Source organism: Protofrankia sp. BMG5.30 (genome assembly GCF_001983005.1).
GTDB lineage: Bacteria > Actinomycetota > Actinomycetes > Frankiales > Frankiaceae > Protofrankia > Protofrankia coriariae.
This window is the reverse complement of the sequence record NZ_MOME01000022.1, coordinates 1-57,158: the sequence shown is the minus strand read 5'-3', so window position 1 is coordinate 57,158 and position 57,158 is coordinate 1. Positions and strand designations below refer to the sequence as shown.

56 protein-coding genes, 4 tRNA genes and 1 pseudogene are annotated in these 57,158 nt (G+C 70.2%); 21 read left to right on the top strand and 40 right to left on the bottom strand.

Annotated elements, in window-relative coordinates:
* Positions 1-125: 125 nt before the first annotated feature.
* The 4 genes from yajC to ruvC all read right to left on the bottom strand — a co-directional run bounded on the left by yajC (position 126) and on the right by ruvC (position 3,254).
* Positions 126-683 carry a preprotein translocase subunit YajC gene (gene yajC, locus BL254_RS13865; RefSeq protein ID WP_076843516.1) on the bottom strand — a complete coding sequence of 186 codons (558 nt, stop codon included), beginning with the start codon at positions 681-683 and terminating at the stop codon, positions 126-128.
* Positions 684-854: 171 nt separating this feature from the next.
* Positions 855-1,907, bottom strand: coding sequence for a Holliday junction branch migration DNA helicase RuvB (gene ruvB, locus BL254_RS13860; RefSeq protein WP_047222832.1), 1,053 nt, complete (start codon positions 1,905-1,907; stop codon positions 855-857).
* A 10-nt stretch (positions 1,908-1,917) separates the two neighbouring features.
* Entirely contained in the window at positions 1,918-2,724 is an 807-nt protein-coding gene (gene ruvA, locus BL254_RS13855) for a Holliday junction branch migration protein RuvA (protein ID WP_047222833.1), read from the bottom strand.
* Entirely contained in the window at positions 2,721-3,254 is a 534-nt protein-coding gene (gene ruvC, locus BL254_RS13850; protein WP_047222971.1) for a crossover junction endodeoxyribonuclease RuvC, read from the bottom strand. Before ruvC ends, ruvA begins: the two co-directional genes overlap by 4 nt.
* A gap of 387 nt (positions 3,255-3,641) precedes the next feature.
* Here ruvC and BL254_RS13845 point away from each other — a divergent pair, with 387 nt between their 5' ends.
* A complete protein-coding gene (locus BL254_RS13845; protein ID WP_200902401.1) occupies positions 3,642-4,649 on the top strand; it encodes an alpha/beta hydrolase in 1,008 nt (335 codons plus the stop codon).
* Between the two features lie 162 nt (positions 4,650-4,811).
* Here the strand turns inward: BL254_RS13845 and BL254_RS13840 are convergent, their stop codons facing one another.
* The 7 genes and pseudogenes from BL254_RS13840 to pgsA form a co-directional block, all read right to left on the bottom strand.
* Complete coding sequence (locus BL254_RS13840; RefSeq protein ID WP_047222834.1) at positions 4,812-5,567, bottom strand: YebC/PmpR family DNA-binding transcriptional regulator; 756 nt, start codon at positions 5,565-5,567, stop codon at positions 4,812-4,814.
* A gap of 101 nt (positions 5,568-5,668) precedes the next feature.
* Positions 5,669-6,313: pseudogene (gene pdxT, locus BL254_RS13835) on the bottom strand (pyridoxal 5'-phosphate synthase glutaminase subunit PdxT); the annotation flags it as partial.
* Positions 6,307-7,296 (bottom strand): pyridoxal 5'-phosphate synthase lyase subunit PdxS, encoded by a 990-nt coding sequence (pdxS, locus tag BL254_RS13830; RefSeq protein ID WP_076843492.1) that lies wholly within the window; start codon positions 7,294-7,296, stop codon positions 6,307-6,309. The gene pdxS and the pseudogene pdxT, both read right to left, overlap by 7 nt.
* A 208-nt stretch (positions 7,297-7,504) precedes the next feature.
* Positions 7,505-8,197 carry a hypothetical protein gene (locus BL254_RS13825; protein ID WP_076843491.1) on the bottom strand — a complete coding sequence of 231 codons (693 nt, stop codon included), beginning with the start codon at positions 8,195-8,197 and terminating at the stop codon, positions 7,505-7,507.
* Positions 8,198-8,309: 112 nt separating this feature from the next.
* On the bottom strand, positions 8,310-9,443 hold the full coding sequence (locus BL254_RS13820) for a glycosyltransferase family 4 protein (protein ID WP_076843490.1): 1,134 nt from the start codon (positions 9,441-9,443) through the stop codon (positions 8,310-8,312).
* Positions 9,440-10,414: a phosphatidylinositol mannoside acyltransferase gene (locus BL254_RS13815; protein WP_235433492.1), complete on the bottom strand. Its 975-nt coding sequence runs from the start codon at positions 10,412-10,414 to the stop codon at positions 9,440-9,442. The genes BL254_RS13820 and BL254_RS13815 overlap by 4 nt, the downstream gene beginning before the upstream one ends.
* Before the next feature lie 87 nt (positions 10,415-10,501).
* Positions 10,502-11,179: a phosphatidylinositol phosphate synthase gene (gene pgsA / locus BL254_RS13810; RefSeq protein ID WP_076843489.1), complete on the bottom strand. Its 678-nt coding sequence runs from the start codon at positions 11,177-11,179 to the stop codon at positions 10,502-10,504.
* Between the two features lie 464 nt (positions 11,180-11,643).
* Between pgsA and BL254_RS13805 the strand changes: the two genes are divergently transcribed.
* Positions 11,644-13,860 carry an elongation factor G-like protein EF-G2 gene (locus BL254_RS13805; RefSeq protein WP_076843488.1) on the top strand — a complete coding sequence of 739 codons (2,217 nt, stop codon included), beginning with the start codon at positions 11,644-11,646 and terminating at the stop codon, positions 13,858-13,860.
* A gap of 257 nt (positions 13,861-14,117) precedes the next feature.
* Here the strand turns inward: BL254_RS13805 and BL254_RS13800 are convergent, their stop codons facing one another.
* On the bottom strand, positions 14,118-14,678 hold the full coding sequence (locus BL254_RS13800) for an HIT domain-containing protein (RefSeq protein ID WP_047222839.1): 561 nt from the start codon (positions 14,676-14,678) through the stop codon (positions 14,118-14,120).
* A 788-nt stretch (positions 14,679-15,466) separates the two neighbouring features.
* On the opposite strand from BL254_RS13800, the gene BL254_RS13795 reads away from it, so the two are divergent.
* Complete coding sequence (locus BL254_RS13795; RefSeq protein ID WP_076843487.1) at positions 15,467-17,107, top strand: cytochrome P450; 1,641 nt, start codon at positions 15,467-15,469, stop codon at positions 17,105-17,107.
* A gap of 390 nt (positions 17,108-17,497) precedes the next feature.
* Here BL254_RS13795 and BL254_RS13790 read toward each other — a convergent pair.
* Positions 17,498-17,569, bottom strand: a tRNA-Val gene (locus tag BL254_RS13790).
* A gap of 520 nt (positions 17,570-18,089) precedes the next feature.
* On the opposite strand from BL254_RS13790, the gene BL254_RS13785 reads away from it, so the two are divergent.
* Positions 18,090-18,521 (top strand): SsgA family sporulation/cell division regulator, encoded by a 432-nt coding sequence (locus tag BL254_RS13785; RefSeq protein WP_013873844.1) that lies wholly within the window; start codon positions 18,090-18,092, stop codon positions 18,519-18,521.
* A gap of 345 nt (positions 18,522-18,866) precedes the next feature.
* Here BL254_RS13785 and BL254_RS13780 read toward each other — a convergent pair whose 3' ends face one another.
* On the bottom strand, positions 18,867-19,913 hold the full coding sequence (locus BL254_RS13780; protein ID WP_254858131.1) for a chorismate-binding protein: 1,047 nt from the start codon (positions 19,911-19,913) through the stop codon (positions 18,867-18,869).
* 307 nt (positions 19,914-20,220) lie between these two features.
* On the opposite strand from BL254_RS13780, the gene BL254_RS13775 reads away from it, so the two are divergent.
* The 3 genes from BL254_RS13775 to BL254_RS13765 all read left to right on the top strand — a co-directional run bounded on the left by BL254_RS13775 (position 20,221) and on the right by BL254_RS13765 (position 20,512).
* Positions 20,221-20,293 (top strand) — tRNA-Gly (locus BL254_RS13775).
* Between the two features lie 44 nt (positions 20,294-20,337).
* A tRNA-Cys gene (locus tag BL254_RS13770) sits at positions 20,338-20,409 on the top strand.
* Positions 20,410-20,440: 31 nt separating this feature from the next.
* Positions 20,441-20,512, top strand: a tRNA-Val gene (locus tag BL254_RS13765).
* 88 nt (positions 20,513-20,600) lie between these two features.
* Here the strand turns inward: BL254_RS13765 and BL254_RS13760 are convergent.
* The 21 genes from BL254_RS13760 to BL254_RS13675 all read right to left on the bottom strand — a co-directional run bounded on the left by BL254_RS13760 (position 20,601) and on the right by BL254_RS13675 (position 34,107).
* Positions 20,601-21,818 (bottom strand): tyrosine-type recombinase/integrase, encoded by a 1,218-nt coding sequence (locus BL254_RS13760; protein ID WP_047222841.1) that lies wholly within the window; start codon positions 21,816-21,818, stop codon positions 20,601-20,603.
* Entirely contained in the window at positions 21,815-22,228 is a 414-nt protein-coding gene (locus BL254_RS24970; protein WP_083731071.1) for a helix-turn-helix domain-containing protein, read from the bottom strand. The genes BL254_RS13760 and BL254_RS24970 overlap by 4 nt, the downstream gene beginning before the upstream one ends.
* Before the next feature lie 236 nt (positions 22,229-22,464).
* Positions 22,465-23,748, bottom strand: a complete 1,284-nt coding sequence (locus tag BL254_RS13750) for a DUF3631 domain-containing protein (RefSeq protein WP_175648371.1) — start codon at positions 23,746-23,748, stop codon at positions 22,465-22,467.
* Entirely contained in the window at positions 23,745-24,629 is an 885-nt protein-coding gene (locus BL254_RS13745; RefSeq protein WP_076843486.1) for a bifunctional DNA primase/polymerase, read from the bottom strand. Before BL254_RS13745 ends, BL254_RS13750 begins: the two co-directional genes overlap by 4 nt.
* Positions 24,626-26,014: a DNA cytosine methyltransferase gene (locus BL254_RS13740; RefSeq protein WP_047222843.1), complete on the bottom strand. Its 1,389-nt coding sequence runs from the start codon at positions 26,012-26,014 to the stop codon at positions 24,626-24,628. The genes BL254_RS13745 and BL254_RS13740 overlap by 4 nt, the downstream gene beginning before the upstream one ends.
* The gene (locus BL254_RS27090) at positions 26,011-26,847 is read right to left on the bottom strand and encodes a hypothetical protein (RefSeq protein WP_076843485.1); all 837 of its coding nucleotides are present in this window, start codon (positions 26,845-26,847) and stop codon (positions 26,011-26,013) included. Before BL254_RS27090 ends, BL254_RS13740 begins: the two co-directional genes overlap by 4 nt.
* A gap of 80 nt (positions 26,848-26,927) precedes the next feature.
* A complete protein-coding gene (locus BL254_RS13730; protein ID WP_047222846.1) occupies positions 26,928-27,398 on the bottom strand; it encodes a single-stranded DNA-binding protein in 471 nt (156 codons plus the stop codon).
* Between the two features lie 95 nt (positions 27,399-27,493).
* Entirely contained in the window at positions 27,494-27,841 is a 348-nt protein-coding gene (locus BL254_RS13725; RefSeq protein ID WP_047222847.1) for a hypothetical protein, read from the bottom strand.
* Positions 27,842-27,898: 57 nt separating this feature from the next.
* Positions 27,899-28,084 (bottom strand): hypothetical protein, encoded by a 186-nt coding sequence (locus BL254_RS13720; protein ID WP_047222848.1) that lies wholly within the window; start codon positions 28,082-28,084, stop codon positions 27,899-27,901.
* A 62-nt stretch (positions 28,085-28,146) separates the two neighbouring features.
* Positions 28,147-28,491, bottom strand: coding sequence for a hypothetical protein (locus BL254_RS13715; protein ID WP_052914531.1), 345 nt, complete (start codon positions 28,489-28,491; stop codon positions 28,147-28,149).
* Positions 28,492-28,534: 43 nt separating this feature from the next.
* Positions 28,535-28,711, bottom strand: coding sequence for a hypothetical protein (locus BL254_RS27085; RefSeq protein WP_175648370.1), 177 nt, complete (start codon positions 28,709-28,711; stop codon positions 28,535-28,537).
* Positions 28,708-28,851: a hypothetical protein gene (locus BL254_RS27080; RefSeq protein WP_157180449.1), complete on the bottom strand. Its 144-nt coding sequence runs from the start codon at positions 28,849-28,851 to the stop codon at positions 28,708-28,710. Before BL254_RS27080 ends, BL254_RS27085 begins: the two co-directional genes overlap by 4 nt.
* Positions 28,848-29,054, bottom strand: a complete 207-nt coding sequence (locus BL254_RS13710) for a hypothetical protein (protein WP_047222850.1) — start codon at positions 29,052-29,054, stop codon at positions 28,848-28,850. The genes BL254_RS27080 and BL254_RS13710 overlap by 4 nt, the downstream gene beginning before the upstream one ends.
* On the bottom strand, positions 29,051-29,176 hold the full coding sequence (locus tag BL254_RS28965) for a hypothetical protein (protein WP_256386249.1): 126 nt from the start codon (positions 29,174-29,176) through the stop codon (positions 29,051-29,053). The genes BL254_RS13710 and BL254_RS28965 overlap by 4 nt, the downstream gene beginning before the upstream one ends.
* 51 nt (positions 29,177-29,227) lie before the next feature.
* The gene (locus BL254_RS13705; RefSeq protein ID WP_076843484.1) at positions 29,228-29,416 is read right to left on the bottom strand and encodes a hypothetical protein; all 189 of its coding nucleotides are present in this window, start codon (positions 29,414-29,416) and stop codon (positions 29,228-29,230) included.
* Between the two features lie 278 nt (positions 29,417-29,694).
* Positions 29,695-31,890: an FtsK/SpoIIIE domain-containing protein gene (locus BL254_RS13700; protein WP_076843483.1), complete on the bottom strand. Its 2,196-nt coding sequence runs from the start codon at positions 31,888-31,890 to the stop codon at positions 29,695-29,697.
* A complete protein-coding gene (locus BL254_RS13695; protein ID WP_047222852.1) occupies positions 31,887-32,132 on the bottom strand; it encodes a hypothetical protein in 246 nt (81 codons plus the stop codon). The genes BL254_RS13700 and BL254_RS13695 overlap by 4 nt, the downstream gene beginning before the upstream one ends.
* On the bottom strand, positions 32,129-32,929 hold the full coding sequence (locus BL254_RS13690; protein ID WP_052914533.1) for a DUF2637 domain-containing protein: 801 nt from the start codon (positions 32,927-32,929) through the stop codon (positions 32,129-32,131). The genes BL254_RS13695 and BL254_RS13690 overlap by 4 nt, the downstream gene beginning before the upstream one ends.
* Entirely contained in the window at positions 32,929-33,330 is a 402-nt protein-coding gene (locus BL254_RS13685; RefSeq protein ID WP_047222853.1) for a hypothetical protein, read from the bottom strand. The genes BL254_RS13690 and BL254_RS13685 overlap by 1 nt, the downstream gene beginning before the upstream one ends.
* On the bottom strand, positions 33,327-33,908 hold the full coding sequence (locus BL254_RS28375; protein WP_076843482.1) for a hypothetical protein: 582 nt from the start codon (positions 33,906-33,908) through the stop codon (positions 33,327-33,329). Before BL254_RS28375 ends, BL254_RS13685 begins: the two co-directional genes overlap by 4 nt.
* Positions 33,898-34,107, bottom strand: coding sequence for a hypothetical protein (locus BL254_RS13675; protein ID WP_047222855.1), 210 nt, complete (start codon positions 34,105-34,107; stop codon positions 33,898-33,900). Before BL254_RS13675 ends, BL254_RS28375 begins: the two co-directional genes overlap by 11 nt.
* A gap of 271 nt (positions 34,108-34,378) precedes the next feature.
* On the opposite strand from BL254_RS13675, the gene BL254_RS13670 reads away from it, so the two are divergent.
* The 3 genes from BL254_RS13670 (at position 34,379) to BL254_RS13660 (ending at position 36,625) form a co-directional block, all read left to right on the top strand.
* The gene (locus BL254_RS13670; RefSeq protein ID WP_052914534.1) at positions 34,379-34,771 is read left to right on the top strand and encodes a winged helix-turn-helix domain-containing protein; all 393 of its coding nucleotides are present in this window, start codon (positions 34,379-34,381) and stop codon (positions 34,769-34,771) included.
* A 112-nt stretch (positions 34,772-34,883) separates the two neighbouring features.
* A complete protein-coding gene (locus tag BL254_RS13665; protein ID WP_083731069.1) occupies positions 34,884-36,089 on the top strand; it encodes a hypothetical protein in 1,206 nt (401 codons plus the stop codon).
* Positions 36,086-36,625, top strand: coding sequence for a cysteine hydrolase (locus BL254_RS13660; protein WP_047222856.1), 540 nt, complete (start codon positions 36,086-36,088; stop codon positions 36,623-36,625). Before BL254_RS13665 ends, BL254_RS13660 begins: the two co-directional genes overlap by 4 nt.
* A gap of 429 nt (positions 36,626-37,054) precedes the next feature.
* Here BL254_RS13660 and BL254_RS13655 read toward each other — a convergent pair whose 3' ends face one another.
* From BL254_RS13655 to BL254_RS13645, 3 genes are all read right to left on the bottom strand, one after another.
* Positions 37,055-37,741 carry a TetR/AcrR family transcriptional regulator gene (locus tag BL254_RS13655; protein WP_254858123.1) on the bottom strand — a complete coding sequence of 229 codons (687 nt, stop codon included), beginning with the start codon at positions 37,739-37,741 and terminating at the stop codon, positions 37,055-37,057.
* A gap of 343 nt (positions 37,742-38,084) precedes the next feature.
* Positions 38,085-38,948, bottom strand: coding sequence for an N-acetylmuramoyl-L-alanine amidase (locus tag BL254_RS13650; protein WP_047222857.1), 864 nt, complete (start codon positions 38,946-38,948; stop codon positions 38,085-38,087).
* Between the two features lie 50 nt (positions 38,949-38,998).
* Positions 38,999-39,922 (bottom strand): DUF3097 domain-containing protein, encoded by a 924-nt coding sequence (locus BL254_RS13645; RefSeq protein ID WP_047222858.1) that lies wholly within the window; start codon positions 39,920-39,922, stop codon positions 38,999-39,001.
* A 298-nt stretch (positions 39,923-40,220) separates the two neighbouring features.
* On the opposite strand from BL254_RS13645, the gene BL254_RS13640 reads away from it, so the two are divergent.
* Positions 40,221-40,823, top strand: a complete 603-nt coding sequence (locus BL254_RS13640; RefSeq protein WP_047222981.1) for an isochorismatase family protein — start codon at positions 40,221-40,223, stop codon at positions 40,821-40,823.
* Between the two features lie 289 nt (positions 40,824-41,112).
* Here the strand turns inward: BL254_RS13640 and BL254_RS13635 are convergent, their stop codons facing one another.
* Positions 41,113-41,406, bottom strand: a complete 294-nt coding sequence (locus BL254_RS13635) for a DUF4193 domain-containing protein (protein WP_013873850.1) — start codon at positions 41,404-41,406, stop codon at positions 41,113-41,115.
* A gap of 585 nt (positions 41,407-41,991) precedes the next feature.
* Positions 41,992-42,522: a DUF3145 domain-containing protein gene (locus BL254_RS13630; RefSeq protein WP_047222859.1), complete on the bottom strand. Its 531-nt coding sequence runs from the start codon at positions 42,520-42,522 to the stop codon at positions 41,992-41,994.
* A 710-nt stretch (positions 42,523-43,232) separates the two neighbouring features.
* On the opposite strand from BL254_RS13630, the gene glgX reads away from it, so the two are divergent.
* The 10 genes from glgX to cas2 all read left to right on the top strand — a co-directional run bounded on the left by glgX (position 43,233) and on the right by cas2 (position 57,066).
* Complete coding sequence (gene glgX, locus BL254_RS13625) at positions 43,233-45,527, top strand: glycogen debranching protein GlgX (RefSeq protein ID WP_076843512.1); 2,295 nt, start codon at positions 43,233-43,235, stop codon at positions 45,525-45,527.
* Positions 45,528-45,669: 142 nt separating this feature from the next.
* Complete coding sequence (gene treY, locus BL254_RS13620; RefSeq protein ID WP_254858129.1) at positions 45,670-48,072, top strand: malto-oligosyltrehalose synthase; 2,403 nt, start codon at positions 45,670-45,672, stop codon at positions 48,070-48,072.
* Between the two features lie 764 nt (positions 48,073-48,836).
* Positions 48,837-49,412 carry a CRISPR-associated endoribonuclease Cas6 gene (gene cas6 / locus BL254_RS13615; RefSeq protein WP_256386248.1) on the top strand — a complete coding sequence of 192 codons (576 nt, stop codon included), beginning with the start codon at positions 48,837-48,839 and terminating at the stop codon, positions 49,410-49,412.
* On the top strand, positions 49,409-50,917 hold the full coding sequence (locus BL254_RS13610; protein ID WP_139342304.1) for a hypothetical protein: 1,509 nt from the start codon (positions 49,409-49,411) through the stop codon (positions 50,915-50,917). The genes cas6 and BL254_RS13610 overlap by 4 nt, the downstream gene beginning before the upstream one ends.
* Positions 50,914-51,942, top strand: coding sequence for a type I-B CRISPR-associated protein Cas7/Cst2/DevR (cas7i, locus tag BL254_RS13605; RefSeq protein ID WP_047222861.1), 1,029 nt, complete (start codon positions 50,914-50,916; stop codon positions 51,940-51,942). The genes BL254_RS13610 and cas7i overlap by 4 nt, the downstream gene beginning before the upstream one ends.
* Positions 51,939-52,715 carry a CRISPR-associated protein Cas5 gene (cas5, locus tag BL254_RS13600; protein ID WP_083731066.1) on the top strand — a complete coding sequence of 259 codons (777 nt, stop codon included), beginning with the start codon at positions 51,939-51,941 and terminating at the stop codon, positions 52,713-52,715. Before cas7i ends, cas5 begins: the two co-directional genes overlap by 4 nt.
* Entirely contained in the window at positions 52,712-55,321 is a 2,610-nt protein-coding gene (locus BL254_RS13595) for a CRISPR-associated helicase/endonuclease Cas3 (protein WP_076843477.1), read from the top strand. Before cas5 ends, BL254_RS13595 begins: the two co-directional genes overlap by 4 nt.
* Positions 55,321-55,815 (top strand): CRISPR-associated protein Cas4, encoded by a 495-nt coding sequence (locus BL254_RS13590; RefSeq protein WP_047222864.1) that lies wholly within the window; start codon positions 55,321-55,323, stop codon positions 55,813-55,815. The genes BL254_RS13595 and BL254_RS13590 overlap by 1 nt, the downstream gene beginning before the upstream one ends.
* A 3-nt stretch (positions 55,816-55,818) precedes the next feature.
* Entirely contained in the window at positions 55,819-56,799 is a 981-nt protein-coding gene (gene cas1b, locus BL254_RS13585) for a type I-B CRISPR-associated endonuclease Cas1b (protein ID WP_047222865.1), read from the top strand.
* Between the two features lie 3 nt (positions 56,800-56,802).
* Entirely contained in the window at positions 56,803-57,066 is a 264-nt protein-coding gene (gene cas2, locus BL254_RS13580) for a CRISPR-associated endonuclease Cas2 (protein WP_047222866.1), read from the top strand.
* The last annotated feature ends 92 nt before the right edge of the window (positions 57,067-57,158 follow it).

The window sequence follows — 57,158 nt, the reverse complement described above, 5'->3', positions numbered from 1 at the left end:
AGGTATCGGAACGACTGTCATGCCGGAGGCGTTCCGATACCACATTTGTAACGCCGATATCCGCATGTTCGTCGAAGCGGACGCCGACCGGCTCCAGTGGGGGCCGGTGCCGGTCGGCCTGCCGTTTACCGCCCTGGCGTCCCTTCCCCGGGATCCTCGGAACCGCTGGCGTCCGGCCGCCGCTGGCCACCGGTTGTCTCCCCGCCGCCGGTCGTGTCGACCTTCTTGGTCGTGTCGACGGGCCCCCGGCCCGTGCCGTGGTCGTCAGCCGCCCCGGCGTCCTCGTCCCGGTGGCCGTCTTCCTCGTCGCCGTCATGGCCACCGTCAGAGCCACCGTCATGATCAATATCATGATCGTCGTGGTGTGCCCCGTCCTCCCCCACCGGGGAGACGACCCGCACGACCGCGGAACGGGTGAACCGGCAGACCACGTCCGGTGCCACCTCCAACAGCACGTCACTGCCCTCGACCTCGACCACCGTGGCGTACAGCCCCGCGGTGGTCACGACCAGCGCCCCCGGCGCGAGCGAGGTCAGGACCTGCTGCTGGGTCCGCTGCCGACGCCGCTGGCTGACGACAAAGAAAACGACGAGCGCCAGCAGCAGGATCAGGGGAAACAACCCGCCGAACCCACCGCCGCCGCCGTTCTGGGCCACATCCTGTGCGACCACGATCACCTGCACGTCCACGTCCTCCCATGTTGTGCGGCCGATGGTACGTACCGGCCGCGGGGCTGCCGGCGCCAGGCCCCGCCGGAGCGCGCCCAGCCGACGCCGACGAAGAGCGGCGAAGGAGCCGCGGCGCCGGGAGAACCGGCGGGCAGCCGCCGCTCTCAGCCGCCGTCGGCCAGGGGCTCAGTCGTCGCTGTCGATGAGGGGAAGCGGAACCTGGGAACGGCCCAGCAGGCCCTCGACCGGGTCGAGGCCGAGGTGGGTGAAGGCGGCCGGGGTCGCGATGCGCCCCCGGGGGGTCCGGGCGAGCAGACCGGCCCGGACCAGGAACGGCTCGGCCACCTCCTCGACCGTGTCCGGCTCCTCCCCCACCGCCACCGCCAGGGTCGCCAGACCCACCGGGCCGCCGTTGAAGCGGCGTACCAGCGCCTCCAGCACCGCCCGGTCCAGCCTGTCCAGACCGAGTGCGTCCACGTCGTAGACGCGCAGGGCGGCCTGGGCGACCTCACGGGTGACGACTCCGTCCGCCCGCACCTCGGCGTAGTCACGCACCCGTCGCAGCAGTCGGTTGGCGATCCGGGGGGTTCCGCGTGACCTGCCGGCGACCTCTGCCGCGCCGTCGCCGGTGATGTGCACACCGAGCAGCGCCGCTGACCGGACCAGCACATCGATCAGCTCGTCGGTGTCGTAGAAGTCCATGTGGGCGGTGAAACCGAACCGGTCGCGCAGCGGCCCGGTGAGCAGACCGGAGCGGGTGGTCGCGCCGACGAGGGTGAACGGGGCGATGTCCAGCGGGATCGCGGTGGCGCCGGGGCCCTTGCCCAGCACGACGTCGACCCGGAAGTCCTCCATCGCGGCGTAGAGCAGCTCCTCGGCCGGGCGCGCGATGCGGTGGATCTCGTCGAGGAAGAGCACCTCGCCCGGGGCCAGCGCGGTGAGGATCGCCACGAGATCCCCCGCCCGTTCGACCGCCGGCCCGCTGGTCATCCGCAGCGGGACCGCCATCTCCCGAGCAATGATCATGGCCAGGCTGGTCTTGCCGAGCCCCGGCGGCCCGGACAGCAGGACGTGGTCGGGCGGACGCGCCCGGGCCCGCGCCCCCTCAAGCATGATCATAAGCTGTTCGCGGACCTTCTGCTGGCCGATGAACTCCGCTAGCGTCCCCGGCCGCAGGCCCGCCTCAAAGGCACGCTCCTGCGGTTCGGCCACCGGCGAGACCAGACCCTCGACGTCCATCCAGCCGCCCTTACCGAGGCCGCAGGGCGGCCAGCGCCCGACGCAGCAGCACGCCTACGGGATCCGGTGTCTCGGCACGGCCGCTGCCCGCCCGGCCGGTGCCGGCGCCGTTGGCCCGTGGGTCACCGGGGCCGTCACGGCCCGCGCGGCTGCCCGGCCCGGCATCGCCGTGGCCGTTGCCGGCCGGGACCGTGGCCAGGGCATCCGCCCCGGTGGTGGCCAGGGGATCGGACAGGGAATCGGCCAGCGCGGCGGCCAGCGCGTCGTCGGCCTCCCGCGCGGTGTAGCCGAGCCCGAGCAGCGCGAGGCGGACCTGCTCGCCGGCGGTGACACCCGTGCCCGCGGCCGGCGCGGCACCGTCACCGCCGGCCCCGCCCACACCCACACCGCCATCCCCCGCGGCCGGCGCCGGTACGGGCGGGCCGAGCCTGTCCCTGAGGTCGAGGACGATGCGCTGCGCGCCCTTGCGACCGATGCCGGGCACCTTCGTCAGAGCCGCGAGATCCTCCGCCGCGACCGCGCGGCGCACGCTGTCCGGACTGTGGACGCCGAGCACGGCCTGGGCGAGCCGGGGGCCGACCCCGGAGGCGCTCTGCAGGGTTTCGAAGACGTCGCGCTCGTCGGCGTCGGCGAAACCGTAGAGAGTCAGCTCGGTCTCCCGGACGACCAGCGTGGTGACCAGCCGTGTCTGCTGCCCGACCCGCAGCCCGGCCAGGGTCGCGGGGGTGCACTGGACGAGCAGCCCGACCCCGCCCACCTCGACCACGGCGGCATCGGGCGACAGGGCGGCAACCGTCCCGGCCACGGACGCGATCACCTGAGGCTCCTGCCGGCGGCCGCGGCAGCCTGCCTGGCGGCCCGCATCCGGGCGAGCGCCGGCCCTCGCGACAGGTGGCACAGCGCAAGGGCCAGGGCGTCGGCGGCGTCGGCCGGGCGTGGCGGGTCGGACAGCCCCAGCAGACGGCTGACCATGAAGGTGACCTGGGCCTTGTCCGCCCGGCCGCTTCCGCTGACCGAGGCCTTCACCTCGCTGGGGGTGTACAGCGCGACCGGCAGGCCACGGCGGGCCGCGCTGACGATCGCCACCGCCCCGGCCTGCGCGGTACCCATGACCGTCCGGACGTTGGCCTGGCTGAACACCCGCTCGACCGCGACCGCGTCGGGGTGGTGACGGTCCAGCCACTCACCGAAGCCGCGTTCGAGTGCCCACAGCCGGGCGGAGACGTCATCGGCGGCGGGCGTACGCAGCACGCCGACCTCGACCAGCGACGTCTGCTGACCCGGCCCGCCGTCGACAACCCCGAGACCGCAGCGGGTAAGCCCCGGATCGACCCCCAGCACCAGCACCGGCACCCTCCACGACCAGCTAGCTCGTCGACTGTCGTCCCGACCGTCCGTCGGACATCGCGACCGCCGGATTACCCGGGACCGCCGGCCACCGGCGGTTCGCCACGATTGTGGCACGTCTGAACGCCTGTTCGAGTGCAGCGACACGCCTACCCGGGCGCCGGCCCGGCAAACATCGCCGGCCGGCCGGGCAGCAGCCCGGCAGACACCCACCGCTGGCGGCCGGCGTCAACTGGCTGTCCGCAACGCCACCCGCGGCCGTCGGCCGGGCACAGATCAGCATATGGTGAGATGACCGGCAATGCCCCGCGAAGATCGCCGGTGCCCCGCCGGACAAGCGGGAGATGCCACCGAAAAGCGCCGGGAATGTGGGAAATGAGGTCCGCAATGGGCTCCGATGCCGCCGCCGGCACCGAGCCGGTCGGGCTGACCGAGCCGACCAGGCCGACCGGGCTGACCGCCGGGCCGGCGGCCGAACACGGCGACGGACAGGTGCCGCGTGCGCGCCGGTCGGACCAGACGCGCCACGTCCGCCTCGATGCCGGTGACGTGGAGCTGTCCGGGCTGCTGGCCGAGCCTGACGGCCCGCCGCGGGCCGTCATCGTCGGCCTGCCCGGTGGGGGGCTGCGCGCGTCCTACTTCCACGGCCGGGCGCATCCGGACCTGTCCCTACTGACCCTCGGCACGGCCCTCGGGTTCAGTGTGCTGGCGCTGGACCGGCCCGGCTACGGCGCGTCGGCGGGGCTGAAGGCCACCCACCAGACGCTGGCCGCGCAGACCGCCGCCACCTGGCGGGCGCTGGAGACGTTCACGGCATCCCACGCCGCGGGGGCGGGCCTGTTCCTGATCGGCCACTCGTTCGGCACGATGCTGTCGGTGTCGCTCGCCGCGGACGAACGCGGCGAGCGCCTGCTCGGTCTCGACGTCTCCGGGGTGGGAGCCCGGTACCGTGACGGTCTGTGGCCGCCGCGGATCCCCGCTGACAGCAGCGTCGCCGAGATCCACCGGGAGCATGCCCTCGCGGCCCGCAAGCTGTTCTGGGGGCCGGAGTCCCTGTACCCGCCCGGCACGTTCGTCCTGGGGACGGTACCGACAGCCGGCGTGCCGGCCGGCGAGGCATCCGATGCCGCGAAGTGGCCGCAGAAGCTGCCCCTGCTGGGTCCGCGGGTGCGGGTGCCGGTCCGTTGGACGCTTGCCGACCACGAGTCCTGGTGGCACCTTGACGAGGCGACGGAGACCGAACTGCGGGCCGCTTTCAGCGCCGCGCCGCGCTTCGAGCTGGTCCGGCAGCGCGGCGCGGGCCACAACATCAGCCTGGGGTGGGCGGCCCGCTCCTACCACCTGCGGGCGCTGTCCTTCGCCGAGGAGTGCATCCGCGACCGGAACACGGGCTGACCCCCGTCCCGAGCTGACCCCCGTCCCGAAACGACGAACGCCTCAGAACGACACACGCCTCGAAACGGGGCACATACCCACCACGCGAACAACACCGGTCCGTACGGCGGCACCAGAAGTCACGGTAACGCCGACGGCGCCAGGGAGCCGGTCAGGAGCCGGTCAGGCCGAGACCAGCTCCATGATCTCGTCGGAGATGTCGGCGTTGAACCAGACGTTCTGGACGTCGTCGAGATCCTCGAGTGCCTCGACGAGCTTGAGGACCTTGCGGGCGGCCTCCTCGTCCAACGGCACGCTGACGCTGGGCAGCCAGGACAGGTCCGCCGAGGCCACCGTGAGCCCCGCGTCGGTGGCCGCGACGCGCACCGCGTTGAGGTCCGTGGCCTCCGAGACGACCTCGAACGCGTCGCCGAGGTCGTTGACCTCCTCCGCGCCGGCGTCGAGCACCGCGGTCAGGACGTCGTCCTCACCGAGCTCGGGGGTCTTCGTGACGAGGACGACGCCCTTGCGGTTGAACAGGTAGGACACCGACCCTGGATCGGCGACGCTGCCGCCGTTGCGGGTGATGGCCACCCGGACGTCCGAGGCGGCCCGGTTGCGGTTGTCGGTCAGGCACTCGACCAGCACGGCCACCCCGTTCGGCGCGTACGCCTCGTAGGTGATCTCCTCATAGCTGGCCCCGCCGGCGAGCTCGCCCGACCCCCGCTTCACGGCGCGGTCGATGTTGTCGTTCGGTACCGACTGCGACTTCGCCTTGGCAATGGCGTCCGCGAGCGTCGGGTTCCCGGCCGGGTCCCCGCCACCGGTCTTGGCCGCCACCTCGACCGTCTTGATCAGCTTCGCGAACAGCTTGCCGCGGCGCGCGTCGATGACGGCCTTCTTGTGCTTGGTGGTCGCCCACTTGGAGTGACCGCTCATGCCGTGCCCCTCACCTGTCCCCGCTCCTGTCTGCCACCTGTGCCCTGCATGGATACACCCTGTGCCGATATGCCCCGTACGCCCTGCACACCCTGTGTGCCCCGTACGGCCCGCATGCCTCGCGCATCCTCCACCATGCCGACGAACAGTTCGTGTATCCGCCCGTCGCCGGTGAGCTCCGGATGGAACGCGGTCGCCAGTACGCCCGCCTGGCGGACCGCGACAATCCTGTCACCGACCCTACCGAGCACCTCGACCTCGTCCCCGATCTTCTCCACCCAGGGTGCCCGGATGAAGACCGCCCGGACCGGGCCGCCGGCGACACCGGTGATGTCGATCTCCGCCTCGAACGAGTCGACCTGGCGGCCGAACGCGTTGCGCCGCACAACCACGTCCAGCCCGCCCAGCAGCGGCTGGCCGGGCCTGCCGTCCAGGACGTCCCTGGCCAGCAGGATCATGCCCGCGCACGACCCGAACACCGGCAGCCCGGCCGCGATCGCGTCCCGCAGCGGCTCCAGCAGCTCGAACACCCGCAGCAGCCGGCCGATCGTGGTGGACTCGCCGCCGGGCAGCACCAGCCCGTCGAGGGCGCCCAGATCGGACGGCCGGCGCACCTCGACAACCTGGACGCCGAGCGCGGCCAGCGCCCGGGAATGCTCGCGGACGTCACCCTGCAGAGCCAGCACGCCCAGCCGCGCCGCGCCGGTCCTCGCCTGTGCCGGAGGCGTCCAGGGGCCGCTCACCATCCGCGGTCGGCGAAGCGGTCCGCGGGCGCGAGATCGCTGACGTTGATGCCGACCATCGCCTCGCCGAGGCCGCGGGAGACCTTCGCGATGACGTCGGGGTGGGCGTACATGGTGGTGGCCTCGACGATCGCCCGGGCGCGCCGTGCCGGGTCACCGGACTTGAAGATGCCCGAGYCGACGAACACGCCGTCCGCCCCCAGCTGCATCATCAGGGCGGCGTCCGCGGGCGTCGCGATACCACCGGCGGTGAACAGCACGACCGGCAGCGCGCCGAGCCGCGCGACCTCGGCGACCAGTTCGTAGGGGGCGCGCAGTTCCTTGGCCGCGGCGAAGAGCTCGTCGCCGGGCAGCGCGGACAGCCGCGCGATCTCCGCCCGGATCGTGCGCATGTGCACGACCGCGTTGGACACCTCGCCGGTGCCCGCCTCACCCTTCGACCGGATCATGGCCGCGCCCTCGCCGATCCGGCGCAGCGCCTCCCCCAGGTTGGTCGCGCCGCACACGAACGGGACGGTGAACCGCCACTTGTCGATGTGGTGGTGCGGGTCGGCCGGGGTGAGAACCTCGGACTCGTCGACGTAGTCGACCCCCAGCTCCTGGAGCACCTGGGCCTCGACGAAGTGGCCGATGCGTGCCTTGGCCATCACCGGGATCGACACCGCCTCGATGATCGACTCGATCATCTCCGGGTCGCTCATCCGGGAGACTCCGCCCTGGGCACGGATATCGGCGGGAACCCGCTCCAGGGCCATCACGGCGACGGCGCCGGCCTCCTCGGCGATCCGGGCCTGCTCGGCCGTGACCACGTCCATGATCACACCGCCCTTGAGCATCTCCGCCATGCCCCGCTTGACCCGGGCCGTGCCCACGTGGGCGCCGTCTGCCGCGCCGGCCGCGCCGGGCAGCGTGGCCGTGGGCACGGATCCGTGGTCCGGTCCGTGGCCCCGCGAAGCGGGCTCGGCAGCGGTCAGACCCTCGGACATGGCATGCCTCTCTGTACACAGACGGGACCGGTGCAGGAATTCGGTCCACGGCGAACATCCCAGCTGGGCCGGACGCCGACAAACCGCGGCTTCCACGAGCGGAGCACGTCGGACACACGACAGTCAGCCCGGACGGAAGACATCCCATCCTACGACCGGAAGCACCTACCGGACGGGATGGCGATTACGATCGACAACACAGAAGAGCTTACGGTGTAAACTTGGACATATTGCCATCAGACACATCGCTATCATACGTACTGCCGTCGCGCCTGCCGCTGTCGCGCGCGATGCCGTCACGCGCAGGGCCGTCACGCGTGGTACTGGCGCGCCTGCCGTCCCCGTCACGGCCGTCGGCGCCGGCATGGTCGTTCCTGCCCCCGGTGTCACCACGCATCGGAAGCGCGTCGTCGATCTCGAAGTAGGTGGGCAGCGGCCTGCGCCCGGACAGTCGCAGTACCCGCACGATCCGTCTGGCCCGCAGTGCCCGCACGTCGCGTACGGCGTCGTTGTGCAGTTGACGGGYGAGCGCGACCCGGGCGGCGGCAACATCCACCGCGTGCAGGGCGTCCGGCGCCCGGTCCGCCGTCGCCGTGACCCCCGGCGAGCGCAGGGCCCGGCTGAGGCTGTTCTCCGCAGTCTCGGTGTCGCTGTCCAGCGGGCCGCCCCCCGCGGGCCCCACCTGCGCGGCCCGGGCCCGCTCCACCGCCTCGCCCAGCTCCGTCAGCTCGCACCGCCGGGCCAGCTCCCCGGCCACCTCCACGCGCAGCGCCAGCTGGCTGATCAGTCCTGTCCGGGCGTCGTCCACCCGGACCGCCAGGCGGTCCAGCCGGCTGGCCAGCCAGGTCAGATAGGTGGCGATCGCCACCACGATCACGACCGTAACAACGACGAGGGTCACCTCGCGCAGCGTAGTGAACGTGGGGTGGGAGCGCGCCAGCTGGCATGAATCTCCTCACACCGGATGGCGGACCGCCGACCGCGGCCGATGTTGGCCCTCAGGCGCTGGCCCGTCAGGCGCTGTTCGCTGCCAGTGACACCGGCCTGTCGCCGGCGACCATCTCGTACACCCCGACGATCCGTTTCGCGATCACCGTCCAGTCGTAGGCGGCCACCACCGCCCGACCCCGCTCGGCCAGCCGCCCGCGCCGTGCGGGATCGGCCAGCAGGTCGGCGAGGGTGTGGGCGAGGGCAGTCGCGTCGCCGACCGGGAACAGCCGGCCGGYCTGGCCGTCGTCCAGGACCCGGCGGAAGGCGTCGATGTCGCTGGCCACCACCGGCACGCCCGCGGCCATCGCCTCCAGCAGGACGATGCCGAAGCTCTCCTGCCCCGTGTTGGGCGCGCAGTAGACCTCCCCCGAGCGGAACACCCGGGGCTTGTCCGCGTCGGAGACGAGCCCGAGCAGGTGGACGCGGTCGCRCAGACCCGGCTCGACCCGCTCGAGCACCGCCTCCCCGTCGCCGGGGCCGGCGACCAGCAGCCTGGCGTCGGCACGGCGTTCCATCAGCGCCGGCAGGGCCGCGAGCAGCACGTCCAGGCCCTTGCGCGGCTCGTCGATACGTCCGAGGAAGACGACCGTGGAACCGTTCGAGACCGGTTCGGGCAACGGGGCCGCCCGTTCGAAGGTGGGTATCGACACGCCGTTGGGGATGAGGATCGCGTCCACGCCGAGATGCTCGACGAGCGTGCGACGGGCCGCTTCGGACACCGCGATGCGGGCCCGGACCTTCTCCATGGACGGCTGCAGCGCCCCGTGCGCGGCTGTCAGGATCTTCGAGCGCGGGTTGGAGGTGTGGAACGTGGCGACGATCGGGCCGTCAGCGAGCATGCAGGCGAGCAGGCTGACGCTCGGCGCCGTCGGTTCGTGCACGTGCAGGACGTCGAAGTCGTGCTCRCGCAGCCACCGGCGTACCCGCGCCGCGGACACCGGCCCCATCAGCAGCCGGGCGACCGAGCCGTTGTAGGGCACCGGCACGGCGTGGCCGGCGTCCACCCCGTACGGCGGGAGCGCGCTGTCGTCGCCCACCGGCGTGATCACCGATACCTCGTGCCCGAGGGCGACCAGGGCCTCGGCGAGATCACGCACGTGGACCTGGACTCCGCCGGGAACGTCCCAGGTGTAGGGGCAGGCAAGGCCGATCTTCATGTTCTCGGCCCTGGCTCTGGCTCCGACCGCGGCGCCGGCTCCGACCGCGGCTGCGGTAGCTCCGTCTCCGTCGGTGTCGGCGTCTCCGTCGGTGCCGGTGTCCGCGTCGGCGTCTGCGGTGGCACGGCCGGTGGCTCGTCCCGCCAGATGCGCTGGAGCATGTGCCAGTCCGCGGGACGGGTGGCGATGCCCTCGGCGAAGGCGTCGGCCAGTGCCTGGGTCATCCGCGCCACGTCGGTGTGCGGCACCGCCGGGTGGATCCGCACGCCCCAGCCGTCCCGGTCGAACCAGAGCGTGGCCGGCAGCAGGGTCGCGCCGGTCCGCAACGCCAGGGTGGCCGGCCCCGGCGGCATCGTGGCCGTCGCGCCGAAGAACTCCACCGGCACGCCGTCCTCGGACAGGTCGCGGTCGGCCAGCAGGCAGACCGTGCCGCCCCCGCCGAGACGGTCGGCCAGCAGGTCGAAGGGGGGCCGCTCGCCCCCGGTCAGCGGGATGACCTCCATGCCGAGCGCCGAACGGAACCGGACGAACCGGTCGAACAGCGACGCCGGCTGGAGACGTTCGGCCACGGTCGTGAACGGTTCGCCGGTGGCGACCAGCCAGGCGCCGGCATGCTCCCAGTTGCCCATGTGCGGTAACGCGACAACGGTCCCGCGGCCGCTGGCGAGGGCGTCGCGCAGACGTGGCTCGTCCAGCATGTGCATTCCCCCGATGATCCGCTCACGGGAGATGTCCTGGAGGCGGAAGACCTCCAGCCAGTAACGCGCGTAGGACCGCACGGCCGCCCGGGTCAGCCGGTCGAGATCGGTGCCGGGCGGGGTGACACGGGCGAGGTTGGAGCGCAGTCGGTGCACCCCACGACCGTCCCGCCGTACGGCGACGTCGGCCACCGCCGTGAACACCGTGGCCGCCACCCGCTCGGGCAGCAGGCGGACCACCCGCCAGCCCGCCGCGTACGCCAGGTCGGTCATCCGCGCGCGGGACACCCAGGGCTCGGCTCCCAACCACGTCACCAACCAATCATGGTCATTCGCGCGCGGGACACCCGGTACGTGCCGTCAGCGGGCCCGCTGACCGGCGGTCGGTTCGGCCGGTGGGGCACCGGCAGCCGCGGACGCACCGGCGGCGCCGGCCGCCTGCAGATACTGTCGACGCACATGAACGACACGCTGTGTCACCGTCAGGACGGTGGCGCCGGCAAGGAACCACAGCGCCGCCGGCAGCAGGTACGGCACGCCCAGGCCGTAGAGACCGGCCGCGACCAGGACGATCAGCAGGCGTTCGCCGCGTTCGGCGAACCCCACGTCACACCGCAGCCCGAGGCCCTCGGCCCGCGCCTTGACGTAGGAGGTGATCGAGCCGGCCACCAGGCTGATCAGGGCAGCCGCGCACAGTGGCAGCGAGTCACCGTCACCGGCGTACCACAGGATCAGCGAGCCGAAGATGGCGCCGTCCCCGACCCGGTCGGAGGCCGAGTCCAGGAACGCGCCCCACGGCGAGGAGATCCCGCGGGCCCGGGCGATCAGGCCGTCGAGCAGATCGGAGAAGACGAACAGCGTGATCACGAGGGTGCCGACGAAGAAGACCCCGCGGGTGAAGAAGCCCAGCGCGGCACCGCTGACACCGATGGTGCCGACGATCGTCACCACGTCCGGCGACACCGACGACCGGGCCAACCGCTCGCCCAGGGGATCGAGCACCCGTTGAATCTGCGGTCGCGCCTTGCTAGCGAGCATGTACGTCCCGTCGTGTACGTCCGGTGCTGTCCCTCACAGTACCGCTGTGACCATCGGCAACCCGTTCCTTGCCAGACCGACATGGGTTGTTCACATGCCGGCGGAGGGGGAACCTGTTCCCACGAGTTTTTCACAGCAGCTCACCGCTGACCGTCGGCAYGACAACCGCCAACACCCGTCAACACGACAACCGTCGACACCACAACCAGTGACACCACAACCGTCGACGTCACAATCGTCGACCTGACAACAGCCGGACCGTTTCCTCCACCCACACAACCGTCACCACTGACACAACCACTCATGACGACGCGATCACGCGATCCGCCACCGGCCGCCCGGAGCGGATCGGCCCACCGCGTTCGTCCAGTCACCCAGGCGGGGTCCACTGGTTCAGCCCTCCCAGCCGCCCAGTGGCCGTCACCAGGGCCACCGGGTGGCCGTGTCACACCGGGGAGGCGTAGGTGAAAACAACCGCATGCAATGATCGTCCCGACCTCGAGCACCCGGCCGACGTACGCAACGTCATTCTTGTCGGCCACACCGGCGCGGGTAAGACGACTCTTGCCGAGAGCCTGCTGGCCGCGGCCGACGAGGGCGAGGCGGCGCAGGGCCGTCCCGCCCCGCCGCGGCACACCGATCACGACGATGCCGAGCACCGCCAGCGCACGATCAACCTGACTGTCCTGTCCACCACCCACCGGGGCATGCGGATCAACCTGCTGGACACCCCCGGGCTCGCCGACTTCATCGGCGACCTGCGCGCCGGGCTGCGCGGCGGGGACGCGGCCCTGTTCGTGGTCAGCGCCCTCGACGGCGTCGACGGCTTCACCCGGCTGCTGTGGGACGAGTGCGCCGCCGCCGGCACACCCCGGGCAATCGTGCTCACGAAGCTGGAACATCCCCGCGCCGACTTCGCCGCGACCGTAGCCACCTGCCAGAAGCTGTTCGGCCCGGGCGTGCTGCCGCTGTACCTGCCGGTACGCCTGCCAGCGGCGGACGGGCCCGCGCCGGGGCACGGCGGCTACCAGCTGATCGACCTGCTGTCCGCGGGTGGCGCCGTTCCCGGTGCCGTTTCCGCCGCCGGGAACGGCACCACCCGGCCGGCGGTCGCCGCCGCCCGCAGCGCCCTGATCGAAGGGATCATCGCCGAGAGTGAGGACGAGTCCCTGCTCGAGCAGTACCTCGCCGGGGAGCCACTGGCACCGGAGCTGCTGCTTCGCGACCTGGAGACAGCGGTCGCCCGCGGCCGCTTCCACCCGGTCCTGCCCGTTCTCGGCCCGGCCGGTGCCGTCGGCGGGAGCGGCGACATGCTCGGCGCCGCCGAGCTGCTGGACCTGTTCACCCGGGCGTTCCCGTCCCCCGCCGAACACCGCCTGCCGGTGAGCACCCGCCCTGACGGGTCGTCGGGGCCGTCGCTGTCGGCCGACCCGGACGGCCCGCTGGCCGCCGAGGTCATCCGGACCACGACCGACCCCTACGTCGGACGCATCTCACTGGTCAGGGTGTTCTCCGGGACGCTGCGCACGGACATGACCGTCCACGTCTGCGGGCACGGCCGGGCCGAACGCGGCCATCCCGACCACGACGACGACGGGCGGATCGCGGGGATCTCCCGGCCGGCCGGCCGCTCCGGGCAGCGGCCGGCGCAGGTCGTGCGGGCCGGTGACCTGTGTGTCGTGGCGAAACTGGCCACTGCGGAGACCGGTGACACCCTGTCCAGCCCGGACGACCCCATCCTGCTGCGGGCGTGGTCGATACCGCGGCCGCAGCTGCCCGTGGCGATCCGCGCGCGCACGAAGAGCTCGGAGGACAAGCTGTCGACCGCGCTGGCCCGCCTCGCCGCGGAGGACCCGAGCCTGACGGTGGAGTACGGCACCGAGACCGGCCAGCTCGTGCTGTGGTGCATGGGCGAGGCGCACAGCGACGTCGTCATCGAACGGCTGCGGGCCCGCTACGGCGTGGACGTCGACCGGGTGGCGCCGCAGGTGCCGCTGCGGGAGACGCTGCGCGGACCGGCGCGGGGCACCGGCCGGCACGTCAAACAGTCCGGCGGCCACGGTCAGTACGCGATCTGCCACGTCGAGGTGGAGCCGCTGCCGGCCGGCAGCGGCCGGGAGTTCGTCGACGAGGTGGTCGGCGGCGCGGTCCCCCGGCAGTTCATCCCCTCGGTGGAGAAGGGCGTGCTGCGCCAGCTCGACCTCGGGGTGGCGGCCGGCTATCCGCTCGTCGACATCCGGGTGCGGCTGGTGGACGGCAAGGCCCATTCGGTGGACTCCTCCGACATCGCCTTCCAGGCCGCCGGGGCGCTGGCGGTGAAGAACGCCRCTCGAGCCGCCGGGATCGTCCTGCTCGAGCCGGTGCTCGCCGTCTGCGTGCTCACCCCCGACGARCACGTCGGCCCGGTTACCAGCGACCTCGCGGCGCGGCGCGGCCGGGTCGTCGGCATCGAGCCGGTCGGCGGTGGGCAGTCCAACGGGCAGGCAGCGCAYGGGAGCACCGCGGGCCGGACCCTGGTGCGGGCCGAGGTGCCCGAGAAGGAGATGCTGCGGTACGCGGTGGACATCCGTTCACTGACCCAGGGCACCGGCACGTTCACCCGTGACAATCTGCGTTACGAACCGGTACCTGACCACCTCGCCGCCGAACACCTCGGCGACAGACCCGGCGAAACCGGATAGCACGGGGCCCGCATCCGTGGTGGGCCCGGATCAGCACCGGTTCGGGCCCCACCGCCGTGCCGCCCCCGAGCATCCCTTGGCGGGCACGGAAAAGCGGTCCACTTCCGACACGGCATCGGAACACGGCATCGGAACACGACGCCAGAACATGACACGGGGAAACGCGGTCCCGCGAAACACCGCGTCGGAAGAACGGCACCTGGGCGGCTGTGCACGGCACGGGAGAACCGTGCCGTGCACAGCCGCGGGGCCGGTGCCTATTCGGTTTCCTTCCACGCGGCGGCGGTGAGCTCGCGGGTCTGGCCCAGCAACGCGGGCAGGACTTTCGTGCCGCCCACGACCGGCATGAAGTTGGTGTCACCGCCCCAGCGAGGCACGACGTGCTGGTGGACGTGTTCGGCGATACCGGCACCCGCGACGACACCGAGGTTCATCCCGATGTTGAAGCCGTGCGCGCCGCTCGCCCGCCGCAACGCCCGCAGCGCGTGCTGGGTGAACAGGGCCATCTCGATGGTTTCGGCGTCCACCAGGGCGGCATAGTCCGGAATATGCCGGTACGGCACAATCATGAGATGCCCGGAGTTGTACGGGTAGAGATTAAGGACGGCGTACACGGTCTCGCCCCGGGCGACGACCAGCCCGTCCTCGTCCGACAGGGACGGGATCTCGCAGAACGGGCACTGCTGGTCGGCGGGCCGTTCCCCCTTGATGTACGCCATCCGGTGCGGTGTGTAGAGCCGGCGGAACGCGTCCGGGCTGCCGACGCCGGCCTGCGCCTCCAGAGAAACACCCTCCGGGGCGGTCGGAATCACGTCCACGAACTGCCCGTTCCCGTGTTGCCCGCGGGCAACGCGACGCTCACGGGCGGCATGCTCACAGGTGGCCTCGCAGATGGCGCGGTCATGGACCTGGGACCACCCTGGTGGTGTGTCACTGGCGGGGCCTCCCGATGCGTCCGGAAGCTGGCTGGGCACGCACGCCGGCCGGACAGGCTGAAGACGGCGCTTCCGCCAGYCTCGCCACGGCCCGCGCACTGATGTACATCTACCTACTCCGACCCGGGCACCGCGTCAAAACACCGCTACGCCCCAGGATGCCCGGTTGGACGCCGCGCCACCAGCCACGGGATGCGCACAGAGGCCAACCACAGGTCACCGCCTCGGCTGGCCACCCCGCGATCCCACATTATGATCRCTGACCTTCTCGTCAACCACAGGAGAGGTTGACGACGTGGGGGGGTCGCCGTCAACCTCTCCCCGGTAGCGTAAGCCGTTTCAAACCACGGCGCCCGCACTATGACCAGAATCATTCAGCGTGTCGCAGCCAGGACGCACCGTCACTTCTGCTTGCGCAACGTACCCGTTGCCGACCGTGGAACCACGGCAGGGTGGATAGGAGTTGTCCCCACAGTGACCAGGGACCCCGGCCCCGATCCCGGTGGGCCGACCGGGTCGGCTTCCGGAGGCGCCCCGGCCACGAAAGGCACATGATCGCGTTACCTTCGGCCCGCCGGGCACGCGCCGCCCCCGCGTCCCAGCGTCGGATGCGTACCGCGACCTGGGCCTGACGGATGCCGTGCCCCGACCCGCCGAACCGGGAGTAGACGATGACATCATCCCAGGCCAGAGCCGTCGACGACCCGGCGGAGAGCACGGACAAGGCCGAGAACGCGGGTGAGGCCGGGCATACGGGCAAGGCCCACAGCACGAACGCCGACAGCCCGAACAGGGCAGAGAGGGCGGGTGGGGCCGGGAGCGCAAGTGGGGCGCAGCCGGCCGACGCTCCCGGCGACGCGGTGGGCGGCGCGGCCGTCAGGCCTGGCCCGCATCCACCGGGCCCGAGCGGGCAGTCGCTGCGTACGGCGTACTCGTTCCTGACCAACCCGCTCGACCTGCTCATCAGGCTGCGCCACGAACACGGCCCGATCGTGCGCGGATCCCTGGGCCGTGGCACCGTCTACCTGGTCAACGACCCGGCCGCGGTGCAGGAGATCCTGGTGAGCTCCCAGCGGGTCTTCGCCAAGGGCTTCCGCAGAAAACGAATGCCGATCGACGAGGGAATACAGCCGCTGGCTCTTCTGCTGGGTTCCGGCCTGCTCACCAGCAGCGGCGAGCTGCACCGGGCCCGCCGGCGGCTCATTCAGCCGCTGTTCCACCGCCAGCGTATCGCCACGTACGGCGGAACATTCGCCAGACTGGCCGAGGAAACCATTTCCGGATGGTCCGACGGGCAACGGTTGGACATCCATGAGGAGATGACCGAGCTGACCCTCGGAATCGTCACCAGAACCGTTTTCGACCTGCCCCTGGACAGCGATCTCGTGCTGACGGTACGGCGGGCGATCGCGGCGAACATGGGCGTGTCACGTCGAGCGGTCATCCCCGGTAGCCGGTATCTGGAGAAAATACCGCTGCCCACGACGCTGCGGGCCCGTAACTCCCGCGCCGACCTCGACCGGCTGATCCGGGAAATAATCGCTGACCRCCGGCGCGAGGGGGCCGACGGCAACGACCTGCTGTCGCTGCTGCTGACAACCCGCGACGCCGAAACCGGCGCGCCGCTGGATGACGACGCCGTACGTGACGAAGCTCTGACGATCCTGCTCGCCGGCCACGAGACCACCGCGAACGCGCTCAGTTGGGCCTTCCACCTGCTCGGCAACGCCCCACAGGCGCGTGAGGCCCTGCACGCCGAACTCGACGAGGTCCTCGGCGACCGGCTGCCCACCCTGGACGACCTGCCCCGCCTCCCCTATACCCGCGCGGTGTTCACCGAGTCGATCCGACTGTACCCACCAGTCTGGATCATGTTCCGCCGAACGGTGGCGGACCACTCTCTCGGCGGCTACGACATCCCCGCGGGTTCGACGGTGCTGGTCAGCCAGTGGGTCATGCACCGCGACCCCGACTACTGGCCCGACCCCGACGGTTTCGTGCCACAACGCTGGCTGGAACCGTCCCCGACGTCATCCCCCGCAGACGAAACGCAACCGTCCGCGACGGGGCCAGCCAGCGAGCCACGCTCAACGGCCACCCGTCCGAAGTACGCGTTCTTCCCGTTCGGTGGCGGTAGCCGTCAGTGCATCGGCAACACGTTCGCCGAACTCGAGGCCGCAATCGTCCTGGCCACAGTCTGCCGACGCTGGCACCTGGAGCCGACCCTCGGCCATTCCGTGACCCCGCTCCCCCGCGTCACCCTGCGCCCCCGTGCCGGTGTCCCCGTAATCGCCCACCGCCGCAACCCCTGAGCCACAAACCACACCCACAAACCACAGGCGTGCGCCGGCCCTCTCACCCCGGCACACGCCCCCCAAAAATCATCCAAAGGGCGCAAACATGCCAAACCGCCCCTCAGAGACCCACCCTCGAGCAAGTACAAAACCACCCAAATGGCAACAAACAACCAAAACCGATACCGCGAAGCCGCCCAAAGGGCGGCGAGCAATCAGAACCGACGCCCCGAAGCCGCCCAAAGGGCGGCGAGCCCCAGAAAGCCGGATCGACCAGGCCCGCCAACCGGGGGTCCCATGGCCACCCCCGCCGTAGAACCGTGGGGGCTCCGGGGGCTCGGCCCCCGGGCAGGCATCGCGGCCCCGGCGAAGCCGCCCCAAGGGCGGCAAGCAAGGAGGACCAGCGCGTGGGCGTACGTGGTTTCGAACCACGGACCTCTGCCGTGTGAAGGCAGCGCTCTACCACTGAGCTATACGCCCTGGAGACGCATGAAGCTTACTACGTCGTTGCGGTGGGTCGGGCGGGGTGGCCGTCAACGCCGTCCCAACAAGGTGGGGGCTRCTGGGGCGGCGGAGGGGTGCGGGGCGTCCGATGCGGYCTGTCCGCTGTGACCCATGATGTCGGTCACATCAGGGCTTGCGGAGCGAGGTTTCRTCGGTCACGATCCGAACACAACTCGCCCCGATTGGGACGAGCGAGGGAGGGGTAGACCCCATCTCATCAGGCACGACAGCACTTGCAATGCGAATACGAAGGGTAATCGACCTACGGGGGTTCCGCCACATGACGCTCATTGACCCAGGCGGCCACGGATGGGCTGCGCAGCCGTCTCCGACGGACGGCTGCGGTCCGTGTACCTGCGCCATGCCGGGCAACTCTCCCGAACCGGCGTAACGGATGTTCAAGTCGCATAACCTTGTTTCCAACGAGCCTCAAAGAGGGAACCATCTCGTTACACGGGTGCTCGCCCGAACCACCGCAGCACTGAGAGGCCGCCCGATGACAATTCGTCACGATTCCATCACAGCAGAACTCGCACTTCGGCTCGTCGTTCCTGGTGGAGCGCCCGTCCCGGTGGCGGCGACGATGCGCTACGAACCGGCGGATCCCTACGCGGTCAGCATCGGGTTCCGTACCGGCGCGGACGAGGTTGTCGAGTGGACGTTCGCTCGCCAACTGCTCAGCGACGGCGTCCGGCGACCGGCCGGGGACGGCGACGTGCAGGTGTGGCCGGCGGCCCAGTCCGGCGGGCGGATCGTCTGCCTGTCGCTGTCCAGTCCCTCCGGCCACGCGCTGTTCGAGATGCCGCGGTCCGAGGTGCTGTCGTTCCTGCGCCGCACCTACTCGGTGGTACCTCTCGGCGGGGAAAGCGAAGTCGTCGATCTGGACGCGGAGCTCGCGCTGCTCATCTGGGGTGGCCCGCAGACGTGACATCGCCCAGGCCGGGGCACCCGGTGTCGTCCCGGCCTGACCATCGCGCCTGACGACCACACCAGGACGCCTGACAGCACGGATCCCACGGATCCCGCCGACGCGAATCCTGCCGATCTTCGCAGATCCTCCAGGTGGTCGATGCACCCTGCCGGCCAGGTGGACCCGCCCGGCGGCAGACCGCCCGGACCGGTCCCGTAGCCGGTCACCGAGCGGAAGCCGCCCGAGCACGATCGAATCGGACCGAGCGGCGTCCACACCGGACGCCGTCAGTCACAGAAGGTCATAGCCGCAGGCCGTTCAAGTAATTCCGCTGGTAATTCCACGTGGCGTCCACGGGCTCTGTCAGGTCGGGACGGACGAACAGATCCTCAGCAGCCGTTCGGCCTTGAGCTCCGTTTCACGCCATTCTCCTTCCGGGTCACTGCCCCAGGTGATTCCGGCGCCGGAACCGAAACACAGCCGGCCGGCCGCGAACCAGAACGTCCGGATACCGACCGCGAGTTCACCCAGCCCCCGGTCGGCGTCGACCCAGCCGACAGCGCCGCAGTACGGCCCGCGCGCCACCGGCTCCAGATCCCGGATGACCCGCAACGCGCTCAGTTTCGGAGCGCCCGACACCGACCCGGGCGGGAAGCTCGCGGCGAACAGCTCGGGCCAGCCGACATGCGGCCGCAGCCGCGCCTCGACGGTGGACACCAGATGCACCAGGCCCGGATGGGCCTCGAGCGCGCACAACGCCGGGACGCTCACCCCGCCCGGGCAGGCAACCCGGCCGAGATCGTTACGCACCAGATCGACGATCATGATGTTCTCGGCGATGTCCTTCTCCAACAGGTCCGCCGCGACCCGGCCCGTTCCCTTGATGGGCCCCGAGCGCACCACGTCGCCCCGGCGTGACAGGAACAGCTCCGGGGACGCGCTGATCACCCGGATGTCCGCCTCCGGGACATACATCACGGCCGCGTACGGCGCCGGGTTGCCGCGCGCCAACGCCACCCCGAGAGCCGCGATCGCCTCACCGCTCACGGCGGCCATCGGCACGGACAACACTCGGCACAGATTGACCTGATAGACCTCGCCGGCGGCGATCTCGGCGCGGATACGCCGCACGCCGGCGACATAGCCGTCCCGATCCAGGCTGCTCGTCCACCCGTCGCGGGGCGGGCCGTGCCACGGCCGGCCCGCGATCGCCGTCAGCGAGGGCGCGGCACGGACGTCTGCGAAACGCACACACCGCGCCGCGCCCTCGAAGTCGACCACGACCGCCCAGAAGCCGCCGCGGTCGAGGGCGGCCAGGTCATCGGTGATGTCGATCACACCGGTTGCGAGCCGACCACCGGCGACCATGAAGGATCCCGTCCGCCACGGCGGGCGGCGCCGAACCTCCATCCGCCCGCCCGAGGCCTGCGTCACCGGCCTGCCAGCACCGATGAAGACGCCCCCCGGCCTGGCCTGCCGGCCACGGTCCGGGCTGTCCCGAGTCGCGCCGTCCATCCGAATCACGCTACCGGCGTCCGGGCCCGTGGCACGTGGCCCGACCAGCACGTTTTGACAACCGGCAAGCGCAACCGACACCAGCGGACGGGCAACGACACAGAGACTTCACATCACAGACACAGCAGACGGCGAGTCATTCGACGCTCCCCCACATCGTCCGCTAGAGTGCTACCTGCACCCGCCGAGAGGCGAGGGGCACGCGGACGTGGCTCAGCTGGTAGAGCATCACCTTGCCAAGGTGAGGGTCGCGGGTTCGAATCCCGTCGTCCGCTCGAGAGTGTGTGAGGTCAGAGGTCAAGCCCGTCCCGGCCTCCCTGGCGGAGTGGCCGAGTGGTTTAGGCAAGGGCCTGCAAAGCCCTGTACGCGGGTTCGATTCCCGCCTCCGCCTCGGTAACAAGGCACCAAACCGGAACAAACTCGGGCGATTAGCTCAGTGGGAGAGCGCTACCTTGACACGGTAGAGGCCACTGGTTCAATCCCAGTATCGCCCACCCCTTTGGTACCAGTACTTTTCACAGCGCCCCCCGCACGGCTCAGTCCGTACGGGGGGCGCTGTGCGTACGAATCCGCGAACGCAGCCTACGCGGACTCGGCCTGCGGACCCTCCTCCATCTCGTCGGGCGACTCAGGCACCGCCGGTGCGGTGGGCGGTTCCGGCGTTCCGAGGATCACGCTCGCGATCTCGTCGGCCGCGTCCTTGTCCATGCCCGGGATCACGTGGCTGTAGAACGACAGGGTGAACGCCACGCTCGCGTGGCCGAGACGCTCGCTGACCACCTTCGGGTGGACACCGGCCTTCAGTGCGGCCGATGCATAGCTGTGTCGGACGTCGTGGAGACGGATCACTGGCAGGCCGGCAGTGCGTGCGTAGCCCTGGAACCAGTCAGTGATTGTGTCCGGATGAATCGCGGTGCCGTCCGGCCAGCAGAACAGACGCTCGTTCGTATGTCCGAAGGTCTTTCGGTCAACCTCCCAGGTCGCGATATAGGCACGTAGCGCTTCGAGCGTGAGTGGATCGAGGGACAGCGGCCGGTAGCCACTCAGCGTCTTCTGCTCCCCGTCGTCGGCCTGGCCGTCGATGACCACCCGTGTCGTGCTCGGCGAAATAGTGCCCAAGTCCAGATCGACATCCGCCCGGCGCAGCCCGGCCAGAGTGCCGCGCCGGACGCCCGTCGTGATCAGAAGAAGGTACATCGCGTACAGCCGATCGTCGCGGATGTGGTCGATGAAGACACGGAGCTGATCCGATGTCCACACCGTCGGCGCGCGTCGGCCGACTCGCGGCCGGTGTGCGTCCTCCGCCGGATTGCGTCGGATATACCCCCACTTCACCGCATCGCCCAGTGCACGACGCAACGTCTGATGGACCACAGCAACCGTGGCGGGCGCTAGGCCGCTCCCCTGCTGCCCGCGGCGGTGGAGCCGTCCGCCGTCCAACAGGTGGCCGTAGAGCAGGTCCAGCCGACGGGCGGTGAGTTCCTGAAGCGTTGTCGTGCCGATCACCGGGACGACGTAGAGGGTCAGGTAGTTGCGGTACTTCACCCACGTGCCTTTCGCCACCGACGGCCGGACTGCGGCCAGCCACTCCTTGATGAATTCCTCCACCGTGCGTCGGGAGGGCGCCATGTGCCTGCCCTCCTCGAAACGGGCGATGGACTCCCGCATTGCCCTGGTGGCTTCCGTCTTGGTCTTGAAGCCGCCGCGCGACGTCGTCCGGCGCTTGCCGGTCAGCGGGTCGGGGCCGATGTCGTGCTTGTACTCCCAGCCGTTCGGCCGCTTGTAGACGCTGCCCTTCATGCGCCACCGCCGACAGCGCCGCGCAGACGGTCTGTGACGATGTAGACCCGCCCGCCCATCCGCTCTACAGGCAACTCGCCCGCCTCCGCCAGGCGGTAGGCGGTGGCGCGGGACAGACCGAGGATGGCTGCGGCCCGGGCCACCGAGATCAGGGCGGGCAGGCCCTTGAACCGGTCGACCAACGCCACGGCCGGCGGGGCGGCGACCTGGTGCCGGGCCTGGTCGGCAAGGTAGACGTCCAGGCGCTCGAAGACGGCCCGGAGCTCCGCGCGGAGCGCCTCGACAGCGAGTGTTTCTTTGCCTGTCTCCGGGCGGTTTGCGGCGGGAGCCGAGGCAGCCGGACGGACCACACGGCGGCGGGAAACAGAGACCACTTGCTTGGCCTGGTCAGGCACGGATGGAGCAGTCACGATGATGTCGCCTTCTTCCAGTTCGGTTGGAGGGGGCAGGCGGCTCCGGCGGGTGCTTGGCGGTGCGTGCCGGGGCCGTCTTGATTAGGACCGTCTTGCCGCGGGCATGTCGGTCACGGTGAGTGAGGGCATGGCGGAGCGGTGGGGGTGCCGTCCCATCCGTCCCACGCTCGTTTGTGCTGGTCAGGGTGGGACGGATCGCGCGGCTGGGACGGCATATCCGTCCCAGATGATCGTTAGCCGGTGTGGGTGTTACTGACGGTGCATGTCGGGTGGGTGTGGCTGCCGTCGTCGGTGTCGAGGGGGGCACGGCAGGCGATGCAGATAGCCGGCGGGCCGCCGTTCGGGCCGGTGGGACGGTTTATCCGTCCCACCGGATCGATCCGTCCCGCGCTGACCTGGGCGGGGACGGGTGGGACGGGTGGGACGCCACCCCCGGCCGACGGGTTGTCCACAGGGCAGTAGCGGGCCCAGGCGTCGGTGAAGTCGGCTGCGAGATAGCCCTTGGTCTGGCTGCCGTCAGGGAAGCGGATGTTGCCGGAGCGGATGTCGTATTCGCGCAGCAGGTCCGCGAGACGCCGGGCGGTCAGGCCGGTGGGGCCGAGATCCGGCCAGGGGGCTTCGGGATCGGCGTTGAGCCGGTCGAGCAGGTAGCCGGTGGACAGGGCGGTGTGACCGGTGAAGGCGGTACGGCAGTCGGCGAGGAGCCGGATCCGCAGCGAGGTCTGTCCGGTGTCGGTGGCTTCGGCGGTGATGAGGGTGACCGCGGTGCGGGCGCGGGCCGGCCAGGTGCCGCCGGCGAGGTCCGCGACGGCGACGAGGGGTTCCCAGGTGTCGGCGGCGCGGTCCTCCACCGGCATGGCGGGGGTGGCGTCGGYGAGGACGGCCAGGTGGGGGCGTAGCCAGGTGTGGAGCTGGTCGGCAAGGGTGCGCAGGGCGGGGCGGTCGCGGCGGTGCCGGTAAGGGGCGACGGTTTCGCCGGGGGCACGCCTGCGCATCCGGATGACCACGGCGCGGTCTTCGATGGTGTCGGGCATGGCGCCGATCCCGGCGAGCGCGGCCATCGCGAAGGTGGGGCAGCGTTCGAGCTGGCGGGTGGTGTTGTCCCAGCGGATCGCGGGCCGGTTGCGTTGGTGGCCGGCGTTGAGCAGGCCGCGCAGGTCCTCGTTGGTGTCGGCGTTCTTCCCGCCGAAGATGGTGTCGGCCTCGTCGACGAGCAGGGTGGGCGGGTCGTCGTCGATCGACCGGTACACCGCGGCGGTGGAGGCGTTGACGGTGATCAGGGGGTTGTGGCAGGTGGCTTCGACGGTGTCGAGCAGGCGGGATTTCCCGCAGCGTTTTTCCGGGGCGCGGATGACGAGGCGGGGGGCGTGGGCCCAGGCGGGTTGGGCGTGGCTGGCGGCGATCCACAGCACCACGGCGTCCGCGGCCGCGGGTGAGGGCAGGACGACGTAGCGGGTGAGCGCGGCGTGTAGCGCGTCGAGGATGGCCGCGCCGTCGACGGGGTCGGTGGGGGTCATGGGGTGAGCCCTTCGTCGGCGAAGCCGCCGGTGATCGCGGCGTGGATGTCGCGGTCGGTCTGGTCGGCGGCCCGGCCGGCGGTGGTCAGGGCGGCGTGGGCGTCCTCGAGGCTGATCACCCCGGCTGTGATCATGCGGGCGATGCCGCGGGCGGCGCCGTAGAGAGTGACCCGGCGGCGTCCTTCGGGGGCGCGGGCAACAGCGTCGAGGTGTGCGGCCAGCAGCCGGTCGGGGTAGGAGATGCCCCCTCCCCCGTGCTGCGGGACGGGCCTGGATGCGGAGGATGCGGGGGCGGAGGACGGGTGGGGCGGGGCCGGTGGGGTCTGGCAGAGGGTGAGCAGGGCGGGGGGCATCTCCTCGACCGGCCGGCTGCCGGCCCACTGGTAGGGACGGCCGGTGGTCGGGTGGCGGGAGGGTGGGGCGGTGACGTAGCCGCCGTCGGCCTTGATGTCGATCCCGACGTGACCGGGCAGGGGCCGGGAGGGCACGGGGGTTCCGGGGTGCCGGTAGTACAGGTGCCAGCCCCCGCCGCCGGTGGCCACGGTCGCGGTCGGGGTCATCAGCGCCCGGTCGAGCCGGCCGCCGTGGCGGGGGTCGATATCGACGACGACCAGGCCGGAGAGGGCGCCGGTGCGGACCGCGAGCAGTCCGGTGGGGATCGCGGTGAGCATGGCGTGGATGCGGGCGGGGTCGGTCGTGGCGGCGTAGAAGCCGTGGCAGGTCAGGCAGCCGCAGGCCTGCGGGTCGTGGCCGCGGTCGGCGGTCGCGCACGCCCGGCAGTTCGCCACGGGGCGTTTGGAGCGGCCGAGGACGAACACGGCCCGGCCGGCGGCGGCGTAGGCGAGCGCGGCGGCGTGGCGCGGGTCCGACGGGCGGGTCATGTGGCGGCCAGGGTGGTGGTGAGGCGTTCGGCGAGGAGTCGTGCGGCGGGTGGGGTGACGGCGTTGCCGGCCATGCGGATGCGGTCGCGTCGGGTGCCGCGCATCCGGTAGGTGGCGGGGAAGGCCATGGCCGCGAGTACTTCGCTGGGGGTGAGCATCCGGAACGCGCAGGCGTCCACCTCGTTGTCGCTGACGGCGTCGGGCTGTCGGGTGACGAGCCCGAACCGGTCGCGGGTGGGTTGTGTCGGTATCGGCGCGGATACCGAGGTGCAGCCTCCGTTGCCGTAGTAGGCGGTGAGGATGGCGTTCGGTGCTGTGACGAGCCCGTGATGGGTCCCGGCCGCCGCGACGGCGACGAGGGGCTCACGGACGCTGGTGGGGTGGACGTGCTGCCGCAGCATCGCTGGGAACGGCTCGGCCGTCGGCGGGCACGCGATCCCCTCGGTTTCTCGGGTGGTCTTGGCCCGCATCGGTTCGTCGACCGGGCGGGCATGGTCGTTCCAGGTGCCGCCGGCGGGGGTCATGACGGGCCGGCCGTAGCGGGCGAGTCCGACGCGGATGCGTTCTCGGGTGGCCGCGGCCAGCGGCCGGGGCCGGTCGCCGATGCGTTCGCCGAGATCGGACCAGTCGATCACGCTGGAGGCGGGCAGGGCGAACGGGGTGACGGCGGTGCGGCAGATGGGGCACCGGTAGGTGTACTGGGCCCGGTAGCGGCCCCAGCGGATGTCGGGTCGTTTCCAGGTCTGGACGGCGTTCACCCGTGCCGCGCAGGTCGGGCACCAGGCGGGCGGGCGGATGTCGAGGTTCGGGGTCGGTAGCCCCGTCCGCCAGAAGACGATATACACCCGGTCGCGGTACTGCGGGGCGGCCGCGTAGTCCCGTCCGTGGGCGAACGCGGAGTTCAAATAGACGGTCTGGTGGCTGTAGCCGGCGGTGCTCATGGCCGCGAGCCAGGGGTGCCAGAACAGCCAGCGGGCGACGTCCACGACGTTTTCCACGATGACGACGTGATAGGGCCGGCCCCGGCTGAGCATGGCTTCGGTGAAGCGCACGACGTCCCACATGGTGGCGCGGGAGCGTTCGGCGGCCGGGTCGGGCGCGTCCCCGAACAGCACCCCCTGGCCGGTGGCCCGGCGGACTCCGCGGGCCACGCTGTGGTTGGTGCATTCCGGGGACGCCCACAGGATGTCGGTGGCCGGGTAGCGGCGTGGATCGACCGCGGAGATGTCGACACAGTCGTGATCGGTGGTGGGGTGGTTGTCCTGGTGGACGTCGACCGCCAACGGCCAGTGGTTCGCGGCCATCACCACGCGCAGTCCAGCGGCGGTGAGTCCCGTGCTGCTTCCTCCGGCTCCGCAGAACAGGTCCAGCACGGTCCGGCTCATGACTCCTCCCCGGAGAGGGTGGGGCTGTCGGTGTGTGAGCCGCTGCCCGAATGGGGGTCGGGGTAGTCGGTGCCGCAGACGGTGCAGCGCCACCAGGTGCCGGTCTGCCCGGCCGGTGAGGTGATCCCGTCGCAGGAGTCGGTGTGGGGGCAGGTGGCCGGGGTGATCCCGGCCGGAACGGGAGTGCAGACCGGTGCCGGGCCGGCGGGGGTGACGGTGATGCCGGCGGTCTGGGTGCCGGTGTGGTGGGTGGTGTCGTGGGTGCTGGCGAGGTAGCCGGCGTCGAACGGGTTGTCAGCGGCCGTACGCAGGTCGGGGCAGTGCGGGCAGGTGACCGTGTACATGTAGCCGTCGGGGTCAGGCTCGGGTATGGGGGTGGGTGTGGGTGGTGGGGTCAGGGCGTGACGGCGGGGGTCGTCGGGGTGCAGGTAGGAGCCGTCGGCGGCGCGCCGGGCGAGCAGCGCGCCGGCTGCCGTGCCGGTGGGGGTACGCATCCTGACCTGGAGACGGGCCGGGTCGGGGTCGGTGAGATCGATTCCGGCGGCGGTCAAGGTGGTGGTGATGTCGGTGGCGTAGCGGCGCAGCAAGAGGACGTCGTCGTGCATGTACCAGGGGACTGTGATGATCAGCCCGCAGGTGGCGGCCAGGGCCCAGGGGGCGGTGGCGTGGGGGCAGGTGGCGGGGGCGGTGGCCTGGCGATAGCAGGAATCGCACCAGCACTCCCGTCCCTCCCGGTACAGCCACACCCCGGGGGTGAGCTCGACCGCCGGGACGGTCCGGCTGATGGTGCCGTCCCGGCGGTGGAGGGCGAGTGGACGGGCGTGACCGGGCATGGGGATATCCCCCTTTCTGGGAGAAGAGGTGGGGCGGCCGGGAGCAGAGCGGGAGTGCCCGCCCCGGCCGCCCCGGTGGGTCAGAACGGTGGCGTGTCCGCGCCGGTCCCGGCGCCGACGGGCGCGGGTGCGGGTGCGGACCAGGGGTCGTCGGGGCCGGTGGGCGGGTAGTTGTCGGCGCTGCCGCGGGTGGCCTTGGTGACCTTTGCGGTGGCGAACCGCAGGGACGGGCCGATCTCGTCGACGTCGAGGGCGAAGGTGGAGCGTTTCTCGCCGGTGTCGGTGGTCCAGTGGTGTTGGCGCAGCCGGCCGGTCACGACCACGCGGGTGCCCTTGGTCAGGGACTCGGCGGCGTGTTCGGCGAGCTGCCGCCAGGCGGTGCAGCCGAGGAACATCGCCTCACCGTCGACCCAGGTGTTCCGGGCCTTGTCGAAGGTGCGGGGGGTGGCCGCGACGGTGAACCGGGCCATTGCGATCCCGGCCGGGGTGAAGCGCAGTTCCGGGTCGGCGGTGAGGTTCCCGACCACGGTCAGCGGGGTGTCGTTCGCCATGGAAGGCCTCCTTTGCGGGATGTCGGGCAAGGGCCGGGGCACGGCGGGTGGCTGTGGCGAGACGCCCACCGCGCACCGGGTACGGGTGGTGTCCGCTACTTCCAGGTGCCGATGACGAACGGCACGTTGCGCGGGTCTCGTCCGCGGCGGTCGATCCAGATCTCGCCGTTGGCCTTGATGACCACCTCGTGCGGCTGCAGCCGATCGGCCTGGTAGCGGGCGCAGACCTGGTCGACGATCTGGCGGCGCACATCGGCGGGGACGGCCGCCGCCGTGGTAGTGGTCGCTGTCGGATTCGCCTTCTGCGGCGCCGGGGTTGTGGTGGTCTTCCGGCCTTTCGTGGTCGTGGCCGGGGTCGGTGGGCCGGCCGTCGCCTTGCGGCCCTTCCTGACCGGCGCGGGCTGCGGCGGGGGTGTCTTCTTCTTCGAGCTGAACAGGCCCATGTCCGTTCTCCTTGAGGATGTCGGGGTGGGTGAAGTCAGGGGCGGCGGATGAGGCGGCTATTTGCTACGGCGTGCCAGTTCGGCGTCGATGACCTCTATCGCCATCTCGTTCGCAGTCACCGCGTCGCCGCTGAACTTGCCGGCGTCGAGAGCTGCGGCGATATCGCCTTTGATGCGGGAGAGGCTTTCCGTCTTGTTCCGTTTGACGGCGCGTTCGAGTTGTTCCCGCGTGGCGAATTTCACTGTCCGTGTCCCTTCTGGTCTTGGGATAAGGAAAAAGAGGGAAAGAAGGAAGAGAGGGGCGGTCAGGACGGGCAGCCGCGCAGGCAGGTCATGCCGCGGCGGGTGAGTTTCAACGGCACGCCGCTGTTCCCGCAGTGGTCACAGGCCGGGACGGCACTCCCGCGCTGGTCGGGGGGAAGGGCGCCGGCCGGAGGGCGGGTGACGGTCTGTCGGCCACGGCGGGTCGCGACCGTGCCGTGGCTGGTGGCGTGGGTGGTGGTGCCGGTCAACCGGTCGGTGAGTCGTTGCGCGCGGCCGACGATCCGGTCCCCGAGCGCGGCGGAGGGGTTGCACGCCCGGCACAGGTCCGCGCCGTTCTTCCCGCTGCCACCGCAGCGCGGGCAGACACGGGCTTTCTTCGCAGCCATGAAGGGCTCCTTCCAGTTCCGGTGAGGAATACGGCCTGGGACGTCACAGCGCGGTGGCGAAGGCGGCCAGGCCGTAGGCGAGGTGCACGATCACGGCGGTGATGCGGCCGACGACGGCGGCGGCCGTGGTCGGGGCGGTGGCGGCGTAGACGAGGAACGCGACGGCGACGGCGGTCAGCAGCCAGGGGCCGCCGCCGCGGCGGGAGTGCGGGTATTTCACCGGGATCGGTCTCCGTTCGGGGCAGGGGTGCGGGCGGGCAGGGTCGCGCAGCCGGGGCAGAGCAGGCCCGGGTAGGGGCCGTGGACGGGGCAGTGGGAGCGGTTGACCGGGTTGGTCTCGCCCCAGCCGGGCCGGCTCACCGCCGCTCCCCGCCGGGGGTGGGCTGTGGGCAGCGGGTGACGGTCGTGCGGTGCTTGCCACCGACGGTGGCGTGCTGGCAGCGCCCGGTGCGGTCGGCTTTCTCCTGGAGCCGGTGACCGAGGGGGCTGTCACAGCCGGTCGTGCCGGCGAGGGTCACCGCAGCGGCCAGGACGGCGGCGGCCACGGTGCGCCGGCCGGTCATCGCTCCGCCCCGATGGTGGCGTGGGCGGTCTCGTCCGCCAGGACAGCGACCACGGCGGCGACGAGAACAGCGAGCAACGCGGCGTCACGGACACGGACCGCCACACCAGCAAAAGTGATCATGGGGGTGCCTTTCGGGAACGGGACAGCGGTACGGGCGCGTCCGGTGCGGGGTCAGACGCGCCGGTCGCGGCGGCGGAGCCGGCGGCCGGTGACGGTCACGTCGGGCCGTTCCGCGGCGGCGGCCAGCCGGGTCTTGAGGTCCCGTCGGCCGTAGACGATCGCGCTGCTCCCGAAGGAGTCGAGCGGGCTGCCGTCGGTGAAGGTGGCGGTCAGGATGTGCGTGGGCTTCTTGGCGAACATCGGTTCTCCTTCGTGGTGCGGACAGGTCCCGCGTGGTCCTGCGGGTGGGCTATCGGGAGCGGATGACCGTGCCACGGTCGCGCCGATCATCACTTTCTGTGACTGTCGGTGGGTGTGGTGGGGAGAGGGAGGGAGGCAGTGCCACGCGGTGGCCCGGCCTTCCTGGCGGGGTGCTGGGGGTGCTTGGGGAAGCTGGCCATGCCTTCCCCAAGGGATGTTTCTGCTGGTCAGGAAGGGGAAGCGGGCGGGGGAAGCGGGTGGGGAAACTTCCCCGGGTGTCACCGGCTTCCCTGATCGCTTCCCTCGGCCTGACTGTTACGGAAGGTGATCGCCTGGTGGATGTCGTCGGCGCGGATGACGCTCTGACCCACCGATTTACCGATCTTGATGTGGTGGGTGGCCAGGGCCGCGCTGAGGGTTTGGAAGGTCCACTTCTGGTAGCTGGGATGGATCTCGGCGAGACGGGCGAGGACGACCGGGGTGCGGGTGCGGTCTTCTCCGCGCAGCGCGACGGCGATGTCGGTGAGCGGGTCGCGGTCCTCGGTCGGGTCACCGGTGGCGGTGCGGGGGGCGACCTGCGTCCGGCGGCTCTGGGCCCGGTCGGCGAGCGCGTCGGCGTCGTCGTCGTCGATGAAGTGCGTCCGGATCGTCAGGGACGACGCGCCCGGCGGGAGCGGCACGCCGTCACCGGCGACGACGAGGGTGCCTTTGTCCAGGCCCTGGCGGAGCTTGTGGGGGGCGGCGCCGCCGTTGACGGCCTTGTCCCCGAGCGCCATCTTGGCCTGCGCTTCGGTGCCCACGACCAGGGACGCGCGGATGTGGGCGCCTTCGCGGACGAGCTTGGGCAGGTTCTGATCTGTGGGGTCCTGGGTGCCTTGCCAGAGCAGGACGTCGACCGCACGGCCCTGGTTGTGGACCTTGCGGGCGCCCATGAAGTAGCGGGACTTGGCCTTGGTCCCCCCGTAGGGGCGGCCGTCGTCGCCGATGGCGGGGCACATGAACGCCACCTGCGCCTCGTCCACGATCACGATCAGTGGGTGGAACGTCGCCCCGGCGCGGGCGGCCTCGTTGCGCCGTTCCATCTCGGTGACCGCGTCCTCGACCATCTCGGTGGCCTGGATGACGTGGGCGTCGGTGGGGCCCTGGATCAGCCGGGTCGCGATGCCGTCGAACATCGCCCAGTCCCCCACACCCTTGAGATCGGCGATCCAGAACTCGACCGTGGGGTCCTGGGCGAGCCACAGCGCCAGGGCGCGCAGACCGGCGGTCTTGCCCTGGTTCGACAAGCCGGTGATCAACAGGTGGCGCTGGTACAGGCTGATCAGCGCCGCGTCCCCGCGCAGGTCCTGCCCCCAGGGGGCGCGGCCGGTGCGGTAGTCGGCGGTCAGGTCGGAGTCGAGGACGAGCGGGGACGGGCCGATCGGCTCGTCGAGCGCGCCGGAGTCCGCGATCCACAGCCGGACCGTGCGGGCGGCCTCGGGGATGGTGATGAACAGCTCGTGCTCGTGGCGGGTGAGGTTCTCGGCGAGCTTGCGGCGGCGGTCCTGGACTTCGTTCGTCGCCACTCCCGAGGGCAGGGTGACGTCGACCTCGACCCCGCAGCCGGCGAGCCGGATCGGGCCGAGCATCCCCGCGCCGTGGTCGGGCATCGCCTGGATCGCCTTCCGCAACGCGGGCAGGCCAAGGTCCCGCAGGGCGGTGACCACGATCGACGGAGTGATCGGCTCGCTGTCGGTGGGACGCTGGCCGGGTGGGGCGAGCCGGGCCGGCAGGGTCGCGCCGTCCTGCCCGGCGCGGCGAGTGACGACCAGCCAGGCCGGGATGATCCCGGCCAGGGCGAGGGGGACCAGCACGGTGACGGCGGTGACCAGGGCGTGCAGCAGCCAGCCCCAGAACCCCCAGTAGTCCCCCCAGCCCACCCCCAGCGGGTGCACGACGCCCGCGACGATGCCGAGACCGACCAGTCCGGCGGCGACCACCAGCACCAGGGCCACCGCCGAGAACGCGGCGGTCTTCAGCAGCACGGGCAGGTTCTGGACCCGCTGCCGGCGGGCGTCCTTCGCCGCGTGCAGCCGGTCGAGCCACACCGCCAGTTCTGCGGCGTCTCCCCGGGCCCGCGCGGCGCGGATCTGCTCCCGGATCGCCGCGTGGGTGGCGGCGTCCACCGCCCGGCGGGCCAGCACCGCGTGCCCCTGGACGGACTGCACGACCACCCGGCCGGCGGTCCGGGCAAGCTCCTTCCCGCCGACCGGCAGGGCTGGCAGCGCGGGCCGGGCCACCGGCCGTCGCACCGGCACTCCGCCGGGCCGGGAGGGGACGACCTGCCCACGCTGGTCGATCACCTCACCGTCCAGGACCGGCCCACCCGCCGGACGGGCATCGGTGGCGATGTCGAGGGTCGGGGTCCACGGGCCCGGGAGTACCACCCCACCGGCGGGTGTGTCCGTGGACGCCCGCTCCGGCTGGTCGCTCATCGCACACCTCCGTTCGGGGTCCATCCGGGGATCGGGGGGTCGCTCAGGGGCCAGGACGAGCCACCCAGCGGGGCGATCCCCGCGGCGGCGGACAGCGCGATCTCGACGCGTTCGACGGTGTCGACCAGGACGCAGACGGCCAGGCCGACGATCCGCAGGGCCAGCACCACGACGGCGAGCAGGACCAGGCCGCCGACGGCCCACCAGGGCAGGGCGCGCAGGTCCGCGCGGATCCCGGTCACGACGTCGCCCCGGCCTGCCGCAGTTCGGTGAGGTAGCGGCGAGCGGTGGTCGGGGACAGGCCGACCACGGCGGCGAGGTCCGCGGCGAGCTGCCGGTCACTGCGTGGGTCGTCCGCGGGCACCATCGCGAGCTCCCGGGCCAGGTCCCGGCGGCCGGACCCCCGCACACCACCGGTGGCACCGGTGCCACGGGCAGCGCGAGTCCGAACGGTGCTACCGGTACCGCGACGCGGCCCGGTCGGGCGTGGCACCGGTACCACGACCGCCGGTGGTTCCGGTACCACCACGGGGGATGGCTCCGGTACCGCGTCCGCCGATGGCTCCGGTGCCACGGCCGCCGGTGGTTCCGGTAGCGCCGTCGGGGATGGCTCCGCAGCCACCACGGCCGGAGCGGCGGTGAGCGCGGCGAACCGCTGCCGGTAGCGGGGCGCGGCCTCGGCGAGCAGGACCAGGACCACCGGCGGGATGCTGTGCGCGACGATCGCCCCCGGATCCCCGGAGGCGGCGGCGTCCCACACGTTCAGCGTCCAGGTCGCGATCCCGCAGAACCAGCGCAGCCCGGTCGCCCAGCCGTCGGGGCGTTCCCCGTGCCGGGACAACGCCGCGTCCGCGGTGATCGAGACGAACAGGGCGATGTCCACGATCGGCGCGAGCAGCCACGCCTGCGGATCGGCGGTGCCATGCCCACGGGCAACCTGGTGAACGTTCGCCAGGCTGTACACCGCGACCAGCCCGGCCACCAGCCACAGACCGGCGTCCAACGCCCGCCCCAGCCGACGCGGCGGCTCGCCCGCCATCACGCCACCGCCGCCGCAGGGAGCGGCCAGCCCGAGCCACCACTGCGGGCCACCCGCCGGGACGCCCCGGTCAACGCACGCTCCGCCGTGGTCAGACCCGCCGGCCGGCACGGGCGGCCCGCCTGATACCAGGCCGCGATCCGGTCCAACGTCACCGCCGCCACCAGGTCGAACACGTCCGCCAACTCGTCACCGGGAGCACCCGCCGCGCGGGCTTGGGCCTGAGCGACCCGCACCCGCGCTTCGGCGTCGACCGCGGCGGCATACACCCGCAACCGGTACTCCCCGGTGCGGTCCGCCAGCGTGACCATCTCCGCCCAGTGATCCGCCACCGCAGTCAGATAGCCAGCCACCACGACGGCATCCCCCGACCCGCAAAGGCCGGCGGACACGGCGCTCACGAGCCTGCCTCCGTACCCGCGATCAGCCCGCGGGCCTGAACGATCACGTCCGGGTCGGTCAGCGGCGCCCACACCCGCACCGGGTGGCCCGCCACCGTCGTGGACACCTCCACGGACAGGTCGCCGTTGTCGTACTCCCGCCCCACAGCCAACGGCCGACCCAACCGGCGGGCCACCACACGCAGATCCGCCAACCGGACCGCGTCACGTTCCCCACCCGAGGCACCCACCCGCCACCGGGCAGGGACAAGCGCCTCAACCTGGTCCGGGTAGACATCGCTGACCGTCACATGCAGAGACGCCTGCTCACCGACCAGTTCCACCAGCTCCGCCGCCGCCCGCAACGCACGCGCCATCCGCACCGGCAGCGACACCCCGCCACCAGCAACGGCGGCATCGGTGACGATGTCGGCGCCACCGCCGGTCTCGGTCGGGACGGTCGGGGACTCCCGACGCGGCACCGGCCGCACCGGCTTCCCCTTCTCCACCGCCGGCACCGGCGGGTCCACCGGTGCCACCGCGGCGTGCAGCGCGTCCCGCACCACCGCTTCCCGCACCGCCGTCTGCTCACCGGCCATCGCGCACCCCCCGCGACCGCGACGTCTCCAACGACAGCTCTTCCGACTGCTGCGACTCGAACAGCACCGTGGCGACCGGCGCAGTCAACGCGGCCTTGACCACCGCCCGCCGCGTCGGCGACGGCACGTCCCGCCGCTCACCCCGCCGCGGCCGGACCACCTCGGTCACCGCGTCCTTTGCTCTCTGGCGCTTGCTCACCGGCCACCACCACGACGCAGCAGCTCACGCGCAAGCCGCTCCACCTCACGCACCACGGCATCCCCCAGATCCTCAGCAAGGGGAGCCCCCAACAGGGCATGCTTCATAACGGGTCCTTCCTCCAACGGGACGGATCACGGGCCCCGGCGCGGTGCTTGCCGGCTGAGCGTCGGGGCCTCTGCGTCAAGACGGTTGAACTGTCTTAAGACAGTGCCATCACTGTCGTGTCGTGTCAAGCCACCGTCTTGAGACGGTTGGATACGCTGATKAAGTGGAAGAGCCAGGGGCCCCAGCCAGCGACAGGCGTCACGCCAGCCACCGCGTCGCCGATCAACTCGAAGCCGCGATCGATGCGGGCGAGTACCCGCCGGACCGCCCGCTTCCGTCCTACCGGCGGATCGCCAACGACTACGGCATCGCGATCAACACGGCTCAAGCCGCCGTTCGGCTGCTGAGCGCCAGAGGGCGCGTGCACATCAGGGCGAACAGCGGCGCCTACGTCTGCAACGAGCCCCATGCGTCGGCGCCAGGCGAAGAGCTGCGCGAGATTCAGACGGATGTCGCCAGACTCCGAAAACAACTGAACGATGTTTCTACCGGACTCGCCGAAGTTGAGCGTCGTGTCGACGAGGCGATGAACCATCTCACCTCGGAGGACAAATGAGCCGGCCGGCCGAAGGCGCCATTCGGTTGATTCGCGCATGTCCCAAGAATGACCGCTCAACGACTCACCGCACAGGTGACAGCCAGTACAGGCAGGGACAGGACGTCCGTCCATGGACATCAGGACAGCGGTCATGGACATAGGGACATCGAGCACGGCGACGACATCGGCGTCCACGCCGAACCGCGTGCTCCTTGAGCTGCGTACATCGCGAGGATGGGGAAGACCCCGCCTGGCGAAGGAGCTACACCGGTTCTGTCTGTCAAAAGGTTGGCCGTCGCCCGGCGAAGAAAACATCAAGAAACAGATATACCGGCTGGAAAGTGGACAGATAAGATCGCCCGACGAATTCTACTMGCGACTGTACTGCCAGTTTTTCGAAAAAAGCCCACACGACTTATTCGGCAGCTTGCAACCTGCCAGCGAGTCATCGACCTTTAAGCTCTACAGTCACAAGTTCATCCCGATCTATGTTGGCGCCCAGGCCGCCGAAAACATCAGGACGGCGGTACGGGCGTCACCCACCGACCGGCAGTGGACCGAATGCTAYTCAGCGCCGGTTACCGACGGAGACGCAGGGACTTGCACCATGTACATATGGCCCTTCGGGGTCGTGGTTTACCACTTGATTGAGGACCTGACACCGTCGTCTGTAGCCGAGATCTCCGTCTGGCGCCGCGTCTCCTACCCAGAGAACATCGACTGGGCTACCCGCCACCTCGAAGAACGCATCGAAGCCCCCGTGCGCGATGAGCCGTACGTCTTGAGCACCTACTGGGTCGATTCGGCGCCATGGGATGGAGCCCGTCTCGACAGCGCACTTCGACTGCTGTGCATCCCCCGTGTCCTGCTCGAACGCGAGGACGACCACCAAGGACCGTCCCAGGCGCATGCCGAACTCGTCGAGCAGTCGCTACTACGAGAAGGATTCGACCACCCCGAAATCATGGAATTCGGAATGAAAGGGATATCGTTCGGGTTCGCATCGTGGTCGGGCGTTGTCTACCACCCCACCGCATCGGCACGGGCACTGACCGAACATGAGCTCATCTCATGCGAACTGTCGGTGCAAGCCGCATGGTCCTACTGTAATTCGATACGGTCAGCAGTCGAACGGGGGCGAGATCCAGTCGTACCCGCCGAATATGGATGGCGGTTCGTGAGGGGACTTCGGTCCAGGCTGACCACCGAACGCCCACAGGAGACGTCACAACACCGATCGATGCGTGAAGCGATCGTAGAAACAAGCGGCCTGTCTCGACACCTTGCCCACGCGGTTGAGACGTTACGAGAAGCGGCAGACGGAGGGCAAGGATGAACGACAAATCGTCAGTACTGGTAGTGATCGACGTTCAAAACGGGTTTCTGACCGAGCACTCACGACCGGTCGTACCGATCATCGTAGACCTTGTCCGACGCTGGCAGGATGCCGGTCACGACACCCTCTTCACGCGATACCTCAATTTCCCTGGAAGCCCGTACGAACGGCTTATGGGCTGGACTCAGCTACGCGAGTCACCGGCAACGGACATCGTCGATGGCCTGATACCCCACACCGCGAAAGCAACCGCGGTGGTCGACAAGACGATCTACACCCTCTTCAACGAGGAAGGCGCCGCACTGGTCAAGGAGCATGGTTGGACTGACCTCTACATCTGCGGCATCGACACGAACAGTTGTGTCCTCAAGACGGCCGTAGACGCCTTTGAGCGCGACCTGACCCCGTGGATCGTGACCGACGCGAGCGCGAGCCACTCCGGGCCGGATGTCCACGATGCGGGCATCCTCCTTGCCACCAAGTTCATCGGCCGTCGCCAGCTCGTGACCCAAGCCCAGATCCCGATCACTTCTTGATCAGAAGTCGTACGAGTCGTGCGAACGAATCCGCGAGCGAAGAGGAGTAAGACAGCTTGGACCGGATGAGACCATCTACCGCCTCAAGAGCGGCAACCCTGGAGGGATACAGGACAAACGGAAGCAAAACGACCGCTGGGACGCAGCGCGCACAGTTGACACGGTAGAGGCCACTGGTTCAATCCCAGTATCGCCCACGCGCCGGCCTTCCCTGCTTGCCGCCCTTTGGGCGGCTTCGCCGGGGGTCGCGATGTCTGCCCGGGGGCCGAGCCCCCGGAGCCCCCACGGTTCTATGGTGGGGGTGGCCATGGGGCCCCCGGTTGGCGGGCCTGGTCGATCCGGCTTTCTGGGGCTCGTCGCCCTTTGGGCGGCTTCGTCGGGGGCCGCGATGCCTGCCCGGGGGCCGAGCCCCCTGGAGCGGCGGGTCAGTCAGTGGATCGGGTTGAGGTCGCCAAGGATCAGGCGGGCGACGGTTCGGATGATGTCGTCGTCACCGACGGGGAGCTCCTGGGCGCGGCAGTAGCACCAGGCGCGTTCGAGCRTCCCCAGGATCGATAATCCCAGGGCCTCCGGCGCGCTGGTCGGCTCGGTCTGCCGGCCGCGCAGGTTCGCTCCCAGCAGGGACGCGACCCGCATCTGCATCCGTCTGCTGCTGTTACGGAACTGTTCGTCCGCCGGTGCGGAGTGCCCGGAGGCGAAAATAAACGCACCGTGCACATCCATGAACGCGAAGTAGGCATGCACCCATCCGATCACGTCGGGCAGGTCGCACGGCCGCGGCATCGCCTCCCAGCAGGAAACGATCTTAAGAATGTCCCGGTAGGCGTTCTCCCCGAGGGCGTTGAAGACCTCGCGCTTGTCATGGAAGTAGGTGTAGAAGCCGGCCCGCGAGATCCCGCACGCGTCGGTGATGTTGCCGATCCGGGTGCCCGCGTAGCCGCGGTCGAGGAACAGCCGGCGCGCCCCCTCGAGGATGGCGTCGCGGGTACGGGCCGCCCGCCGGCCAAGTGCGGCGTCCCGCCGCGTCGTCGCAGCCGTCCCCTCGTCGATGACGCTCCTCCTTGGTCCGGCGCATGGCGGAGCAGGGTCGACGACATGTTCATGACTGCCCCCCATGCGGTCGAAAATCCCGCCATGGCGGACGATTTTACTGCTTGATGCTTTCCGTCAATATGCTGTCGTCGGAGCGACAGCCGAGTACGCGAAGTCATACCACARATCGCGCCAGGCGGAGCGACATGGCCGACTTACAGGTATGTCAACTTTTGTTACGGTGCGTTACATTTACGAAATATCAACGGCGTCGACGTGTCACCCGCTGGTCCGGCGGCGCGGACCTGCACCGTTGACGCGGCTCGGCTGATATGACTCGGCAAATGCACGTGCACGAAGCCCGAGAACGCGGCCCACGCCCAACCGGAACATCACGCCGTCCGGTAACCGCACGGTGGACGTGCGGTCAGGAAGGCGGCGCGGTCAGAAAGGCGATTATCCCGTCCGTGATGCCCTGCGCGGCGCGCCCACGCCACGCGGGGTCGGAGACCCGTGCGGCGTCGGCGGGATTGCGCATGTTGGCGCATTCGATGAACACCTTGGGCACCCGGGAGAGGTTCAGCCCGCCCAGATCCGTACGGAACGACAGGCCGTCGTGCGCGATGTAGTCCGCCCGGGTTTCGCCGGTGTTCCGCTCGAAGGCGGCGCCCACCGCGTCCGCCAGCCGGGCCGACGGGGCGAGAATCGCGGCGTTGCCGCCGTCCGGGCTCAGGCTCGGGGCGATGACATGGAATCCGGTACCGCTCGCCGGGCCGCCGTCGGCGTGCACGGACACGGCCGCGTCCGCGTGCGCGTCATTGCCGATGCGGGCCCGCTCGTCGATGCACGGGCCGACCCCGTTGTCGTCCGCCCTGGTCAGGACGACGGTGGCACCCCGGTCGCGCAGCAGCGCGGCCACTCGGGTGACCACGTCGAAGGTGAACGCGTGTTCGGGATAGCCGGCCGTGGTCTGCGAGCCGACGGTGTCGCACTCCTTCGCGATGCCACCGGCGAGCACCTTCCGGTTGATCGCCGCGGGCGCCTTCGCATTGCCCCCGTTGTGGCCGGGGTCGAGCAGGACGGTGCGCCCGCGCAGCAGGTCCGGTCTGGCCGCCGCCCCGGCCCCGGCCGTGGTCGGCTCGGACGACGGCGACGCCGCCGCCGCGGACATCCCGAGCGGCGGCGGGGGTGGGTCGGAGCGCGCCGCGTGAACCGCGAAGGCCACGAGCGCGACCACCGCGACGAGCGCGACGACAAGGCCTGGCCTGAGCGCTCTCCACCGCGGCGGCATCTACCGTCGCCCCGCCTCGGGCGAGGGGACGCCGACGGCGGAACCGGCCCTCATACCCGGCCTCTTTCGTGTCCCCTGTCGTGTCCCTCGCCGTACTCGGCCCTGTGCTCGGCCCCGTGTTTGGCATGATATTTGGCACCGTGCTCGTCGTCGCCGTCACCCGCCGGTACCGTGACGAAGTCGATGAGGCGTTCGACCGCCCCGAGCAGACCGGCTTCGACGTCCGTGTAGGAACGCACGCTGCCGAGCACCCTGCGCCACATGTCAGCGGGTTCGGCGACGCCCAGCGCGCGGCACACGCCATCCTTCCACGGCTGGCCCCGGGGTACCTGGGGCCAGGCCGCGATACCCACGGACGACGGCTTGACCGCCTGCCAGATGTCCACGTAGGGATGCCCGGTGACGAGCACGTACGGTGACGTCACGGACGCGGCGATGCGGCTCTCCTTGGAGCCGGCGACCAGATGGTCGACGAGCACGCCGAGACGGCGCCGTGGTCCGGGCTGGAAGGCCGCGACCAGCGCGGGCAGATCGTCGACGCCGTCCAGGCTTTCCACGACGACGCCCTCCAGCCGCAGGTCGTCGCCCCAGACGCGTTCGACGAGCGCGGCGTCGTGCAGCCCCTCCACGTAGATCCGGCTCGCCCGCGCGACCCGGGCCGGCTGGCCGGGCACGGCGACGGAGCCGGACGCCGTGCGGGCCGGGGCCGCCGGCGCCGACCGCACCGGCCGGGTCAGCGTCACCGTCCGCCCGTCCAGCAGGAACGCTCCGGCGGCGAGCGGGAAGGCGCGGCGGCGGCCATGCCTGTCCTCCAGCACGACTCCACCCGCCTCGACCTCGATCACCGCCCCGCAGAAACCGGTCGCGGCGTCCTCGGCGACGAGGCCGGGGACGGCCTCGACAGATGGCGGCGCGGCGGGCCGTACGCGTCCGCTCCGCGCCAGCACGTCGGGCCCGTAGTCTCTGCTGCGCACCCGACCACTGTAACGGGGGGGTATGACGACTTCGCATCAGCTTTGAACCCGTACGAATCCGGTGCAGATACGGTCATCACCGATGCCTGTGGCACGTACCACGTCAATCCGGCATCGACCCGACCAAGTGCCCAGGTGAGGGCCCAGGTGAGGCTCGGTTGAGGCCCAGGCGAGCCGGGCCCCGAATGTCGGACAAAACAATATCCGACAAACGTCGGGCATCCGCGTGCGGCAGGGCCTGCCCACCTCGGTGGGGCCCGGAATACCGCGGCGGGCCGACGGTGGGCAGAATCGGCTCATGACCGACGAATACGGGCCGGGCGTCGCGCTCCTGGTGATCGACGTCCAGAACGACTTCGCCGCGCCGACCGGCAGCCTGTACGTGACCGGCGGCGAGGAGATCATCCCACCTGTCAACGACGAGATCGAACGGGCCGTGGCCGCGGGCTCACCGGTCGTCTACACGCAGGACTGGCATCCGCCGACCACCCCGCACTTCGTCACCGGCGGCGGCATCTGGCCGCCGCACTGCGTACGGGAGACCGAGGGCGCGCAGCTGCATCCGGCCCTGCGGGTCGACGGGACGATCGTGCGCAAGGGAACGGGCGGCGAGGACGGTTATTCCGGATTCACCGTACGCAACCCGCTCACCGACGCCGATCAGGCGACCGAACTGGTCGACGTCCTCACCGCCCGGGAGGTCCGCAGGATCGTCGTGGTCGGTCTCGCCGGGGACCACTGTGTGAAGGCGACGGCACTGGACGGCCGGGCGCTGGGTTTCGACGTGGTGGTCCCGCTGGCCCTGACCCGCTTCGTCGGGCTGCGGCCCGGGGACGAGGAGCAGGCCGTCTCGCAGATGCGGGAAGCCGGGGTCCGAGTGCTTACCCGACCATCTAAATGATCACCCAAGCCTGCCCGATGGCCGTGGTAATGCGGTCGCAGTCGGTCGTCGCCATCAGGCAGGCTCGTGTGGACAGGGACAGGGCGCGAGGACGGACAGCACGGACGGGCTGTCGGGCTCGTCAGCTGTCGGGCTTGTCGCCGCGGCGGGCACCGGCAGCCGGCCCCGGCGCGCGGTACCTGCCCTGGCCGGGGCGCCGCCGGCGAGCCGTCGGCCGCTCGGCCCGGCGCGTTCGGCGTCCCACGCGGTCCGCGTGGCGCGGTCCCGCGGTCCGCGTGGCCCGTACCGCCTACGCGGCGCAGTCCGCGCAGATCATCCGCCGGCTGTCGGCGAGCTGGCTGCGGTGATGGACCAGGAAACAGCTCGTGCAGGTGAACTCGTCTGCCTGTCGGGGCAGTACGCGGACGGTCAGTTCCTCCCCGGACAGGTCCGCGCCGGGCAGGTCGAGCTCGGACTCGAACGGGTCGACATCGTCCCCGAGGTCGGCCGCCGCGTCCGCCCGTCGTGCCTTGAGCGCCTCCAGACTCTGCTCGGCGACCTCCTCGGCATCGCTGGTCCGGGGGGTGTCGTAATCGGTGGCCACTGAAATACTCCCGTGAATATTAAGTGCGCTGCTCTCTCGTGCCCCACCCACAACGCACGGCCGGTGGGGTATGTGCCCGCCCGGACGATCCCGAACGGATGTGGCCTTCACCACACCCGTTGCGCTCCCACGTCCCAGGTGTCACCGGACATCGGCGGCGGGCATCGGGCCGGGGGCGCCCGCCGAGGTCACCACCACCCCCGGCGGCTCCCCCGGCAACGCGGAGGAAGTCTCCCCTGACAACGCCTGGGAAATCCTCCGGGAACGCGCGGAAGGCGGCTCACCGGGAACGGGTGACCCGGCCCGGCATACCCCGCCCGACACGCGCCCGAACACGGGATCAGCGGTGAGGGCCGGCTGTCCCGGCTCTCCCCTGCCACCCTTCCCCTGCCACCCCGCACCCGGCGACAGGCTGCCTGCCAGGTGCGGCGGCGGCGTCCGGGCCAGCCTCCACGCGCGCCCGGACCGGGCCGCGGCCCGGGCGCGGGAGCGGCCCGGGCGCGGGAGCGGCCCGGGCGCGGGAGCGGCAGAGCCCGAGCCGGTCAGGCAGCCGACCCCTCACGCGCCCGGACCCGGAGGCGGGGCCTAGCCGGTCCGGCGCAGCCAGGTCACGGGCGCTCCGTGGGCGCCCTGGCGCAACGGTTCCAGGACGTCGTCCCAGGCGGTGCCGAGCAGACGGTGCAGGCCCCTGGCCAGCGTCTCGCGGCCCTCGCCCCGGTCGATGAGCGCGCGCAGGGCCGCCTCACCGACGACCACGTCCCCGTTCGCGGCGATCGACGCGCGGTGCAGGCCGAGTTCGGGGGTGTGGGAGTAGCGCTCCGAGTCGCACCCCGGTGAGGGCCCCTCGACCACGTCGAAGGAGACCGGGGCGAGACGACGCAGCTGCCCCGCCAGCCGGCCGGCCGTCCCACAGGGGGCGCGCCACTGGAGGGCCGCGTAGAACGACCCCGGGGAGTTGGGCTGCCCGGTCCAGGTCAGGGACACCGGCGAGGAGAGCACGGCGGACACGGCAAACTCCAGGTGCGGACACAGCGGCGGCGGGCAGGCCAGCACGGCGAGCATGCCGGGGACGCCGACGGACACCGAACCCGAAACAAGATCACGTGTTGATGACATTGCAACCACGCAGGACCTCCGTCAACGAGTTACGCCTTCCCCTGCGACCTCGTCTCACGATCGGCCGTGCCGTGCGGTAACGATGGTGCCATGAGCCGCCTGTGGCTGCCATACCTACCCCCGTCTGACAGATCCGATTCATCATTTGATACCTGGACGATTCATGACAGGCAGCAACTGTCCCGCCCGCCACACAGCAGGGCCCGGCGCGGCAGCCACGCCAGAGCGTTCGGAAGGCGTCCGGAGTGCGTCTGGACGGCTCCCGGAGGAGTCTCCAGCCGGGGGCCCGTCGTACCGGGCCCGCACGGGCCCGTGCCGAACTCCGCGCCGGGACGGGTCGGCAGGGCTGTCGGGCCGTGGGGCTGTCGGGCCCGTGGCCGTATCGGGCACGCCGAGCCGGGCCGGCCCGCCTCGGGCCGGCCGACGGGGTTCCGTCGCGGGGGGGACGGAGCGTGCGCGGCCACCCCGCGAACCTCGTCCACGGCGGATACCGTGATCAACGGTTTGTGATCGACAACGCGGGTGACGAGTTGCGCACAGCGCGGCCCGAAGGTGTACTCAAACCGGCCCGGCCGCGCCCGCCACCCCGCCGGCCGAACCGGAATCCACCGGCCCGGAATCCACCGGCCGGGAAGTCGCCCGAGCCGTCGGTGCCCATCCACGCCAGCACCAGTCGTCGGCGGTTCCCCAACCCCGTAGGCTCCGTGCGTATGTTGCAAGTCTGGCCGGGCAGCCCCTATCCGCTCGGTGCCACCTACGATGGCACCGGCACCAATTTCGCGATCTTCTCCGAGGTTGCCGAGAAGGTCGAGCTGTGCCTGTTCGACGAGGACAACACCGAGACCCGGGTCGAACTGAAGGAAGCCGATGCCTTCGTCTACCACGGTTTCCTGCCGAGCATCGGCCCCGGCCAGCGATACGGGTATCGGATCCACGGCCCCCACGAACCCGCCAAGGGGCTGCRGTGTAATCCGTCCAAGCTTCTTCTGGACCCGTACGCGAAGGCGGTCGACGGCGAGATCGACTGGGACCAGTCGGTCTTCGGCTACAACTTCGGCGACCCCGACAGCATGAACACCGAGGATTCCGCGCTCCGGGTGATGAAGTCGGTGGTCATCAGCCCGTTCTTCGACTGGAACGGGGACCGCCCGCCGCGCACCCCGTACAACGAGACGGTCATCTACGAGGCGCACGTACGCGGCCTGACGATCGCCCATCCCGGGCTCCCACCGGAGTACCGCGGCACCTACGCCGGCGTGGCACATCCGACGATGATCGACCATTATCACAAACTCGGTGTGACCGCTGTGGAACTCATGCCCGTCCACCAGTTCGTGCAGGACGAACACCTGGTCCGCCGGGGGCTGCGCAACTACTGGGGGTACAACTCGCTGGCCTTCCTGGCCCCGCACAACGCCTATGCGGCCGACGCCCGCGCGGGCCAGCAGGTCCAGGAGTTCAAACTCATGGTGAAGAACCTTCACGACGCCGGCATCGAGGTGATCCTCGACGTCGTGTACAACCACACGGCCGAGGGCAACCACATGGGCCCGGTGCTGTGTTTCCGCGGCATCGACAACGCCGCCTACTACCGGCTCATCGAGGACGACCCGCGCTACTACATGGACTACACCGGCACCGGCAACAGCATGCGGGTGCGTCACCCACACGTCCTGCAGCTCATCATGGACTCGCTGCGCTACTGGGTGACCGAGATGCACGTCGACGGGTTCCGGTTCGACCTGGCCGCGACCCTGGCCCGGGAGTTCTACGAGGTCGACCGGCTGTCGTCCTTCTTCGACCTCGTCCAGCAGGATCCGGTGGTCTCGCAGGTCAAGCTGATCGCCGAACCGTGGGACCTCGGCGCCGGCGGCTACCAGGTCGGCAACTTCCCCCCGCTGTGGACCGAGTGGAACGGCAAGTACCGTGACACCGTGCGGGATTTCTGGCGCGGCCAGGACCAGGGCATCGCCGAGTTCACCTCCCGGCTGACCGGCTCGAGCGACCTTTACGAGTCCGACGGACGCCGGCCCTCGGCGTCCATCAACTTCGTCACCGCCCACGACGGGTTCACCCTCGACGACCTGGTCTCCTACAACAACAAGCACAACGAGGACAACGGCGAGGACAACCGGGACGGATCCGACGACAACCGGTCGTGGAACTGCGGCGCGGAAGGGCCGACGGACGACCCCGCGGTGCTCGCRCTGCGCGGCAGCCAGGTCAGGAACTTCCTCACCACGCTCTTCCTGTCCCAGGGCGTCCCCATGCTCCTGGCCGGCGACGAGATGGGGCGCACCCAACAGGGCAACAACAACGGGTACTGCCAGGACAACGAGATCTCCTGGCTGGACTGGTCCCTGGCGGAACGCAACGCGGACCTGGTCGAGTTCACCGCGACCGTCTGCGCCCTGCGCCGGGAGCATCCGGTGTTCCGCCGCCGCCGGTTCTTCCGGGGCGACCCGATCCACCGCCTGGACGCCGGGACGGGCAGCGGCCCGGACGGCGCACCCGTCAGCGGCCACGACGGCGGGGAAGCCCTCAAGGACATCGTCTGGCTGCGGCCGGACGGCACCGAGATGTCGGACGCCGACTGGGGGTTCACCCCGGCCCGCTCCTTCGGGGTGTTCCTCAACGGGCACGGCATCCCCGACCCCGACCAGCGCGGTGAGAAGGTCGTCGACCAGTCCTTCCTGCTGTTCTTCAACGCCCACTTCGAGCCGCTGGGCTTCCGCATCCCGCCGGAGAACTTCGGCACCAGCTGGGAGGTCGTCGTCGACACCCGCCCGCCCGCCCCGGCCCAGCCGGCGATCGTCGACGCCACGACGGCCGGAGCCGGCGACGCGTCCGGCACCGGCGCGGCGGCCGGAGCCGGCGCGGTGAGCGGGGGCGGCGGCGGGAGCGCCGCCTCGCTCGGCCCACGCCTGACCGGTCGGGTCGTGAAGGCCGACGACCCGATCGAGGCCGAGGCCCGTTCGACGCTTGTGCTGCGCTGTGCCGACTGATCCGCGGGGCGGTTCCGGCGTCGGCGCCGCCCCTGCCGGTGGTCCGGGTGGGCTCGGTGGGCCTGGTGGGCTCGCTGGGCCTGGTGCCGGCGGCGAGCCCGGCCGGGCCGTCCCCACCGCGACCTACCGGCTGCAGCTGAGCATGGAGTTCTCCTTCACCGACGCGGCCGTCGTCGTGCCGTACCTGGCCACGCTCGGTGTCACCCATCTGTACTGCTCGCCCGTCCTGGAGGCGGTCGACGGCTCGACCCACGGCTACGACGTGGTCGACCACGGCCAGATCAGCCCGGAGCTCGGCGGGCAGGCCGGGTTCCGGCGGCTGGTGACCGCGTGCCGCAAGGCAGGCCTCGGCCTGGTGGTGGACCTGGTGCCCAACCACATGGCGGTGGCCGCGCCCGAGTCGGCCAACACGGCCTGGTGGTCGGTGCTGCGCGAGGGCGCCGAGTCGCCGTACGCGTCCTGGTTCGACATCGACTGGAACTCCCCGGAGAACCCCGGGAAGATCGTGATCCCGGTTCTCGGGGACGCGCTGGGCACCTGCCTCGCCCGCGGCGAGATCCGGCTGGCCACCGACGAGGACGGCGCCTGGGTGGTCGTCTACCACGATCACGTGCTACCCGTCGCGGACGGGACCGTCGACCCTGACGACGTCACCGCCACCCTCGAGCGTCAGCACTACCGGCTGTGCTTCTGGCGGGTCGCCGGCACCGAGCTGAACTACCGGCGCTTCTTCGACATCACCACCCTCGCCGGCCTGCGCCAGGAGGACCCGGACGTCTTCGCCGCCACCCACCGCCTGATCCTCGACCAGATCCGGGCCGGCGCGATCGACGGCCTGCGGATCGACCACCCCGACGGCCTCGCCGACCCCGAGGAGTACCTGCGCCGGCTGTCCGAGGCCACCGGCGGCGCGTGGACGGTCGTCGAGAAGATCCTGGAGCCCGGTGAGGCGCTGCCCGACACCTGGGCGTGCGCCGGCACCACCGGCTACGACGCGCTGAACCGGCTCACCCGGCTGTTCATCGACCCGGCCTCGGCCAGGGCGTTCAGCACCCTCTACACCGAGGTCRCCGACGTCAGGTCCGACTTCGCCACGATCAGCCGCCAGGCCAAGATCGACGTACTCGCGGGCGCCCTGCGCCCCGAACTGGACAGGCTCACCGCCCTCGCGCTGACCGAGGCCCGGCGGCGGCGCGCGGACCTCACCCGCGTCGGCCTGCACGAGGCGCTGGCCGAGGTGCTGGCCGCCTTCCCCGTCTACCGCGCCTACGTCCGCCCGGGCGCGGCGGCGACCCTGGAGGCCCGCGGGCACATCGTGCGGGCCTGCACGCAAGCCCGGGAGTCGCTGCCCCTGCGCGCGGACGAGATCGACCTCGTCGAGGAGCTGGCCCTGGCCGGCCCGCCGGAGTTCGTCGTCCGCTTCCAGCAGACCGCCGGGCCGGTCATGGCCAAGGGCGTCGAGGACACCGCCTTCTACCGGTACGGCCGGATGATCGCGCTGAACGAGGTCGGCGGCTCCCCCGGCGACTTCCCCGGCTTCCCCGCCGGGCACCCGCACAGCGCGGTGCACGAGTTCCACGAGGCCAACACCACCACGCAGCGGGCTTGGCCGCTGACGATGACCACCCTGTCCACGCACGACACCAAACGCTCCGAGGACGTCCGCGCCAGGCTCGCCGTGCTGACCGAGGACCCCGACGGCTGGGGCGAGGTCGTCCGCCGCCTGCTCACCCTCGGTGAACGGCACACCGACATCGAACACGGCTGGCCGGACCGTCCGACGAGCTATCTGCTCGCCCAGACCCTCGTCGGAGCCTGGCCGCTGCCAGCCGACCGGGTCCGGCAGTACATGTTCAAGGCCGTCCGCGAGGCAAAGACCCACACGTCGTGGACCGACCCGAACCCCGGATACGAGTCGGCGCTGACGAACTACGTCGACGCGGTCCTCGACGACCGGGACTACCTCGCGACACTGGAAACCTACGTCGCGTCCCTGGTGGAGCTCGGACGCCAGAACTCCCTGACCCAGAAGCTGCTCCAGCTCGTCTCCCCCGGCGTGCCCGACGTCTACCAGGGCCAGGAGCTGTGGGACGCCTCCCTGGTCGACCCGGACAACCGGCGCCCGGTCGCCTTCGGCGAACGCGCGAAGCTGCTGACCGAGCTCGGCCCCGAATCCGGCAGCCGCAAGCCACCGCCGCTCGACGACACCGGGGCGGCGAAGCTACTCGTCGTCGCCCGCGCGTTACGGCTGCGCCGGGAACACCCGGAGTGGTTCGGCGCCCAGGCCACCTACCGGCCGCTGTGGGCGTCCGGCTCGGCGGCCGACCATGTGGTCGCCTTCAGCCGCTCGGGGTCGGTGGTGGCCGTGGCGCCGCGCCTGGTCCTGGGGCTGCGCCGCGGCGGCGGCTGGCGCGACACCACCCTCCCGCTGCCCGAGGGCCGCTGGACGGACCTGTTCACCGGCCGCCGCCACGACGGCGGCGTCGCCTACGTCCTCCGCCTGCTGCGCGACTTCCCCGTCAGCCTCCTCGTCCGCACCCAGTAGATAGCTCCTTCTCTGTTCTGTCCGTCGTCGGATAAATCCCGGCGACGGACAGAACAGACGCAGATTATTCTATTCGCGACCTGGAGCCTCGAAGGCCTGTGGCTTACTCCAACAAGGCTTCCGCCATGGTACTTTCACATCCACCGTTCCGCAGACGAACATTTAGACAATCAGTAGATAGCCCATGCCAGTCAAAGGGGAATAATATGAGCAGTCCGCACGAAATTTTGATCAAAGTAAAGAGTCGCACCTTCCGGATAGTATTCCGCTTTTCCGGAGCGACGGTGGCAATTATTGGCGTTGTATTTTTTCTGAGCAAGCTGTTCGAATAGCTCCCATTCACCCTTTTTGCGACTTGCTACCGAGGGATTAAAACAAGGCTTGTGGATTACTCGAGCTGACCGCTTCCACTCCTTGTCCTCATCGACCCTTCGAGGGATCTTCCAGCTTGCCCGACCGGGCACTGGCGATCTTCGGCGTCCGAGTTGGCCCGACCCGTCCGTCAGTAATGATTGGGGAGGGTGCAGGATGCCTCCTGAGGGTGACCGATGTGGTGTGGACCACACCGGTTGTCCTGCCAACGAGACGCACTCATACGGGGGAGGTAGATCGTGCGACTGCGGGTGTCGGTTCGAACGACAGCACGCGAGCTTGAGTGGCGGAACGTCCAACTTCCCGGGCGCGGGTTCTGCTACTCATTGTTACAACAGGTGGACTCGAAAATAGCGGAACGTATACACGGCGAGGGGTGGGGCARCCACCGGATGGCGCCGTTCGGCTTTGGTCCACCTACGTTTCCGCAGGCCAGGCGGGTCAAAGGCCGCTACGCGGTGGGCGGCCACGGCTATCTCGAGCTGGGCAGTCCGCTGCACGTGGTGATCCAGGCATGGGCCAGGATTCTCAGCACGACTCCGATCATCGACTGGGGTGGCGTGGCGCTGCACGTCGAGGGCGTCAACATCGTCGACCCTCCGGCCTTCACCGACGGTACGGCCTTACTACGGACGGTCACTCCAGTCGTGATGAAGGGCTCCGGCCGTGGTCCGGACGGGATCCGCACAACACGGCAGGCGTTCCTCCTGCCATGGGAGCCGGAGTTCGCCGGCTACTTCGCGCAGAGCCTGCAACGCAAGGCCGAGACGATCGGCGTCGACCCGGACATCACCCTCGAACAGATCACCTGGGCCGGGGCGAAACGCAGCTTCGACACCGGAAAAGGGAAAAAGGTCGGGGCACAGGTCGAGGTCCGGTTGCGCGGTGCGCCAGAAACCCTGAGCGCGCTGTGGTCGTGGGGCCTCGGCCAGGCGACATCGGCGGGTTTCGGATGGGTGTCGGCGTGACCGCACCAGCCGGACCGGGGGCAATCGCGAGCATCACAACGGAGGAGATCGAGGCCCAGCGGCGGGTAGTGCTCACCGCACACCCGCTGCAACGGGTCGGCGCGTTCGCTCTCACCGCGCTCGCCGGCTGCCGTGAGCCAGGAGAGATAACGGCCGATGCGTTCGACACCGCAGTTCGGACAATGGCCGACGACGCGGTACGCGCCGCGCACGCCGAGTCGACCAAGGCCGCCGACGGATTCTGGCTCAAGGCCAGCGGTTCTTTCTTCCCAAACTCCAAGATGAACCACCCGTCACGATCGAAACGCGGCCGTGACGAGCTCACGGAGCAGGTACGGGCATGGCGGACGATGCCCGAGGCCCGGACGTGGCCGGGGGTACCGTGCGCGCTGTGCGGCCGGGCGGCGGTCTCCTTCTTCGGCAAAGTCGACGTGCCACTGATGGAGAGCGAGAACCAGCGCAACACCACCGCGCCCGGGCAGGCCGGTCTACCGCTGTGCTGGCCGTGCGTGTCATGCTTTCACGCCCTGCCGTATGGCTGCCGGCTCACCGGTGGAGCGAACACGGCCGTGCACAGTTGGGATGACARCTTCCTCGCGCAGGCCACCAGGGAAAGGGTGCGCAGAAACAACGAGCACATCGCCCTGGGCGTGCCGGTGCCGTCGAACCAGCCGTCCGCCGACCAGATCGCGTTACGGGGGCTGCGGGAACACGGCCGCCCGCTCGGTGCGGGCGTCGACCTGTTCGTTTTCAACAACGACAACCGCGGCGCGTCCCTCGCCGTCCACGCGATGGACCAGCCGCTGGCGGAATGGCTGCGTCGCACGATGCGCGCGTCGAACCGGGCAGGGTACACGGCGCTGGTGGCAGCGCACCGGACGAAGGAACTCTCCGGCGAGACCCGGCTCGCGCACCATGCCTTCCGTCAGCCCAGCCGTATTCTCCGGACCGCGGCAGCCTATCTCGCCGATCGTCCGCCGCCCGCCGACCCGGTGCGTGACCTGGACCGTGACCTGGCCGCCCTGTGCTTTTCTTTCGCCAAAGAGGTGTTGTACGTGGAACAGCGCGACGTCGATGAAATCCGGGCACTGGCCCGCAATGTCGCGACGGTCGTCGCGGCCAGGAAAACCCAGTCAGAGCTGAAGAAGTTCCAGGTCGCCTACCGCGACCAGAATCCGGCTCGGCTCCGTAAGTGGATCGACGACCACGCGGTGCGGTGGATGCTGCGCAGCGCGGATCTGCCTACTGATGCCACCGGGCCGTTCATCACGGTCCCCCAGACCAGGCTCCTGTTCGATCCGGACCACCAGACCAGGCTGCACCGACAACTGCTGCTCGTCGCCGTCCTGGAACACCTGCACGAGATGGGTTGGCATCCCGAGGCAGCCGAAGGCGCCGACGACGAACTRGACGACGAGACCATCACGTCCACCGCGGACGAAACCGGCGACCTGGACGCCTACGACATCACCGGCATCGGCTCTCTGGAAGGACAGTCAGCATGACGTACCTGGTGGGCAAGGTCGCCCTCGACGTGAACGCCGGCGCCCCGAACAACGGCCTCGGTAGCGACAACGTCGCCCGGGTGAAAAAGCTCTACGCCGGCGGACTGTCCCATCCGTACGTCTCCGCGCAGGCGTTCCGCCGTTGGGTCCGGGATTCGCTGCCCGCCGACGAGCGCCGTTCCCCAGTTTTCCGCAGCGGCAGCGGGAAGAACCAGCAGGCATATTCGTCCGGCCGTCCCGACCGGTATCTGGACGACGATCTGTTCGGCTACATGGTTGCGGTCAGCAAAGGGAGCAGCTGCCAGCGGGACACTGTGCTCGCCACCGGGACCCTGGTGTCGGTGACACCGGAAAAGCCGGCCGAGGACTTCGGGACGATGAGTCGAGGCTTCGACACCGGCGCGAACCCCGTCCTGCACGGTCACGAACACTACACCGCGGATCTCGCCGGTGACGTGCTCCTCGACCTCGCCCGGGTGGGGACGTTCGAGACCGACGGTTCCGGGCTCAAAGTGGCGCTGACCAGCGCTGCCGCGCAGGAGGCCGCGGCCGGTGGAGCGGAGCGGATCGACTTCCGGGGGGCCAGCGCGTTGCGGCTGCCGCTGGCGGAACGTCGCCGACGGGTCGCGGTGCTTCTGCGTACGCTCGCCGCGGTCCGTGGCGGAGCCAAGCAGGCTCTGCACTATGGCGACCGGACCCCCTCGCTGACGCTGCTCGCGCCGATAAAAGGTGGGGTCAACCCGTTCACCCGGGTGCTGCGCGCTCGTGATCGGCGGACTTTCTTCGACGTCCGTGTCTTCACCGAGGAGCTGACCGCGTGGCGGGAGGAGCTGGACGGACCGGTCCATGTGGGCTGGGCTCCGGGTTTTCTCGGCGACCAGCGGGAAGCCGTCCGCGCCGAACTGGCGGATGCGATCGGCAGCGGAAGCATCATCCTTGACCATCCACGGATCGTGCTCAACCGGCTCGCCGACGAGATCGAAGGCGGCCAGCACGACGTCTGGTTCGAGGACACCAGAAAATGACCTTCCCGGGCCTCACCTCTCCCGCCGAAGCTCCCACCGAAGCCGACAGCGCACACCCGGGGACAGGAGCAGAGCCTGCCGAGGCTACCAACGGGAACACCGGCCTCCCGGTGGACGCACTTGAAATCACCGTGTCAGCGCCGGTCGTCTCCTTCCGTGATCCGCTGTATGCGACTGCCCAGGTGTGCCTGCCGTGCCCCCCACCGTCCACGGTCGGTGGGATGCTCGCCGCGGCCGCGGGCGGCTGGGAGACGATAGACACCCAGCTACGATTCGCCATGTCATTCGTCGCGCTGGGTGCTGGTACCGATCTGGAGACCTACCATCCACTCGATGTGGGAAAGCCGGGTGGGCGGGGCGACCCGGTACCGCGAGAACGTCCGTTCCTCGCCGATGTGGAGCTGACCGTCTGGCTCCTGGACGACACGGACACGTGGGCCGAGAGAATGCAGCGGCCCATCTGGCCGCTGCGTCTCGGTCGCAGCCAGGACCTGGTTCGGGTGGTGGCTCGGCTGGTGCGGCTACGACACGGCGTGGGCCGGCAGGGTCACGCGGTCGTGCCAGCCGATGTCACCCGGCACGGCCGGCTGGTGCAGCTCACCACCACCATCAGCCGGGACCGTGCCCGGCGTCGCTGGGAGGCGTACCGCTACCAGCCATCTGGCCTCGGTGGTGATCCGCTCACCGGCGGGCTGGTCACCGAGCACGGTCAGGCCGTGGCTCTGTTGCCGCCGWCTCATCCCGTCCACGCGGAACCCCTGGCGTCCCGATGACCGTGGACGCCGCCAGGTTCACCGGGCTGGAGCAGGTATGGGCGAAAAGCCCCAGCGGGCAACGGGATGCCGGGGAGGCGCTAACGTCCCATCTGGACGCCACTGTTATCGCCGCCCGCCAGGTGCAGCGACGGATCGGCCATCTGCCCGGCCTGCCAGCGGAGATCGCCGGAGATGCCTTCTGGACGGTGGTGGCCTGGGCCGCGCTTACCCACGACGCGGGAAAGATCGCCGACGGCTTTCAGCGCATGCTCAGACGGGCGCGTGACAGGTGGCCCCAGCGACATGAGGTTCTGTCTCTGGGCTTCCTGCCGTTCCTTCTTCCGGATACTCCCACGCGGTGGTGGATCGCCCTCGGCGTCGCGACCCACCACCGCGCGCTCGCCGACGCCGACAGCGGTCGGGCGCTGCGCGCTCTCTACCCCGAGGACCTGGTGCCCACCCCGGAGGATCTCGCCGATGAGYTGGGCACGGTCGACAGGGAACGGACCAGGATGCTGCTCGGTTGGCTCACGGAAAGATCCTCGGAGGTGGGACTGACCGCTGCCACCGAGGCAGCCATGCCCGACGCAACCGGCCCGGCCGACGCATCCCACCTCTGCGGACACGCGCTGTCAACACTATGGAGACTGTGGGCGACCTGGTCCGATGCCGATGCCGACCCCGGCCGCGGGCTAGCGGCTGTGCTGGTGCAGGGGGCGGTGACCATGGCCGACCATCTGTCCAGCGCGCACGGCAGCCTGCACACCCGGCAGCCGTTCGACTCCGGCTATCCCGAACGGTTCGCTGGCCGGCTGGCCGAATCCGGCCGGGCGCTGCATGCGCACCAGAAGGAAGYGGCCTCGGTCGACGGACATCTGATCCTGCGGGCGTGGACGGGCAGCGGGAAGACCGAGGCCGGCCTGCTGTGGGCGTCCCGGCAGGTCATCGCGATCAGTACGGCGTGCGGCGGGGTACCCCGGGTCTTCTACACGTTGCCATACCTGGCCTCGATCAACGCGATGACCGCGCGGCTGGCGGAACACGACGTCGGGGACGAAAGCCTGATCGGGGTCAGCCACTCACGGGCCGCATCCTATTATCTGTCCCGGTCGCTGTGTGGGGCGGACGACGACGCCGAGGAGAACCGCTCCGGCCGCAACGGTGTCAGTGCCGACGGCGGTACCGGCACGGATGCTGGCATGGCCGCGGCGAAGGCGCTCGCCCGGGCGGGCGCGACACGGCTGTTCCGCGAGACGGTCCGGGTCGGCACGCCTTACCAGTTGCTGCGCGGCGCGCTCGCCGGCCCGACACACAGCAGCATTCTGCTCGACAGCGCCAACTCGGTGTTCGTCCTGGACGAGCTGCATGCCTACGACGCGCGCAAGCTCGGGTTCATCCTGGCCACCTTCGGTCTGTGGGCGCGGCTCGGCAGCCGCGTCGGGGTGCTGTCGGCGACCCTGCCGGCTCCGCTGATCGAACTGGTCCGGACCAGCCTTGAGAACGCGGGGAACAACGCATCTTCGAGGACGCCCGCATCACCAGTGACCTTGGTGGAGGCGAGCCACGGCACCGCTCCCAACCGGCACCGGATCCGGACGGCCCAAGCGCATCTCACCGATCCGACCACTCAGAAAATGATCATATCCAGGCTGGCGGCGGGGGAATCCGTCCTCGTCGTGGCGAACAACGTGGCTGACGCCCAAAGCCTGTTCGAGGCGTTGTCGCCGTATGCTCCGCCCCTGTCGGACAGCGAGCGGAACAGCCGTCCGGGCGATGATCTGGATGCGGAGGTGGACGGTGAAGCAGCCGGGGCGTGGGCCGCGTGTCTGCTGCACTCCCGGTTCAAGCGCTGTGACCGTAACGCGATCGAAAGAACGATCACCAGCCGTTACCGATCGGGGACCTCGGCGGAGACACGGCGACCCGGGCTGGTCGTCGCCACCCAGGTAGTCGAGGTTTCGTTGGACGTCGACTTCGATGCGATCTTCACTTCGTGCGCTCCGCTGGACGCGCTGATTCAGCGGTTCGGCCGGGTCAACCGGAGCGGCACCCGTCCGCCGGCAGATGTCGTCGTGTGCCAGGCCGAGATGCGCGCCCGACGCGGCGGCACGACCGAGCTGTATGCGGACGGTGTCTACGAGCGCGAGCCGACCGAGGCTGCCTGGCAGGTGCTGACCGCACACGACAGTGAGATCGTGAGCGAAGCGTCGTTGTTGGGCTGGCTGGACGACATCTTCGACTCCGACTGGGGCCAAAGATGGGTGGACGAGGTCACCCGCCACCGGGATGCCTTCACCAGCAGCTTCCTCACCTTCACCCGGCCGTTCAGCGACCGTTCCGAGCTCACCGACGCATTCGACAAGATATTCGACGGTACCGAGGGAATCCTCGCCTCGGATGAGGATGAATACGCCAGCCTGCTGGCCACGGCAGCCACCGGGGCGCAGGGCCGTCTACTCGCCGCGGACCTGCTCATACCGCTGCCTTACTACGCGAAAAAGCTGGCCGGCTGGAACCGGCAGCTCGGTGTCTTCGTCATCGACGGCGACTACGACAAGAAACGAGGCCTGACCGCCGTCCGCGGTCGGGCGGCGGACCGTTACCAGCCCGGTGAGCTGATCTGATGGAGCCGGCTGACATCGGGGGCGTCCACATCAAATATCTGCATCACTGCCACCGGCAGCTATGGCTGTACAGCCGTGGGGTCCGGCCGGAGCATCTCAGCGAGCGGGTCCGTCTCGGGGAGGCGTTGCACGAGGTCTCCTACGACCGGTTCCGGCCCGTCGACCTCGGCGCGGCCAAACTGGACCATCTCGACGGGGACCTGTGGGTGCACGAAGTCAAGTCATCCCGTCGGCCGACCGTGGCCGACGAAGCCCAAGCGCTGCACTACTGCCTCCGGCTGATCGATGTCGGTGTCGAGGCCCGCGGCGCTGTCCTGCACTACCGGCCGACCCGGCGCACCATCCGCATCCCGTTCGATGACGAACGGCGGGCACGCGCCGTGGACGACATCGCGGCCGTGCTCGACATTGTCGAGCGGTCCGATCCGCCGGAGCGACTTGACCGGCCGCGCTGCGTCGGATGCAGCTACCTCGACTACTGCTGGACGGACTGACCCATGCCCGAAGCAGCCCGCACCTACTGGCTGACCTCCCCCTGCCGGATCCGCCGAAAGGACTCGACACTCGTCATCGAACGAGACGATGGGAGCAAGGTCCATATACCCGTCACCGACGTACGCGACATCATCGCCTGCTCCCCAGTAGACATCAACACCGCGGTGATGACGCTACTCAACCAACATCGTATCTCTGTGCATCTGCTCAGTTACTATGGCGACTACGCTGGATCACTGCTTCCGGCCGAGGCACATACATCCGGCCAGACCGTCCTGGCCCAGGCACGCGCCGCCACGACTCCGCGGGCTGCCATGGCCATCGCGCGGTCGCTGGTGTGCGCGACAGCGTTCAATGTCCGCCGTGTCGTCGACCGGTCCGTGCTGAAAAAGCCGTTCGAGACGCTGGAAGCCGGCGCTGCCGCCGCCGACTCGACCGCCCAGCTCATGGCCGCCGAAGGGAACTTCCGCCGGACCGCATGGACTGTGATCGACACCAAGCTACCGGACTGGTTACAGCTTGACGGCCGTAGCCGCCGACCACCCGCCAATGCGGGAAACGCTTTCATCAGCTATGTCAACGGCATCGTCTACGCCCGGCTCCTGACCGCAATCAGGCTCACTCCTCTGCACAGCGGCATCGCCTTCCTGCACAGCTCCATGGAACGTCAGCGCCATTCCCTCGCACTCGACCTGGCTGAAGTTTTCAAACCCCTGTTCGCCGAACGCCTGCTGCTGCGTCTCGCCGGCCGCGGCCAGTTGAATCCCACGCATTTCGACGCCCAGGTCGGAAACACCATGCTCACCGAAAGCGGACGGAAATTTGTCGTTCAAACCGTTCGTGACGAGCTGGCGGTCACCATCAARCACCGCGCGCTCGGACGATCGGTCGCATACGATGAACTGCTCTACCTCGAAGCGCTGAAACTAACCCGCACCTGTCTCGAGGGCGAGCGCTACCAACCGTTTCGGATCTGGTGGTGACCCATGTACGTGATCGTTGTTTACGACACCGCCGCGGAACGCAACAGTACGGTCCTCGCGACCTGCCGCCAGTACCTCCACCATGTGCAGCGGAGCGTGTTCGAAGGAAACCTCAGCCCCGCGCAGCTCCTCCGCTTCCGGCGCCGGATCGAAGCTGTGATCGACCACTCCCACGATCATGTCCTCGTCTACACTCTCCCTCCTGGTGCAGACATCGTCCGGGAGAGCATAGGCGCCGGCTGGGCTGCCCCCAGCGACATAATTTGATCATGGACGGTGCAGCGGACCCCCGCTTGGTGATGTTCGACCGGCGGCTCGCTGCGATCCGCCCCTTCCCCCAGCCCTCGACACGCCGTCCG

Bases quoted from the DNA above. Each gene is read 5' to 3' on its own strand.
- BL254_RS13630 (WP_047222859.1), bottom strand. From the start codon at position 42,522: ATGTCATCAACACGTGATCTTGTTTCGGGTTCGGTGTCCGTCGGCGTC.
- BL254_RS13745 (WP_076843486.1), bottom strand. From the start codon at position 24,629: ATGACCCGCCCGTCGGACCCGCGCCACGCCGCCGCGCTCGCCTACGCC.
- ruvB (WP_047222832.1), bottom strand. From the start codon at position 1,907: ATGGACGTCGAGGGTCTGGTCTCGCCGGTGGCCGAACCGCAGGAGCGT.
- BL254_RS28965 (WP_256386249.1), bottom strand. From the start codon at position 29,176: ATGATCACTTTTGCTGGTGTGGCGGTCCGTGTCCGTGACGCCGCGTTG.
- BL254_RS13660 (WP_047222856.1), top strand. From the start codon at position 36,086: ATGAACGACAAATCGTCAGTACTGGTAGTGATCGACGTTCAAAACGGG.
- cas2 (WP_047222866.1), top strand. From the start codon at position 56,803: ATGTACGTGATCGTTGTTTACGACACCGCCGCGGAACGCAACAGTACG.
- cas6 (WP_256386248.1), top strand. From the start codon at position 48,837: ATGGCGCCGTTCGGCTTTGGTCCACCTACGTTTCCGCAGGCCAGGCGG.
- BL254_RS13725 (WP_047222847.1), bottom strand. From the start codon at position 27,841: ATGGGCCTGTTCAGCTCGAAGAAGAAGACACCCCCGCCGCAGCCCGCG.
- BL254_RS13840 (WP_047222834.1), bottom strand. From the start codon at position 5,567: ATGAGCGGTCACTCCAAGTGGGCGACCACCAAGCACAAGAAGGCCGTC.
- BL254_RS13815 (WP_235433492.1), bottom strand. From the start codon at position 10,414: ATGACCGACCTGGCGTACGCGGCGGGCTGGCGGGTGGTCCGCCTGCTG.
- BL254_RS13690 (WP_052914533.1), bottom strand. From the start codon at position 32,929: ATGGCGGGCGAGCCGCCGCGTCGGCTGGGGCGGGCGTTGGACGCCGGT.
- BL254_RS13785 (WP_013873844.1), top strand. From the start codon at position 18,090: ATGACAATTCGTCACGATTCCATCACAGCAGAACTCGCACTTCGGCTC.
- BL254_RS28375 (WP_076843482.1), bottom strand. From the start codon at position 33,908: ATGGCCGGTGAGCAGACGGCGGTGCGGGAAGCGGTGGTGCGGGACGCG.
- BL254_RS13710 (WP_047222850.1), bottom strand. From the start codon at position 29,054: ATGACCGGCCGGCGCACCGTGGCCGCCGCCGTCCTGGCCGCTGCGGTG.
- BL254_RS13640 (WP_047222981.1), top strand. From the start codon at position 40,221: ATGACCGACGAATACGGGCCGGGCGTCGCGCTCCTGGTGATCGACGTC.
- BL254_RS13845 (WP_200902401.1), top strand. From the start codon at position 3,642: ATGGGCTCCGATGCCGCCGCCGGCACCGAGCCGGTCGGGCTGACCGAG.
- BL254_RS13780 (WP_254858131.1), bottom strand. From the start codon at position 19,913: ATGGAGGTTCGGCGCCGCCCGCCGTGGCGGACGGGATCCTTCATGGTC.
- pgsA (WP_076843489.1), bottom strand. From the start codon at position 11,179: ATGCTCGCTAGCAAGGCGCGACCGCAGATTCAACGGGTGCTCGATCCC.
- BL254_RS13650 (WP_047222857.1), bottom strand. From the start codon at position 38,948: ATGCCGCCGCGGTGGAGAGCGCTCAGGCCAGGCCTTGTCGTCGCGCTC.
- BL254_RS13730 (WP_047222846.1), bottom strand. From the start codon at position 27,398: ATGGCGAACGACACCCCGCTGACCGTGGTCGGGAACCTCACCGCCGAC.
- BL254_RS13715 (WP_052914531.1), bottom strand. From the start codon at position 28,491: ATGGCTGCGAAGAAAGCCCGTGTCTGCCCGCGCTGCGGTGGCAGCGGG.
- BL254_RS13740 (WP_047222843.1), bottom strand. From the start codon at position 26,014: ATGAGCCGGACCGTGCTGGACCTGTTCTGCGGAGCCGGAGGAAGCAGC.
- BL254_RS13700 (WP_076843483.1), bottom strand. From the start codon at position 31,890: ATGAGCGACCAGCCGGAGCGGGCGTCCACGGACACACCCGCCGGTGGG.
- BL254_RS13590 (WP_047222864.1), top strand. From the start codon at position 55,321: ATGGAGCCGGCTGACATCGGGGGCGTCCACATCAAATATCTGCATCAC.
- BL254_RS13760 (WP_047222841.1), bottom strand. From the start codon at position 21,818: ATGAAGGGCAGCGTCTACAAGCGGCCGAACGGCTGGGAGTACAAGCAC.
- cas7i (WP_047222861.1), top strand. From the start codon at position 50,914: ATGACGTACCTGGTGGGCAAGGTCGCCCTCGACGTGAACGCCGGCGCC.
- BL254_RS13705 (WP_076843484.1), bottom strand. From the start codon at position 29,416: ATGTTCGCCAAGAAGCCCACGCACATCCTGACCGCCACCTTCACCGAC.
- BL254_RS27090 (WP_076843485.1), bottom strand. From the start codon at position 26,847: ATGCCCGGTCACGCCCGTCCACTCGCCCTCCACCGCCGGGACGGCACC.